The organism is Paraburkholderia sp. GV068 (genome assembly GCF_003058125.1).
Classification (GTDB): domain Bacteria; phylum Pseudomonadota; class Gammaproteobacteria; order Burkholderiales; family Burkholderiaceae; genus Paraburkholderia; species Paraburkholderia graminis.
Genome location: NZ_QBUB01000010.1, coordinates 115,344 through 173,014 on the forward strand (window position 1 = coordinate 115,344; position 57,671 = coordinate 173,014).

General features: G+C 60.5%; 50 protein-coding genes and 1 pseudogene (2 of these 51 cut by a window edge). 26 read left to right on the plus strand and 25 right to left on the minus strand.

The window, feature by feature from the left end; translation table 11 throughout:
• From C8K18_RS20715 to C8K18_RS20730, 4 genes are all read left to right on the plus strand, one after another.
• Window positions 1-391, plus strand: partial view of an MFS transporter gene (locus C8K18_RS20715; protein WP_107709482.1) — the end only. The gene continues 953 nt to the left of window position 1, outside the view; only the last 391 of its 1,344 coding nucleotides appear in the window; its start codon lies beyond the left edge, outside the window; it ends in the stop codon at window positions 389-391.
• Between the two features lie 117 nt (window positions 392-508).
• Window positions 509-1,072: a hypothetical protein gene (locus C8K18_RS20720; RefSeq protein ID WP_308810922.1), complete on the plus strand. Its 564-nt coding sequence runs from the start codon at window positions 509-511 to the stop codon at window positions 1,070-1,072.
• Between the two features lie 18 nt (window positions 1,073-1,090).
• Window positions 1,091-2,314, plus strand: coding sequence for a porin (locus C8K18_RS20725; RefSeq protein ID WP_107709484.1), 1,224 nt, complete (start codon window positions 1,091-1,093; stop codon window positions 2,312-2,314).
• 190 nt (window positions 2,315-2,504) lie between these two features.
• Window positions 2,505-4,016: an alkaline phosphatase family protein gene (locus tag C8K18_RS20730; protein WP_107709486.1), complete on the plus strand. Its 1,512-nt coding sequence runs from the start codon at window positions 2,505-2,507 to the stop codon at window positions 4,014-4,016.
• 43 nt (window positions 4,017-4,059) lie between these two features.
• Here C8K18_RS20730 and C8K18_RS20735 read toward each other — a convergent pair whose 3' ends face one another.
• Window positions 4,060-6,426: a DNA polymerase II gene (locus C8K18_RS20735; RefSeq protein WP_107709662.1), complete on the minus strand. Its 2,367-nt coding sequence runs from the start codon at window positions 6,424-6,426 to the stop codon at window positions 4,060-4,062.
• A gap of 193 nt (window positions 6,427-6,619) precedes the next feature.
• On the opposite strand from C8K18_RS20735, the gene C8K18_RS20740 reads away from it, so the two are divergent.
• The gene (locus tag C8K18_RS20740; protein ID WP_006049856.1) at window positions 6,620-7,045 is read left to right on the plus strand and encodes a PRC-barrel domain-containing protein; all 426 of its coding nucleotides are present in this window, start codon (window positions 6,620-6,622) and stop codon (window positions 7,043-7,045) included.
• Window positions 7,046-7,097: 52 nt separating this feature from the next.
• On the opposite strand, the gene C8K18_RS20745 is transcribed toward C8K18_RS20740, so the two are convergent.
• Complete coding sequence (locus tag C8K18_RS20745) at window positions 7,098-8,108, minus strand: DUF2891 domain-containing protein (protein WP_029970200.1); 1,011 nt, start codon at window positions 8,106-8,108, stop codon at window positions 7,098-7,100.
• Between the two features lie 348 nt (window positions 8,109-8,456).
• Between C8K18_RS20745 and C8K18_RS20750 the strand changes: the two genes are divergently transcribed.
• Window positions 8,457-8,675 carry a hypothetical protein gene (locus C8K18_RS20750; protein ID WP_258230481.1) on the plus strand — a complete coding sequence of 73 codons (219 nt, stop codon included), beginning with the start codon at window positions 8,457-8,459 and terminating at the stop codon, window positions 8,673-8,675.
• A 68-nt stretch (window positions 8,676-8,743) separates the two neighbouring features.
• Here the strand turns inward: C8K18_RS20750 and C8K18_RS20755 are convergent, their stop codons facing one another.
• Complete coding sequence (locus tag C8K18_RS20755; protein ID WP_107709487.1) at window positions 8,744-9,673, minus strand: LysR family transcriptional regulator; 930 nt, start codon at window positions 9,671-9,673, stop codon at window positions 8,744-8,746.
• A gap of 190 nt (window positions 9,674-9,863) precedes the next feature.
• Between C8K18_RS20755 and C8K18_RS20760 the strand changes: the two genes are divergently transcribed.
• The 3 genes from C8K18_RS20760 (at window position 9,864) to C8K18_RS20770 (ending at window position 13,398) form a co-directional block, all read left to right on the plus strand.
• Window positions 9,864-10,736 carry an amidohydrolase gene (locus C8K18_RS20760; RefSeq protein ID WP_107709489.1) on the plus strand — a complete coding sequence of 291 codons (873 nt, stop codon included), beginning with the start codon at window positions 9,864-9,866 and terminating at the stop codon, window positions 10,734-10,736.
• A 150-nt stretch (window positions 10,737-10,886) separates the two neighbouring features.
• Window positions 10,887-12,188: a dicarboxylate/amino acid:cation symporter gene (locus C8K18_RS20765; RefSeq protein ID WP_006049851.1), complete on the plus strand. Its 1,302-nt coding sequence runs from the start codon at window positions 10,887-10,889 to the stop codon at window positions 12,186-12,188.
• 124 nt (window positions 12,189-12,312) lie between these two features.
• Window positions 12,313-13,398, plus strand: a complete 1,086-nt coding sequence (locus tag C8K18_RS20770; protein ID WP_107709491.1) for a porin — start codon at window positions 12,313-12,315, stop codon at window positions 13,396-13,398.
• Between the two features lie 20 nt (window positions 13,399-13,418).
• Here the strand turns inward: C8K18_RS20770 and C8K18_RS20775 are convergent, their stop codons facing one another.
• Window positions 13,419-14,570 (minus strand): MBL fold metallo-hydrolase, encoded by a 1,152-nt coding sequence (locus C8K18_RS20775; protein ID WP_107709493.1) that lies wholly within the window; start codon window positions 14,568-14,570, stop codon window positions 13,419-13,421.
• Window positions 14,571-14,653: 83 nt separating this feature from the next.
• On the opposite strand from C8K18_RS20775, the gene C8K18_RS20780 reads away from it, so the two are divergent.
• Window positions 14,654-15,268: a TetR/AcrR family transcriptional regulator gene (locus tag C8K18_RS20780; protein ID WP_107709495.1), complete on the plus strand. Its 615-nt coding sequence runs from the start codon at window positions 14,654-14,656 to the stop codon at window positions 15,266-15,268.
• Window positions 15,269-15,314: 46 nt separating this feature from the next.
• Here C8K18_RS20780 and C8K18_RS20785 read toward each other — a convergent pair whose 3' ends face one another.
• Window positions 15,315-15,695, minus strand: coding sequence for a DUF3022 domain-containing protein (locus tag C8K18_RS20785; RefSeq protein ID WP_107709498.1), 381 nt, complete (start codon window positions 15,693-15,695; stop codon window positions 15,315-15,317).
• Between the two features lie 410 nt (window positions 15,696-16,105).
• Here C8K18_RS20785 and C8K18_RS20795 point away from each other — a divergent pair, with 410 nt between their 5' ends.
• Window positions 16,106-16,288 carry a hypothetical protein gene (locus C8K18_RS20795; RefSeq protein WP_006049846.1) on the plus strand — a complete coding sequence of 61 codons (183 nt, stop codon included), beginning with the start codon at window positions 16,106-16,108 and terminating at the stop codon, window positions 16,286-16,288.
• A gap of 93 nt (window positions 16,289-16,381) precedes the next feature.
• Window positions 16,382-17,368, plus strand: a complete 987-nt coding sequence (locus C8K18_RS20800) for a zinc-dependent alcohol dehydrogenase family protein (protein ID WP_107709502.1) — start codon at window positions 16,382-16,384, stop codon at window positions 17,366-17,368.
• Window positions 17,369-17,380: 12 nt separating this feature from the next.
• On the opposite strand, the gene C8K18_RS20805 is transcribed toward C8K18_RS20800, so the two are convergent.
• Window positions 17,381-18,346, minus strand: coding sequence for a LysR family transcriptional regulator (locus C8K18_RS20805; protein WP_107709504.1), 966 nt, complete (start codon window positions 18,344-18,346; stop codon window positions 17,381-17,383).
• Window positions 18,347-18,509: 163 nt separating this feature from the next.
• Here C8K18_RS20805 and C8K18_RS20810 point away from each other — a divergent pair, with 163 nt between their 5' ends.
• Complete coding sequence (locus tag C8K18_RS20810) at window positions 18,510-19,115, plus strand: peroxidase-related enzyme (RefSeq protein ID WP_107709506.1); 606 nt, start codon at window positions 18,510-18,512, stop codon at window positions 19,113-19,115.
• Between the two features lie 21 nt (window positions 19,116-19,136).
• Here the strand turns inward: C8K18_RS20810 and C8K18_RS20815 are convergent, their stop codons facing one another.
• Window positions 19,137-20,387, minus strand: a complete 1,251-nt coding sequence (locus C8K18_RS20815; RefSeq protein ID WP_107709508.1) for an MFS transporter — start codon at window positions 20,385-20,387, stop codon at window positions 19,137-19,139.
• Between the two features lie 136 nt (window positions 20,388-20,523).
• A pseudogene (bamA, locus tag C8K18_RS20820) lies at window positions 20,524-22,758 on the minus strand (outer membrane protein assembly factor BamA); the annotation flags it as partial.
• A 412-nt stretch (window positions 22,759-23,170) separates the two neighbouring features.
• Between bamA and C8K18_RS20825 the strand changes: the two are divergent.
• The 3 genes from C8K18_RS20825 (at window position 23,171) to C8K18_RS20835 (ending at window position 26,194) form a co-directional block, all read left to right on the plus strand.
• On the plus strand, window positions 23,171-23,383 hold the full coding sequence (locus C8K18_RS20825; protein WP_107709511.1) for a hypothetical protein: 213 nt from the start codon (window positions 23,171-23,173) through the stop codon (window positions 23,381-23,383).
• Window positions 23,376-23,765, plus strand: a complete 390-nt coding sequence (locus C8K18_RS20830; RefSeq protein ID WP_107709666.1) for a hypothetical protein — start codon at window positions 23,376-23,378, stop codon at window positions 23,763-23,765. The genes C8K18_RS20825 and C8K18_RS20830 overlap by 8 nt, the downstream gene beginning before the upstream one ends.
• A gap of 143 nt (window positions 23,766-23,908) precedes the next feature.
• Window positions 23,909-26,194 carry an LPS-assembly protein LptD gene (locus C8K18_RS20835; RefSeq protein WP_107709513.1) on the plus strand — a complete coding sequence of 762 codons (2,286 nt, stop codon included), beginning with the start codon at window positions 23,909-23,911 and terminating at the stop codon, window positions 26,192-26,194.
• Between the two features lie 4 nt (window positions 26,195-26,198).
• On the opposite strand, the gene C8K18_RS20840 is transcribed toward C8K18_RS20835, so the two are convergent.
• Window positions 26,199-27,128 (minus strand): LysR substrate-binding domain-containing protein, encoded by a 930-nt coding sequence (locus tag C8K18_RS20840; RefSeq protein ID WP_107709515.1) that lies wholly within the window; start codon window positions 27,126-27,128, stop codon window positions 26,199-26,201.
• Window positions 27,129-27,389: 261 nt separating this feature from the next.
• Here C8K18_RS20840 and C8K18_RS20845 point away from each other — a divergent pair, with 261 nt between their 5' ends.
• Window positions 27,390-28,118 (plus strand): DUF899 family protein, encoded by a 729-nt coding sequence (locus tag C8K18_RS20845; RefSeq protein ID WP_107709517.1) that lies wholly within the window; start codon window positions 27,390-27,392, stop codon window positions 28,116-28,118.
• 21 nt (window positions 28,119-28,139) lie between these two features.
• Here the strand turns inward: C8K18_RS20845 and C8K18_RS20850 are convergent, their stop codons facing one another.
• Both C8K18_RS20850 and C8K18_RS20855 read right to left on the minus strand, forming a co-directional pair.
• Window positions 28,140-30,113 carry a bifunctional diguanylate cyclase/phosphodiesterase gene (locus C8K18_RS20850; RefSeq protein WP_107709519.1) on the minus strand — a complete coding sequence of 658 codons (1,974 nt, stop codon included), beginning with the start codon at window positions 30,111-30,113 and terminating at the stop codon, window positions 28,140-28,142.
• 177 nt (window positions 30,114-30,290) lie between these two features.
• Complete coding sequence (locus C8K18_RS20855) at window positions 30,291-30,674, minus strand: hypothetical protein (RefSeq protein ID WP_107709521.1); 384 nt, start codon at window positions 30,672-30,674, stop codon at window positions 30,291-30,293.
• A 350-nt stretch (window positions 30,675-31,024) separates the two neighbouring features.
• Between C8K18_RS20855 and C8K18_RS20860 the strand changes: the two genes are divergently transcribed.
• Window positions 31,025-31,303: an HU family DNA-binding protein gene (locus C8K18_RS20860; RefSeq protein ID WP_006049832.1), complete on the plus strand. Its 279-nt coding sequence runs from the start codon at window positions 31,025-31,027 to the stop codon at window positions 31,301-31,303.
• A 179-nt stretch (window positions 31,304-31,482) separates the two neighbouring features.
• Here the strand turns inward: C8K18_RS20860 and C8K18_RS20865 are convergent, their stop codons facing one another.
• The 7 genes from C8K18_RS20865 to C8K18_RS20895 form a co-directional block, all read right to left on the minus strand.
• Window positions 31,483-32,601 carry a 3-deoxy-7-phosphoheptulonate synthase gene (locus tag C8K18_RS20865; protein ID WP_006049831.1) on the minus strand — a complete coding sequence of 373 codons (1,119 nt, stop codon included), beginning with the start codon at window positions 32,599-32,601 and terminating at the stop codon, window positions 31,483-31,485.
• Window positions 32,602-32,820: 219 nt separating this feature from the next.
• Window positions 32,821-33,624, minus strand: a complete 804-nt coding sequence (locus tag C8K18_RS20870) for a DUF72 domain-containing protein (protein ID WP_029970221.1) — start codon at window positions 33,622-33,624, stop codon at window positions 32,821-32,823.
• A 145-nt stretch (window positions 33,625-33,769) separates the two neighbouring features.
• Window positions 33,770-35,116, minus strand: coding sequence for a hypothetical protein (locus C8K18_RS20875; protein ID WP_258196167.1), 1,347 nt, complete (start codon window positions 35,114-35,116; stop codon window positions 33,770-33,772).
• Between the two features lie 273 nt (window positions 35,117-35,389).
• Complete coding sequence (locus C8K18_RS20880) at window positions 35,390-36,082, minus strand: phosphatase PAP2 family protein (RefSeq protein ID WP_006049828.1); 693 nt, start codon at window positions 36,080-36,082, stop codon at window positions 35,390-35,392.
• A gap of 299 nt (window positions 36,083-36,381) precedes the next feature.
• Window positions 36,382-36,681 carry a ligand-binding protein SH3 gene (locus tag C8K18_RS20885; protein ID WP_232292279.1) on the minus strand — a complete coding sequence of 100 codons (300 nt, stop codon included), beginning with the start codon at window positions 36,679-36,681 and terminating at the stop codon, window positions 36,382-36,384.
• A gap of 75 nt (window positions 36,682-36,756) precedes the next feature.
• Complete coding sequence (locus C8K18_RS20890; protein WP_107709525.1) at window positions 36,757-38,178, minus strand: UbiA family prenyltransferase; 1,422 nt, start codon at window positions 38,176-38,178, stop codon at window positions 36,757-36,759.
• Between the two features lie 349 nt (window positions 38,179-38,527).
• Window positions 38,528-39,379, minus strand: a complete 852-nt coding sequence (locus C8K18_RS20895) for an NAD-dependent epimerase/dehydratase family protein (RefSeq protein ID WP_375135818.1) — start codon at window positions 39,377-39,379, stop codon at window positions 38,528-38,530.
• Window positions 39,380-39,534: 155 nt separating this feature from the next.
• Between C8K18_RS20895 and C8K18_RS20900 the strand changes: the two genes are divergently transcribed.
• Window positions 39,535-40,527: a LacI family DNA-binding transcriptional regulator gene (locus C8K18_RS20900; protein ID WP_006049824.1), complete on the plus strand. Its 993-nt coding sequence runs from the start codon at window positions 39,535-39,537 to the stop codon at window positions 40,525-40,527.
• Between the two features lie 48 nt (window positions 40,528-40,575).
• Here C8K18_RS20900 and C8K18_RS20905 read toward each other — a convergent pair whose 3' ends face one another.
• On the minus strand, window positions 40,576-41,865 hold the full coding sequence (locus C8K18_RS20905) for an MFS transporter (protein WP_006049823.1): 1,290 nt from the start codon (window positions 41,863-41,865) through the stop codon (window positions 40,576-40,578).
• Between the two features lie 299 nt (window positions 41,866-42,164).
• Here C8K18_RS20905 and C8K18_RS20910 point away from each other — a divergent pair, with 299 nt between their 5' ends.
• Window positions 42,165-44,330: a hypothetical protein gene (locus tag C8K18_RS20910; RefSeq protein ID WP_107709527.1), complete on the plus strand. Its 2,166-nt coding sequence runs from the start codon at window positions 42,165-42,167 to the stop codon at window positions 44,328-44,330.
• 2 nt (window positions 44,331-44,332) lie between these two features.
• Here the strand turns inward: C8K18_RS20910 and C8K18_RS20915 are convergent, their stop codons facing one another.
• Both C8K18_RS20915 and C8K18_RS20920 read right to left on the minus strand, forming a co-directional pair.
• A complete protein-coding gene (locus C8K18_RS20915; RefSeq protein ID WP_107709529.1) occupies window positions 44,333-45,775 on the minus strand; it encodes an HdeD family acid-resistance protein in 1,443 nt (480 codons plus the stop codon).
• 21 nt (window positions 45,776-45,796) lie between these two features.
• On the minus strand, window positions 45,797-46,726 hold the full coding sequence (locus C8K18_RS20920) for a helix-turn-helix transcriptional regulator (RefSeq protein ID WP_107709531.1): 930 nt from the start codon (window positions 46,724-46,726) through the stop codon (window positions 45,797-45,799).
• A 99-nt stretch (window positions 46,727-46,825) separates the two neighbouring features.
• Here C8K18_RS20920 and C8K18_RS20925 point away from each other — a divergent pair, with 99 nt between their 5' ends.
• Window positions 46,826-47,728, plus strand: coding sequence for an SDR family oxidoreductase (locus C8K18_RS20925; protein WP_107709533.1), 903 nt, complete (start codon window positions 46,826-46,828; stop codon window positions 47,726-47,728).
• A 1-nt stretch (window position 47,729) separates the two neighbouring features.
• Here the strand turns inward: C8K18_RS20925 and C8K18_RS20930 are convergent, their stop codons facing one another.
• Window positions 47,730-48,332, minus strand: coding sequence for a UbiX family flavin prenyltransferase (locus C8K18_RS20930; RefSeq protein ID WP_107709535.1), 603 nt, complete (start codon window positions 48,330-48,332; stop codon window positions 47,730-47,732).
• A 253-nt stretch (window positions 48,333-48,585) separates the two neighbouring features.
• Between C8K18_RS20930 and C8K18_RS20935 the strand changes: the two genes are divergently transcribed.
• Window positions 48,586-50,226, plus strand: a complete 1,641-nt coding sequence (locus tag C8K18_RS20935) for a UbiD family decarboxylase (protein WP_107709538.1) — start codon at window positions 48,586-48,588, stop codon at window positions 50,224-50,226.
• Window positions 50,227-50,315: 89 nt separating this feature from the next.
• A complete protein-coding gene (locus tag C8K18_RS20940; protein ID WP_244231033.1) occupies window positions 50,316-51,371 on the plus strand; it encodes a porin in 1,056 nt (351 codons plus the stop codon).
• A 100-nt stretch (window positions 51,372-51,471) separates the two neighbouring features.
• On the opposite strand, the gene C8K18_RS20945 is transcribed toward C8K18_RS20940, so the two are convergent.
• From C8K18_RS20945 to C8K18_RS20955, 3 genes are all read right to left on the minus strand, one after another.
• Complete coding sequence (locus C8K18_RS20945) at window positions 51,472-52,308, minus strand: ABC transporter ATP-binding protein (protein WP_006049815.1); 837 nt, start codon at window positions 52,306-52,308, stop codon at window positions 51,472-51,474.
• A gap of 55 nt (window positions 52,309-52,363) precedes the next feature.
• On the minus strand, window positions 52,364-53,356 hold the full coding sequence (locus C8K18_RS20950; protein ID WP_006049814.1) for an ABC transporter substrate-binding protein: 993 nt from the start codon (window positions 53,354-53,356) through the stop codon (window positions 52,364-52,366).
• A 131-nt stretch (window positions 53,357-53,487) separates the two neighbouring features.
• On the minus strand, window positions 53,488-54,279 hold the full coding sequence (locus C8K18_RS20955; RefSeq protein ID WP_006049813.1) for an ABC transporter permease: 792 nt from the start codon (window positions 54,277-54,279) through the stop codon (window positions 53,488-53,490).
• A 357-nt stretch (window positions 54,280-54,636) separates the two neighbouring features.
• On the opposite strand from C8K18_RS20955, the gene C8K18_RS20965 reads away from it, so the two are divergent.
• The 3 genes in view from C8K18_RS20965 to C8K18_RS20975 are tightly spaced (at most 46 nt apart) and all read left to right on the plus strand, a layout consistent with a single transcriptional unit that may run on beyond the window.
• The gene (locus C8K18_RS20965) at window positions 54,637-55,473 is read left to right on the plus strand and encodes an alpha/beta fold hydrolase (protein ID WP_107709544.1); all 837 of its coding nucleotides are present in this window, start codon (window positions 54,637-54,639) and stop codon (window positions 55,471-55,473) included.
• Window positions 55,474-55,519: 46 nt separating this feature from the next.
• Entirely contained in the window at window positions 55,520-56,413 is an 894-nt protein-coding gene (locus C8K18_RS20970; protein WP_029970235.1) for a xanthine dehydrogenase family protein subunit M, read from the plus strand.
• A protein-coding gene (locus C8K18_RS20975; RefSeq protein ID WP_107709547.1) for a xanthine dehydrogenase family protein molybdopterin-binding subunit crosses the window boundary here: on the plus strand, window positions 56,413-57,671 show its 5' portion. Its footprint extends 1,057 nt past the window's final position; only the first 1,259 of its 2,316 coding nucleotides appear in the window; it begins with the start codon at window positions 56,413-56,415; the stop codon falls past the right edge of the window. Before C8K18_RS20970 ends, C8K18_RS20975 begins: the two co-directional genes overlap by 1 nt.

Consider the following 57,671-nt stretch of genomic DNA (forward strand, 5'->3'; position numbering starts at 1 on the left):
TCTGGATCGCAACGGCGTGATTGGCGCCGCGTATCTGCTTGGCGGCGTGTTTATCTTCGCGCTCGGCATGGGCACACTGAAGTCGAGTTTGTTGCCGGTTCTCGTCACGTGTGCGGGCTTCTTCATGAGCGGTGCGCAGACGGGGCTCAATGCACTCGCGCCAAGCTGCTATCCGACCCGCGCTCGCGCAACCGGCGTGAGCTGGATGCTCGGCTTTGGGCGGCTCGGCGGCATTCTCGGTTCGCTCGTGGGCGGCGCGTTGCTGTCGCTCGGATTCAGCTTCCAGGTCGTGTTTTCGGTGCTTGCGGTTCCCGCCATTATCGCGGCCGTGGCAATCGGGATGAACCGGCTTGCCTTGCGTTTCATTACGAGTCCGGTTGCCGACGCATAGATCTGTTTTGCAGTGAGTGGCGAGAACTTGCGGCGTTCAGCTTGCGCCTCCGTTCTTGTATCGAACGCGAACACAGCGCGCTTACTACATCTACAGCGCGTTTATCCGGGAGCAGACATGGACGGCAAGTTGAGTGCAAGCGCGAGCGAGTTTAAAAGAACAGAACTTTCGTCCCGGTGGACGTGGCCCAATCGTCAGGCAATGATTCGCGCGGGCGTGGCGGGCGGATTGCTCGGCGCGGTGATCATCTGGATTTACGAGGCGTTGATCTGGGTCGGCGCGCAGCATCTGATGCCGCTCGCCGGCATTCCGCGCAACGCAACGGGTCTCGTATTCGGCAAGGGCGTGCAGGAGTCGATCGGTATATGGGCCTACGTAGTGGGCACGGGTATTCATTTCGTGTTCGCGATTGCATGGGGCGTGCTGTTCTCCGCCGTCTGGCCATACTTTCGCCGACGCGGCATTGAAGCGACGCTCGTCGCACTCTTCTATGCGGTGCTCGCGTGGATCGTCATGCACGTGGCCATCATGATCGCTTCAGATAATCACCCGAACTACTACGACCCCGCGGTGATTATCGGCGGCTTTATGTCTCACATCTTCTTCACCGTGCCGCTTGCATTGACGGTGAAGCGCCGGTTCGAAAGAGAAGCGCAAAAAAGTATTTCAACAAAGACGTAGCAATTGGAGATCGGGAGAATGAAAAGAAGTCTCAGGGGAATTGACGTCGCGCTATTCGGCGCGGCGCTGGCGGCCTCAGTGCCGGCCTTCGCGCAAAGCAGCGTGACGTTGTACGGTATTGTCGATAACGGCCTTTCTTACACCAGCAATCAGACGTCCACGCTGGGCTCGACGAGCGGCGGCAAATCCGCTGTCAAGTTCACGCCCGGTGTATGGGCTGGCAGTCGCCTTGGCCTTAAAGGCGGGGAAGATCTCGGCGGCGGCACGAAGGTCATTTTCCAGCTTGAATCAGGCTTTAACTCGGGGACGGGCGCGCAGCAATACAGCAATGCGATGTTCGGCCGCCAGGCCTGGGTCGGCGTTACCAATCCCGCGTACGGTACTTTCACGGCGGGTCGCCAATATGCGTCGTACTACCAGATGCTTTCGCCGTATAGTCCGACGACCTGGCTCACCGGCTACTATGGCGCGCATCCTGGCGACGTCGACGGTCTCGATACGATTTACCGCGCGAACAACACGCTCGAATACACGTCGCCGAAACTATACGGTCTGACTGTGAGCGGTTCGTATTCGCTCGGCGGCGTGGCCGGCAGCACGAACCGCGGCTCGACATGGTCCACTGCGGCGCAATATGCGTTGGGTCCGATCGGCCTCGCGGTCGGCTTCTCGCGGATCAACAACTCGACGCTCGGCGGCGGCACATGGGGCGCGGATTCCACGACAACGAACGGCGGCTCGCAGATCGGCGTATCCGCGGTGACGAACGGCTATCAGACCGCGCAGGCGCAGCAGCGTTTCGCAGTGGGTGGCGGTTATACGTTTAACAGCGCGTGGGACGTCACGGCGACCTATACGAACGTGCAGTACATTCCGGGCACAGGCTCGAAATTCCACGACACGGCCATCTTCAATACAGGCGGTCTCGTGTTGCACTGGAAGCCGATGGTCGCGTGGGATTTCGGCGCGGGCTACAGCTACACGCGCGCGACACGAGCGAACGGCATTGAAGACAGCGCGCAGTATCACCAGTTCAACCTGTCCCAGTACTACTCGCTTTCAAAACGCACTGGCCTTTACGCGCTGGAAGCGTATCAACATGCGAAGGGGAAGACGCTCGGCACGAATGGGGCTGGGCAGATCATCGACGCCACGGCGACGCTTGGCGACGGCTACAACACCGCGCCGTCGACGACCGGCAATCAGTTCGCTTTCGGCGTGGGCATCATTCACCGCTTCTGACGAATGGATTGAGTTTGCGGTCGTTTGAAAAGCCGGGCTGCATGTATGTATTGCATGCGTCAGCCCGGCTTTTTTGTTGTCGCGGAACAGTAATTGCTCCCTTGTTGCACGAAATCGCCTCGCGGTATTTCAGGAGCCGCGTCGCGAATTCTTCCGCGAAAACAGCAAGCAGTTAATAAGGGAGACGATCATGACGAGCAAGCCCACGACACTCGCCACTCCGGCCACCCTGGCCGCCCCGGCTGATCCCGCCGATCCGAGCCGTCGCAAGGTGCTCGCGGCGCTTGCAGGGTCCATCGCATTGTCGGCTTGTGGAGGAGGCGGTGGAGGCGACAGCAATGGCGGCTCCGGCTCAGGCGGATCGCAGCCCGTCGGCACGATTCCGCCCGCCCGTGCGAATCTCCCGCGTCCCGCGCTACCCGATCCCGCTACCTCGGGCATCGACCATGTCGTGCTGGTGACGATGGAAAACCGTTCATTCGATCATCTGCTGGGCTGGGTCCCGAATGCGGAAACCGCGCAGACCGGTCGGAACTTCAAGGACGTGTTCGGCGAAACACACACGCCGTTCGCGCTTGCCACGAACCCCGCGTATGGCTTCCAGGCGTGCTCGTTCGCGGACCCGAATCATTCATACGATGCTGGACGCGTTCATCTCGCCAATGGCGCAATGAACGGCTTCCTGCTCACGGCCGGTACAAGCCTCACGCGCGGCGACCTGCTTCCGATCGGCTATTTCCAGTCCGCGGATCTCGACTTCTATCGCGGCGCAGTCACGCAGTACACCGTGTGCGACTACTACATGAGCGGCATTCTCGCGGACACTTATCCAAACCGCGTGTATCTGCATAGCGGACAAACGGACCGCTTGTCCGACACGCTCGACACCTCGTCGTTGCCGACCATCTGGGACCGTCTCGACGCAAAGAACATTTCGTCGACGTACTACTTCCACGACGTGCCGTTCACCGCGCTTTACGGAACGCGGTACGTGGGCCGCTCAAAGCTCTTCTCCGACTTTCTCTCCGACGCAGCCGCAGGTACTTTGCCCTCGTTCTGCATGGTCGATCCGAGCTTTGGCGGTGAAGCGCAGGGTACGTCGAACGACGATCATCCGCATGCCGACGTGCGCAACGGCCAGGTGCTGCTCGGCCAGATCTACGACGCGTTACGCACGAGCCCGAACTGGAGCAGAACGCTGATGATCCTCGTGTACGACGAGTGGGGCGGTTTCATGGAGCATGTGGCGCCGCCCGTGAAGCCGGTGTCGAGTGCGGAGGCTTCGCTCGGCAACGACGGAAGGCTCGGCTTTCGCGTGCCCTGCATGCTGTTCGGGCCGCGTGTGCGCGCCAATTATGTGTCGCGCTATCCGTTCGATCCGAGTTCGATTCACCAGTTGCTCGCATGGCGTTTCGGTCTCGATCCACTCGGTGTGCGCGCAAGCGATTCGGCGACATTCAATATGGCCTACGCGCTCGACTTTACCGATCCCGCGCGCACGCACGCGCCGGCCATCGCGGTGGCACAAGGCACGTTCGGCTCGGCATGCTCGAATTTGTCGACGGCGGGCGCGGGCGCGAGCGGCATTGCGCAACTGGACAAGAGCCAACTCATGCCGAATACGGCCATGAGTGCGCCAGGCGGCCGTTTCGCCGAGTTGCGCACGAAGGCGGACGCCCTCGGCTTCCCTGCTCCGAGGTAATGGTTGCGATTGAGAAGATCTGTTAGCCCTGAGTCGCGCGGCGTCAGAACAACTGCTTTTGACCGGACGTGAGCCGTGTAAAGTCGTCGCGCAACAGCGGCAAGATTGCATCCGCAACGGGTTGCAATTGACGCGTGAGATAGTGTTCGTAGTCGATCGCGGAACGCAGCGTTTCGAGCGGCTCGGGGCCGGCAATCGTCATCACATAGCTGATCCAGCCGCCGTTCTGATATTGCAGCGGACGCCCTTGCCGGCGATTGAATTCGTCGGCCACGCGCGCGGCGCGCACGTGCGGCGGCACGTTGCGTTCGTAGTCGCCGAGCGGTCTGCGCAGACGCTTGCGATAGACGAGCTGATCGTCCAGCTTGCCGGCGAGCGTATCGCGCACATAGTCGCGCACGTAATCCTGATACGGCTGCTGCGTGAAGATGCGTCTATAGAGTTCCTGCTGAAACTGCTGCGCGAGCGGAGTCCAGTCGGTGCGAACCGTTTCGAGTCCTTTATAGACGATCTCTTCGCTGCCATCCGCCGATACCGTGAGACCGGCATAGCGCTTCTTGCTGCCTTCTTCCGCGCCGCGAATGGTCGGCATGAAGAAGCGCCGGTAATGCCGCTCGAATTGCAATTCGAGTGCACTGTCGAGTCCGAAGCGCTGTTGTAAATCCTGCCGCCACCACGCGTTGATATGCTCGACGAGCGCGCGTCCGATGCGGCCCGCTTCTTCTTCGTTGTGCGCGTGCCGCAGCCAGACGAAGGTCGAATCCGTGTCGCCGTAAATGACTTCATAACCTTCGGCCTGAATCAGCTCGCGCGTGCGGTGCATGATTTCGTGGCCGCGCATGGTTATCGACGAGGCAAGACGCGGATCGAAAAAGCGGCAGCCGGTCGAGCCGAGCACGCCGTAAAACGCATTCATGATGATCTTCAGCGCCTGCGAAAGCGGCTTGTTGTGCTCGCGTTTCGCGGTTTCGCGACCTTGCCATACCTGACTGACAATCGACGGCAGACAATGACGCGTGCGTGAAAAACGCGCGCCGAGAAAGCCGGGTACGGACTGATCGTCGCCGGGATTCAGCATGCCCTCCACGAGCCCGACAGGGTCGATCAGAAAAGTGCGAATGATCGACGGATACAGGCTTTTGTAATCGAGCACCAGCACCGAATCGTATAAGCCCGGGCGCGAGTCCATCACGAAACCGCCGGGACTCGCGGCGCCGGCCACGTCGCCGATATTGGGCGCGACGTAGCCTTGCCGATGCATTCGCGGCATATACAAATGCGTGAACGCAGCGACCGAGCCGCCGCTGCGATCCGCGGGCAGCCCGGTCACAGTGGCGCGCTCCAGCAGAAACGGCAGCAGTTCCGTCTTCGCGAAGATGCGCGTGACGAGCTCGCAATCCTTCAGGTTGTACCGGGCGAGTGCGGGCTTGTCCTCGTCGAAGCGGCGCTGGATTTCGTCCATGCGCTGATACGGATTGTCGATGGATTTGCCTTCGCCCAGTACCGTTTGCGACACATGCTCGAGGCTGAACGAGGGAAAGCTCCAGGTGGCCGAACGCAGCGCCTCGATGCCGTCGATAATCAGGCGCCCCGCAGCGCCCGCAAAATAGTGATTCTGCTTCAGGCCGTGTTCGCGCCACTCCATCACCGCGCCGCCGCGGCCGAGTCTCAAAGGCACGCGGTATTGCTCGGCATGCTGCTGCAGCACACGCAAATCGAATTGCACGAGATTCCATCCGATGATCGCATCGGGATCATGCCGCTCTATCCATGTGTTGAGCTTTTCAAGCAACTGGGCGCGCGTTTCGCAGTATTCGAGGTCGAAGTCGAGTTGGCCCGCATCGCCATTCGGCGGTCCTAGCATGTACACCTGGCGCTGACCGCAGCCTTCCAATGCAATCGAATAGAGTTCGGCATGCACACTCGTTTCGATATCGAGCGACACGAGTTTCAATGAAGGACGATAGTCCGCGGCCGGCTTCAATTCGCCATTGACGAGCGTACCGTCGCTTTGCTGTTCGCCGCCGAACCACACTGGCGCAGTGATGAAACGCTCCATCATGTAGCGCTCGGGCGGAAAGATGTCGGCTTCATAGACATCCACGCCGCCTTGCTTCAAGCGTTTTTCCTGGCCGGTCAACTGTCGATATTGCGGGCAGTAAAGTCCCATTACCGTCCGGTGATGGAAGTCGCGCAGTTCCAGCGGACGCAGATCGAGAGGCGCCTCGCGGCGCAAGATGGATTCGACGCGCTCGCGCTGTTCCGCGGGCACGAATGCCACGGACGTTTGATGGCGCAAACGCACGTGACGAGGCCCGCCGTCGGTTGCCAGCCAGAAATCGACTTCGGTGCCGGCGGGCGCGTCCCGCCAATGCCGCGTCAAAATGAAACCCTGCTCGAGCTTTGTCAAACTCACCACCCTGGATCTTGCGAAAGGCGTGTTGTCGCCTGATGCAATTCTACCGTCGCGCGCAAGCCGCAGCGCGTGATGCCAATGGCACCGTGTCTGCAGCCGCGCGACGTAGCCGGTATGATGAGTTGGCAGCGCTTCTCTCGGCGCGATCCTGCGCCGGTCAGTCTTCTAAAAAAACGGAGTAAATGAAATGACTTTGGGCAAACTTCTGGTAGCCGCTGCGGTTGCCGCAGCGAGTTTCGGCGCGCAGGCGCAAGTTGCCGGCACGCAACCGCTCGGCGTGACTATCGAACAATCGAATGCGCTGCTGAGCGGCTGGAGCGTGAAGAAGAGCATTCTCGGCAAGGCCGTGTACAACGATCAGAATGAGAAGATCGGTTCGATCCGCGATCTGGTGGTGGCGCCGGATGGTTCTCTTTCCGCAGCGATTGTCGCCGCGGGCGGCTTTCTCGGCGTTGCGTCGCATGATGTAGCGGTGCCTATTGCGGCACTCGACGTTCGCTCGGGCAACTTCTATCTGCCGGGCGCGACGAAGGCAGCGTTGAAGGCGACGCCCGAGTTTCAGTACAGCAAGGTGCAGGCGCCGCCGAAGCCGAAGAAGCTGTCGACGCAGTGATGTAAAAGCGGCGTGCGGGCAGGCCGATTAGAAGGGCCGGCCCGCAACTGCTTTACGCCTCCAGGGCGAGCGTGGCGAACGTCCCGAGCCAATGCTCGCCCATGTAGTCTCCGGCCACATGAGGCAGCGCACTTTGCAAGTGACGCTCGGCTGCATCGAGCAATGCCGTGCGTCGTATGTCGCCTGCCGGCAGTGCGCGAGCCAGCGAGCGCTGGCACCAGGCGCGGCTCAGATTGAGACCGTCGAGATGCGCGATCTTGCCGTCGGTGCGGTCCGTTACCGTAACGGGTTCGAATAACGTAGCCGGCTTTTTTGCGCCGAGGTCGGGCAGAAAGCGCCCAAACCAGTCGACGAATTGCGCGGACGGCAACACACGCCGCATCAATTCCGCTTCCATCAGCGAGGGCGAGAGGAATTCGTCGCCGGCGGGCTCCCATGCCTGGCACGCTACGTCGTGCAAAAACCAGCGCTCCGCGGTGCTGACAATCAACGCCTCCAGCGAGCCGCGCGAAGTTTGCCGCGCGAAATCCAGCGTGAGCGCAAGCGCGAATGCCATGTTGAAATGCGTGCCGACGCGCAGCGGATAAGTGGCTTTCGGCAGAAACGTCTCGAAACGTTCGACGAAGATCTCGGTAAGCGGCGCGAAAGTCTTCGACCAGCGCGCGGCATGCGAGAGCTTCGACGAATGCAATTGCGCGCTGAGCGCGAGCAACCAAGCCCAGCCATAAGGCCGCTCGAAGCCCAGGTTATGCGGCAACTCGAGATAAGCGCGTTCCCCGGCTACGTTCGCCGCCGTCAAATGCTCGTCCACCACGGCGACGATACGTTCTGCTTCCGGCAAGTCCGGGAAGCGCTCGATAAGATGAAGAACCAGCCAGTAGCCATGCACGCACGAATGCCAGTCGTAGCTGCCGTAAAAAATCGGATGCAATGCGCGGGGGCTTTGTACGTCTTGCGGACCGGCCAGCGAATGCGTGAGTTTGTTTGGGTATTCGCGTGTGAGATGAGCGAGCGCGAGATTGGCGAATTTCGACGCGGATTCGCGAGTGAGCAGGGCGGTCATCGGCGGTTCCTCGAGGCGGAATAAGAACAGGCCATTAGTATCGTATTCGCGGCCGACAATAGCAAAGCGGCGAGCGTGGTTCTCCGCCGGATGTATGCTGGATATTCTAGTCGCAGCAGCGGGAATGCCGCGATGTTAGCGTTTGCGGCTGCGAACGACGCGCAACTGCAGCTAAAGCTGCGGCGATGGGTTTGAAGATGCCTGGAGGTGAGCGCAAGCGGACACGGCGTCCAAGCCGCGTTTCTTTCCAGTTCTTTACACCGTTATGGCCGCCTTTATGCGCGTGCTAACGTCGCGCTCCGCTACAAGCAATGCGTCTTTGCACTGACGACACGAAGAAACACGAAGATGGAGCAGTTCTTTATGCGGCGTGCCAGCGCCGTCAATTTCCTGCTGGCGCGCCGACGCCTAAGCCTCGACAAGATTGCGTCCGCAACGGACGTTGACCTGGATCAGCAGCGCGAAGCCGAATTGATCGAGCGTCTGGTACTCGACGTTCGCGCGGGGCGGCTCAGTACATTCGAATTGAAACAGGCGAAAGCCGTTGCAGTGATCGTCACGGATTGAGGCTTCGGCTTGTTGGCGGCGTTAGAAGCGATAGCCGGAGTTCTCCGCCTCTATTGCCTTCTCTTTTCTTACTGGCTGCGCACTGCGCTATAAAGAGGCAATACCCGCTCCTCGAGCATTGCAATCGCCTGAACCGCGAGTTGCGACAGCGTGTGCTTGCTGCTCGTTGCAATGGCGAGCCGGCTGAACAGAGTTGGCTCGGTAATGCGGATCACGCGAAAGCGCCGCTTGAGCGCGTCGCTCACGGTTGCGTTGAGTGGCAGCACCGCATAGCCGATGCCCTCGCTGACCAGATCGAGAATCGACGACACGGCGTCCACTTCGAGTTCGATATCGAGTCTCACGCCTTGTTCGGCCGCAACCGATTCGAGCATGCGCCGGATTGCATGCATGCGGCCCGGAATGACGAGCGGATAGCGTGGAATGTCGCGCAGTGCGATGGTTTTAACCGTCTCGCGCGCGGCCTTTGCAACTGGTTTGCCGTCATCCGCGCCGATCAGAAAGAGTTCCTCGGTAAAGACAGTGCGCTTGTCGATTAGCGGTGTGTCGAACGTGTCGTAGAGAACCGCGGCGTCCACTCGGCCCATCATCAACCATTCGATCAGATAGGTCGACAGTCCCTCGGCAACGGAAATAGTCGCGCCCGGAAACGACGTACGAAAACTGCGCACGAGTTCATGGGTGGCGACTTTCGCGAAGCTCGGCGTAATGCCGATGCAAAAGTGCCCGCCGACGGTGCCGCGCAATTCGTCGAGATCCTGTGACGCGCGCTGCACCTGCGAAAGTATCCCTTTGGAATGAGCCAGCATTCGCTGACCAGCCGGCGTGAGCGTGACGCCGCGGCCATTGCGTTCGAGCAGCGTGTGACGCAATTCGACTTCGAGTTGCCGCACGAGCCTGCTGAGTGCCGGCTGATTGGTGTCGAGCGTAATCGCAGCGCGCGTAAAGCTGCCGAGTTCGGCGACGTGCACAAACGCTTCCAACTGCTTGAGGTCCATGATGAGAGCTATGTGAAAAACACATATCAGCTAGTTTGGTATAGCGATTGTATCGAGCCGCGCGTGCCGCCACAATCCGCTTACTCCAGCTTACATACGCAGCCGCACTCAGCCGCGCCGCAGCCGCCGCACGCAGCCGCCGCACGCAGCCGCGCCGCGGCCATCAGAACCAGATAGAGACGAAGCACATATGAAATCCTGCTTGCCGCCCGATCCCCATCCTGTCCGTCCCGCGCAGCGACTGCCCGCCGGCGCCTGCGACGCGCATTGTCATGTCTTTGGTCCCGCCGACGTTTTCCCGTATGCGCCGGATCGCAGCTACACGCCGCCCGACGCGCCTTTCGAGCAACTCGTCGCGCTGCACGATTTTCTCGGCGTGAGTCGCGGCGTGATCGTGCAAGCGAGCTGTCATGGCACCGACAACACCGCGATGCTCGACGCGATTGCCCGAAGTGACGGCCGTTATCGCGGCGTCGCGATCGTCGACGGCGATGTGACCGATGCGCAACTCGCCGACCTCGACGCGCGCGGTGTGCGAGGCGTGCGTTTTAACTTCGTCGCTCATCTTGGCGGCGCGCCGGATCTCGATGTGTTCGACCGTGTACTCGAACGCATCGAGCAACTTGGCTGGCATGTCGTGTTACATCTGGACGCGCAGGACATTCTGCAATACGCGGAGCGGATCGCGCGCATCAACGTCCCGTTCGTGATCGATCACATGGGCCGTGTGCGTGCTGAAGCGGGACTCGATCAGCAGCCCTTTCGCCAACTACTCGATCTCATGCGCAATCCGCTCGCATGGGTCAAGGTATGCGGTTCCGAGCGCGTTTCGGCAGGCTACCGGCCGTTCGACGATGCGATTCCATTCGCGCAAGCACTCATCGACGCCGCGCCGGACCGGGTACTGTGGGGCACCGATTGGCCGCATCCGAACATCAGCAAGGATATGCCGAACGATGGCGAACTGGTCGACCTGCTGTTCCGTTTCTGCCCCGACGAGGCATTGCGCGAAAAGCTGCTGGTGACGAATCCCGCGCGGCTTTACGGCTTTCGCTCATCGTAGTTGACGCTGTACCGGTATCGAGAACTGCCGCATCAGATGGCAGCTCTGTGGAAAGCGACCTGTATATATATCGGCTTTCCGCTCACTATTCCCGATGGAGACAAAGATGATCAGCACTAATGCCCGCGTCATTCGAGCAGGAGCGGCTTCATGAGCGAGAGCGCCGTCATGACCTCGTCCGCGTCCGGCGCAAGGAAGCCGTTCTATCGCACGCTTTACTTTCATGTGTTCGTCGCGATCGTTATTGGCGTGCTGCTTGGGCATTTCGCGCCGTCGCTTGCCGTGAAGATGAAACCGCTTGGCGACGCGTTCATCAAGCTGATCAAGATGGTGATCGGGCCAATTATCTTCTGCACCGTTGTGACCGGCATTGCCGGAATGGGCGACATGAAGAAGGTCGGGCGAGTAGGCGGCAAGGCGCTGCTCTACTTCGAAATCGTGTCGACGCTCTCGCTCGTGGTCGGGCTCGTGGCAGGACATGTCTTTCATCCTGGCAGCGGTTTTAACCTGAATCCGGCCACCATCGATACGAAAGCTCTCGCCGGTTATACGACTGCGGCGCATCAGCAGAATACAGTCGAGTTCCTGATGCACATCATTCCCGACACCGTCACAGGCGCTTTTGCATCGGGCAATGTACTGCAAATCCTGCTGATTTCAGTGCTGTTCGGCGCGGCGCTTGCCGCCACCGGAGAGCGCGGGCGCCCGCTGATCGCGATGATCGACTATTTCGCGCATACCTTTTTCGGCATCGTGCACATCATCATGAAAGTGGCCGCGATCGGCGCTTTTGGCTCGATTGCGTTCACGATCGGGACGTACGGTATCGGCGCGGTCGTGCCTTTGCTGAAACTGATCGGCGCCTTCTATGCGACGCTGTTCGTATTCGTGATCGTGGTGCTCGGCGCGATTTCGCGGCTACTCGGTTTCAGCATTCTGCGCTTCATGAGTTATATCCGCGAAGAGATCCTGATTGTGCTGGGCACGAGTTCTTCCGAGGCCGCGCTGCCGCAGATGCTCGAAAAGCTCGAGCGTCTTGGCTGCTCGAAATCGGTTGTCGGACTCGTCATTCCGGCCGGCTATTCATTCAATCTCGACGGCACCAACATCTATCTGACGATGGCCGTGCTTTTTATCGCACAGGCATTCAACATCGAGCTCAGCCTCATGCAGCAACTGACGCTGGTGGGCGTGGCGATGCTGACGTCGAAAGGAGCGAGCGGCGTGGCCGGCGCCGCATTCGTGATGCTGACTTCGACGTTACTGGTTTTCCCGCTCATTCCAGTCTCCGGCATGGTGCTGATTCTCGGCATTCACCGTTTCATGGGTACAGGTCTCGCGATTGTGAACACGATCGGCAACGGCGTCGCGACGCTCGTCGTCTCCGCGTGGGAACACGAGCTCGATCGATCGAAGCTCAATGCAGGCATGTCGCGCCGACGCACGGATTAAGCGCAGGAATTGACGGTCTAGCCGCCGAATACATTGCAGTGTCCTGATGACTGCGAGAGCATTCGCGCACGCAGCAGGGGACGCTTGCATTCAAAAAATAGAAACTGGTCTGGAGACATGATTCATGTGGACAAAAACAAATGCCATGCGCCGCATGCTGCACGTGAACGCTGCGTGCATTGCGACGGTTCTTTCGATGGCGGCGAGCGGCACCGCGCACGCCGATTCTTCACAAGCCGCGGCGGGCGCGGCGTCCGTGTCTTCATCGTCGGTGCAGATGTACGGCCTGATCGGCATGTATGTCGACAGTTCCAAACTCAGCACGACACGCTCGAGTACGGTGCAGATGGGCGGCGGCGGAATGACGACATCGTTTTGGGGCATTCGCGGCCGCGAGGACATTGGCGGCGGCAACGCGGTGATCTTCAGCCTCGAAAGTTTTTTCCGGCCGAATACCGGGCAGATGGGACGCAATACGACTGACGGGCTATTTTCACGCAACGCCTATGTGGGACTTACCGGCGCATACGGCACGTTCAAGTTTGGCGAGCAAACCAACCCGACGTATATCAACCAGCAACTCGTCAATCCGTTCGGTTCTTCCGTTGTCTTTTCGCCGTTGATCGTGCAGTCGTACACGGCGAGCTATAGCAACACGGTGATTGGCGATACGGTCTGGCAAAACGCAATCGAGTACGTTTCGCCAAATTATGGTGGGCTCACGGGCACCGCGATTTATAGCGTAAGCAGCACGACGGGGCACCAGGGGCGCGACAATATCGGCCTGCATTTGACCTACGCAAAAGGACCGCTCACGGCGGTATTTTCCGCGCAACGCGTACGCACTGCGGCGGTTGCGCCGTCAAGCGGTCAGTACCTTTATCTCGCAGGAGCCGCGTATGACGCGAGGTTCATGAAGGTCTACGGCGCCGCGCAAATGACCAGCAATAACAATGTGGAGACCGGCTCGCACACTTATGAACTGGGCGTTTCGGTGCCGCTCACGCCGTCGAATGTGATACTCGCCGAGTGGGCACGCACCAAACACAGTGCGCCGCTGAATCACAGCAACGTGCGCAACACGGCGAGCCTTGCTTACGAGTACATTCTGTCGAAACGCACGTTCGTCTATACCGTCTATTCATACGACAAACTCACTGCGAATCCGTCAGGCAGCACATATGGCGTGGGAATGCAGCACACCTTCTAGGTGCGATGAAACAGTCCGCCTTATGCGCTGCTGCCTGGTTCCGCGCGCCGTGCGGTGTTGCACGAGAACAGACGTGCGAACAGGCCCCGCGACGTTTGCGGCGCTTCGGCGACTTCCATTGCGTTACGCCACCAACGCTCGCCACGATGCGGCGCTGTGAGGTCGAGCCGCTCGCCCATGCGTGGTGTGGAAAGCGCGACGCCGCGCGCAGCGGCGAGACCCAGCACGCGCTCGAACGGGTCATACCACCTGTGCATCGCGAGATCGAACGTGCCGTTGTGAATGGGCACAAGCCAGCGGCCACGCAAATCGACGTGTGCCTGTACCGTCTCTTCCGGCTGCATGTGGACGTACGGCCATTGCGCGTCGTACGCGCCGGTTTCGACGAGCGCGATGTCGAACGGACCGAGGCGTTCGCCGATAGTCCTGAAGCCGTCGAAGTAGCCCGTGTCGCCGCTAAAGAACACGCGCAAATCGTTATCGACGATAACCCACGACGCCCACAGCGTGCTGTTGCCGTCGAACAGGCTGCGCCCCGAGAAATGCTGGCCAGGCGTTGCGGTGAATGCGATCCCGTCGATCTCCACGCTTTGCCACCAGTCCAGTTGACGGACCTTGCCCGCGTCGATACCCCATTCGATAAGCCGGTCGCCGACGCCGAGCGGCGTGACAAAGAGCTTTGTCGTAGCGGCAAGCGCGAGCACTGTTTCGTGGTCCAGATGGTCGTAGTGGTCGTGCGAAAGAATCACGCCGGCAAGCGGCGGCAGATCTTCGAGCGCAATAGGCGGCGCATGAAAACGTTTGGGACCGAAGCGCCGAAATGGTGAAGCGCGTTCTGCGAACACCGGATCGGTTAACCAGAACTCACCGCGCAACTTGAGCAGCACGGTCGAATGTCCGAGCCGGTAAAGGCTTCTATCCGGCGCCGCATCGAGATCCTCGCGCGTCAATCTGTCGACCGGCAAGGTGGCCAGCGGCGCCGTGCCCGACGGCTTGTTGAGCAGCACATTCCACGCAATGCGCAAGGTCTTGCCGAAGCCTTCGACAGGACGCGGCTTCACGTTGCGAAAGCGCTCGCCGTCATGCTGCGCCGACAGCGCGGACAACTCGCGTCCGCGCCTCGCGGCAGCGAAACCCAAAGTCCGGCTGATGGAGTCGAGGAGCGATGTCATGTGTGGCGTCCCGAGTTGGAAAGTAGACTGAGCAGTGTACTTTATAATCTCGAAAAGTAAACTGCACAGTGTAAAATTTCCGGATGGACCCCACCGTCACTCATCAACGCCTCACCGACCGCAAGCGTGTCGCCGTGATTAACGCGGCGATCGAAGAATTTCTGGCGGCCGGTTTCGACGCCACCAGCATGGACCGCATCGCCGCGCGCGCGAATGTATCGAAGCGCACGGTCTATAACCATTTCCCCAGCAAGGAAGCGCTCTTCGCCGAAATACTGCGGCAGTTGTGGGACGCGAGTCACGCCGGCCAGACACTCGCGTATCGGGCGAGCGTGCCGTTGCGCGAGCAACTAATCGAACTTTTAATGCGCAAACTGCGGCTTATCAACGACGAAGCGTTCCTCGCGCTCGCGCGCGTTGCGATCGCCGCGGGCATTCATTCGCCCGAACGCGCGCGCGATATGGTCGCGCGTCTCGGCGAACGCGAGGAAGATCTGACCGTGTGGATACGCGCGGCCGCGGCCGACCAGCGTCTGCGAATTGCAGACCCTGTGTTTGCCTCGCATCAGTTGCAAGGGCTCGTCAAGGCGTTTGCGTTCTGGCCGCAAGTGACGATGGGACAGCCGCCGCTCAGCGAGACCGAGCAGCAGACAATCGCCGAATCCGCGGCGGATATGTTTCTCGCGCGCTACGCGTAAGCGGCGAGCGTTTTATCGCGCAACAACGCATTCAACTGCCGCGCGATTAAACAGGTTCTTCCGGCACGTCGAACAGACTGTCATCCACATTCACTTCAAGCGCACAGTCGTTCTGGTGTGGGGACGAGCTTTTCAATTCGGCAAAACGCGTCTGTACAGTCGCTTTGAGCCGCTCCTGAATCGTCCTGCGCTTGATGGTGTCCATCGCCGCATACCGGTTTATCTGCGCCTGAGAAAACCGGAGCGTCGCGGCGCAACGCGTATCGAGCGATGTATCGCCGTGCGATTGCAGAACCCACGCCAACTGCATGTAAAACGTGGCGCCTTCATCGTAGGTAATGACACTCGGCGATTTCGGCGATTCAAAGGCGCTCGCGAGCGCCAGTTCGATTTCCTCGATCCGCTGCTGCCGGTCCGTTTCGCGCATGACTGACCTCGCATAGTGTGTGTTCGTAGGGCGGCGTCGTCAAAGCGGGCGCAACTCATGCGTGCGTTCCGATTATGCGTTGCCGTCCTTACTCTGCAATGCGAACTCGCAAACATCGAACCATGTACGCGAGGATGCAGTGGACTGCGCGTTCGCGGACGCAATAACCGACGCGAGCGCAGGCCGCATACGGGTTGCGCTTTTTACACAGGATTGCAACTTGTACAGGGACAGAAGGCGGTCGCATATTGCGAAGCCGTGTCGCGTCGGCATGTCGATCATGCGTCCTGTTTCAAGGCGCTTTGTGAGGCAATCAATCGCCGGCGTCCGCACGATTTGTCGAAGCGATCGCGCGTCGCCAACGGCGAGAAGCGCGATGCCCGACGCTCACGACCCGTGAGGAGAGGATGATGGAACGAGTTCTAGGCAAGGCAATGGTCGCGGTATTGATCGCGGCGCTGGCAGGCGGCACGTTCGGATGCAAACGCTCCGGCTCGAACGATACGGCGGGAACGGCCGGCATGAGCGGGCCGGCTGCCACGAGCAATAGCGTCGCGCCGCCGATGGGAGGCGCATCCGCGGCGAGCCAGTAAGCTTGCAAAGCCGGCGTTTGGTTCGCGTCATCGCCCGGCAAACGGCGAGCACATGGAGCGGCTCCACGCCATCGCCACGCAAGAAGGAATGACATGCGCGCAATGGTGTTCGACGGAAGCGCTGCGGTGCTGCATGAGCGCGACATGTCCGATCCGCAACCGGCGGCTGGCCAGTTGCTGATCGACATTCACGCGTGCGGCGTGTGCCGAACGGATTTGCATGTCGTCGACGGAGAACTCGCGCATCCGAAGCGGCCCGTCATTCCCGGACATGAGATCGTGGGAACGGTGGCGGCATTGGGCAACGGCGTCGCCGGGTTTCAGGTGGGCGATCGCGTTGGCGTGCCGTGGATCGGCCACACCTGTGGCCACTGCCGCTATTGCACGAGCGGCCGCGAAAATTTGTGCGACGCTCCGGGCTTTACGGGCTATACGATCGACGGCGGATACGCGGAGCGCACGGTCGCCGATGCGCGTTATTGCCTGCACTTACCCGAGCGCTATTCCGACGTCGCAGCGGCACCGCTGCTATGCGCCGGCCTGATCGGCTATCGCACACTGAGCATGGCAGGCGATGCGCGCGCAATCGGCATCTACGGGTTCGGCGCGGCCGCGCATATCGTCGCGCAGGTGGCGCTGCACCAGGGCCGCACGGTGTTCGCGCTGACGCGTCCGGGCGATACCGCCGCGCAGCAGTTCGCGTTGGGGCTCGGGGTGCACTGGGCCGGCGGCAGCGACGAGACGCCGCCCGAACAACTCGACGCGGCGCTCATCTTCGCGTCGGCCGGGCCACTCGTGCCCGCTGCATTGAGGGCCGTGACGAAGGGCGGCGTTGTCGTGTGCGGCGGCATTCATATGAGCGACATTCCGTCGTTCCCCTACGATCTGTTGTGGGGCGAACGGCGCGTGTGTTCGGTTGCGAACCTCACGCGCGCCGACGGTCATGCCTTCATGCAACTCGCGGCGCGAATGCCGTTGCAAATCGAAACCACGCCTTATGCGCTCGCGGATGCAAACCGGGCCCTCGACGATCTGCGCGACGGCAGACTAAGCGGCGCGGCGGTGTTGCGCATGCGGTGATTGCGGAACGAGTTATCGACCCGGCGACGCGCGTCGATGCTTGCCGCGCGCGAGATCTTTTGCAAGCAGCATTTCCTTATCGCGAGCCAATGCCGCGCGCAGACGCGGCACGATGAAATCGATAAAACTACGCGTTTTCAGCGGCAATTTGCCTTGTCCCGCATGCATGACGCTCACCGGTATCGGCTCGGGCTCGAACTCGCGCAGCACCAGTTTCAGTTTTCCTTCACTGACCGCGCTTGCTGCCTGATACGACAGCACGTTTGTCAAACCGACGCCGGCGATGGCGGCATCGATCGCCGCTTCAACGGTATTGACCGACAGCCGCGCACGAACCGGCACCGTCTGCTGCGGGGCTTGGTGTCCACCAAACTCCCACACGTAACTCGAAGGCAACGCGTCCGAAACGATGCATGAGAAGCGCGCCAGATCGGCAGGCGTTTGCGGCTCGCCGGCTTGCGCAAGGTACTGCGGACTTGCGCACACGACGCGGCCCACGGTGCCCACCTGCGTCGCGACCATGCTGCTATCGGGCAGCTTGCCGATGCGCAGCGCGACGTCGATATGCTCGTCCAGCAGATGCAGGTTGCGATCCGCGAGCACGAGCCGCACGGTTATCTCCGCAAACGCCGCGAGAAAGTCGCTGACGACGGGCAGCATATGCAACCGCCCGAAGACGACAGGCGCTGTCACCACGAGTTCTCCGCGCGGCGCGCTGTACTCGCCCGCAGCGGCGCTTTCCGCCTCGCTCACCTGTTCGAGAATCTGCTTGCAGGCCGCGAGATAGGCGACGCCCGCGTCGGTGAGCGTGAGCTTGCGTGTCGATCGAACGAGAAGACGCGCGTTGAGATGCGCCTCCAGTTCCGCGACTTTGCGGCTTACCGTGGGCAGCGGCATGCGCAGCTTGCGGCTGGCAGCGGAGAAGCTGCCGCTTTCCGCCGCGGCCACCAGAATCGACATTGCTTCAAGACGGTCCATGAACGCGCATGCTCATCGAGTTGAATCGAAGCAAAATACCGGATTGCGCGGAGTTCTGGAAGAGCGGCAATACGATTGTGCCGAGCATAGGTGCACTGTGCCCCGCAAATGGACGCGAGCGCTACAATCGTCATCACATATAGCGCGATAAAGGAGACACAGCATGACAACGCTTCAGCCGATCAGCCGCTACCCCGTGCCCGATCCCAGCGAATGGCCCGACGACATCCGTGCGCGCATTCTCGAAGTGCAGCAGAAAGCCGGTTTCGTGCCGAATGTATTTCTGACGCTCGCGCATCGGCCGGATGAGTTTCGCGCGTTCTTTGCGTACCACGACGCGTTAATGCTAAAGGAAGGCGGCCTCACCAAAGGCGAACGCGAAATGATCGTGGTGGCCACGAGCGCGGTGAACAATTGCCCCTATTGCGTGGTCGCGCATGGCGCGATCGTGCGCATCTACGAAAAGGCGCCTTTGCTCGCGGATCAGCTTGCCGTCAATCATCGCAAGGCGGACATTACCGCGCGGCAAAACGCCATGCTCGACTTTGCATTGAAGGTGTGCCGCGAATCGGGCAGCGTCGATGAAACCGACTTCGAGCTTCTGCGCGAACACGGCTTCTCCGACGAAGACATCTGGGACATTGCTGCGATCACGGCGTTTTTCGGCTTGTCGAATCGCATGGCCAATGTCATTTCGATGCGTCCCAACGACGAGTTCTATTTGATGGGCCGCGTGCCGAAAGCCGCATCGGATACTGCTTCAAAATAGGCTTATTCTGCGCTATGCCGTTTATGCGCTCGCCGGTTCGGAACGGAGGGCGGGCGTGGGCAGCGCGGTATCGTCAATGGGAAAGTGCAGCAACGCCGCGATAAGTCCGCTCGCAACCGTTGCTTGCCACAGCAGCGAATACGAGCCGGTTAGATCGAATACGACGCCGCCTAGCCACGCGCCGAGAAACGAACCGATCTGATGACTCAAAAAGCACACGCCGAACAGGCTGCCAAGATGCCGCGTGCCGAATACTTTCGCCACGAGTCCGCTCGTCAGCGGAACCGTGCCGAGCCATGTGAGGCCCATTACCGCTGCGAATAGCACCACCGTGACGGCACTCTTCGGCAACACGAAGAATGCGCCGATCGTCGCGCTGCGAATCAGATAGAGCCAGCCAAGCACGTAATGCTGCCGGAAGCGGCCACCGAGCCAGCCACAACCCCAACTGCCGACCATATTGAACAGACCGATCAGCGCGAGTGCGGTTGCGCCGAGTCCGATCGGCATATGGCACAGCGACAGATAGCCGGGCAAGTGTGTGGCGATGAATGCGAGCTGGAATCCGCAGGTAAAGAAGCCGAGCGTGAGCAGCCGATAGCCGCGATGTCGCGCGGCCTGTGCGAGCGTATCGCGTAACGGCGCAGCGGGAGCTTCGTGCCGCGGCGCTCCTACAGGCGCGCGACGGTCCAATACGATGCCGAGCGGGGCGACCATCAGCATCACGAAAGCGAGCACGAAGAGCGACGTGGCGATACCCGCATGGAGCCTGATTCCTTGCACGAGAGGAACCATCAATACTTGCCCGACAGAGCCGCCTGCGCTGACAAGACCCATTGCCATGCTGCGTTTTTCGGGCGACGCAACGCGGCCGACCGCAGGCAGCACGACACCGAACGTGGTGCAACTCACGCCAATGCCGACCAGCAGACCCATGCCGACGATCAGCAACGGGCCGCTCGGCGTAGCGGCCGCGAGTCCCAGGCCCGCTGCAAAAGTCGTCGCGCCGAATGCAACCACCGGCGCGGAGCCGTAGCGATCCGCGGCTGCGCCCGCGAACGGTTGCGCGAAACCCCACACGAGATTGTGCAGTGCGATCGCGAATGCGATCAGCGTGACGGGCAAACCTCGATCGAACGAAAAAGGCCCGATGAAGAGCCCGAACGTTTGCCGGATGCCCATTGCCGCGCTGAGAACAAGCGCGGCGGCGAGAATGACGAGCGTCGTGTGATTGAACGCGGGCGTGAAGCGTTTGCTACTGGTGGTCGACATGTTCTGATCTCCTTTGACACAATGGTCGCAGCGAGTATCAGAAGCGGCAAAAGAAAAGTTTTTGATGACAGGTGAATGCCGCTCACCTGTGCAATGCAGCTTGCGCTTGCAATGCTTGCAATAAGCGTCGACGGAATCAGAACGACGTGCCGATCTGAAACTGGAACTTCTGATACTTGTCGGTCGCGTGTTTGACGACCGGAAAGCCGAGCGACAATTTCAGCGGGCCAATTGGCGAAATCCATTCGAGTCCCGCGCCATAGCTGTAGCGCAAGCCGTTTGCGCCGGTACTATTGCCTTCGCTGCCCCACACATTGCCGGCGTCGACGAAGGTGAAAACGCGCAGTGTTCTGTCCCATCCGGTGCCGGGCAGCGGGAACGTCATTTCGACGTTGGCCACGACCATTCGCGAGCCGCCAATCGGGTCGCCCGTGGTTTTGTCGGTCGGCCCGAGCGAGCCGGATTCGTAGCCGCGCACCGAGCCAATGCCGCCTGCGTAGTAGTTCTTGAAGATCGGATAGGCCTTGCCGGCAAACCCATTACCGTAGCCCCCTTGAAGATTGAGGCCGAGAATGAAGCCGCGCGAGAACGAGTAGTAGTACTGCGCCTGAAGGTCGGTCTTGTAGTACTCGGTGCCGCCCGCCGGCGTGCCGACTTCGCTATTGGCCTGCACGAAGTAACCGCGGCTCGGCACCAGTGCGCTGTCGCGATTGTCGCGCGCCCAGCCTGCTGTAATGGGCACGTTGTTGACCACATTGCCGAACTCGGCCACATAGTCTTTATAGCTTTGCGGCGTCGATGAATCCGTGCTCAGCCGGTTCTGCTCGAGTCCGAGGCCGAAATAGACGGTGTCCGCCTCGGAGAACGGAATGCCGAACTTCAGATCCGCGCCCACGGTGATGATGCGAAAACTCGTATCAGTGTAGTAATAGAGCGGATAGGTGGTGCGGTAGTAGACGTCGGTAATACGCTTGATGCCGTCCACGGTGAAGTACGGGTCCGTTTGTGTAAGCGAAAGCGTGCGGTACGTCTTCGCCGTATTCACGTTCACCGCGAGGCTCGTGCCGGAACCGAACACATTGTCCTGCGAAATGCCGGCTGAAAGTACCACCTTGTCGGTGGACGAAAAGCCCGCTCCCAGCGTAATCGCGCCGGTCGGCTTCTCGTTGACTTTGACATCCACGTCGACCTGATCCGGCGATCCCTCCACCGGCACGGTGGTCACGTCGACATCGGTGAAATAGCCGAGACGATTCACACGGTCCTTCGACAACATCAGGCGGTTCGAGTCGAACCACGAACTTTCGAGCTGACGCATTTCGCGGCGCACTACTTCGTCGCGCGTGCGGGTGTTGCCGGTCACGTTGATATGGCGCACATAGACACGGCGGCTCGGGTCCACTTGCAGCGTCAGGTCGACCGTACGGTGTTGCTGATCGATCTTCGGCAATGCATTCACGGTGGCGAACGCGTAGCCGTATTCGCCGAGCTTGTCGACCACGGCCTTCGTCGCGGCCTGCAGCTTTTCCGCGGAAAAGCGCTCGCCGGCCTTGATGTTCACGAGTTTCGTCAATTCACTCTCGCGGTCGAGCAGGTTGCCCGCCAGCTTGATAGAAGAAATGGTGTACGGCTCGCCTTCGTGAAGCGTGACCGTCAGGTACATATCCTTCTTGTCCGGCGAAAGCGATACCTGCGTCGATTCGATGTTGAACTCCAGATAGCCGCGATTCAGGTAGTACGAGCGCACATGTTCCAGGTCGCCGGTGAGCTTGTCTTTCGCATACAGATCGTTTTTCGTGTACCACGAGAACCAGTTCGGCGTGGACAACTGCATTTCGTCGCGCAACGTGTCCGTGCTGAATACGCTGTTGCCGATGAAATTGATCTGCCTGATCTTTGCACTCGGACCCTCGGCCACGGCGAAGAGAATCGCCACACGGTTACGGTCGATCGGCGTGATCGTCGTCGTCACTTCCGCGGCGTAATAGCCGCGCGTCAGGTACTGGCGCTTCAATTCCTGCTCCGCCTTGTCGACGAGCGCCTTGTCGTAAGAGCGGCCTTGCGACAAACCGACGGCGCGCAGCGCCTTCGTCAGGTTTTCCTTGTCGAACTCGTGAATGCCCGCGAAGTCGATTGTGCCGACGGCGGGGCGTTCCTGAACGTGCACGGTGACGACATTGCCTTCGGTGGAAATACGCACGTCGTTGAAAAAGCCGGTGGCATAGAGCGCGCGAATCGATTCGGAAGCCTTATCGTCCGTAAAGGGCTCTCCCTGCTTGATCGGCAGATAGGCGAAGAGGGTGCCCACTTCGATGCGTTGCAGACCTTCTATCTTGATGTCCTGCACGACGAACGGTTCGGCGGAATGCGCGGGGCTGCTTGCCAGCGTGATGCCGGCGAATGAAAGCGCGCCTGCCAGCCGGCTCGTTAAAGCTTGAAAGTTCATCTTGAGTTATCGATCCTGATGCAGCGCGCGCGAGCGCAGATGAGAACGCTCGAAGGCAAACGGCGCATTCGAAACGGCGGTATTGGGCTCTGGAAAGCGCGAAGTATAGGGACGTGTGCGGCGGCTATCGTTACCGGAAACTTTCCGCGCCTTATGGTCGTGCGGTGTCCAATCTATCGACGAGGCGGTGCGCGGGGGCTGTCAGCGTTGTGCGTGGAAATAATGCGTTACAGAGGCGAAGAAAGCGTAGGGCGCGTGTAACCCAATGGCGCATGGGCGCTGCTATTGTGAAATCGGCGATTGCGCTACCGGCGTAACGCGATTTGGAGGGCGGGTCATGATGGAGTTCTTTTCACCGGCGGTTCTTGCAGCGATCTTGCGCGTCAGTTCGACGCCGATCTTTTCGTTGCGCCTTGCTACAGCGTCGCTGCTCGTGCGCCGCGACGTGCCGCGCTCTGCGGTCGATGCGATCGATGCGGTCGCTATGGTCGATCCGGTCGATGCGCGGCAGCGCGGCAACCCTGCGCGAGAGGATGCGCTTCGTGGCTGACATTTCGACTTTCATGCTGGATTCGATCACCGGCATGCAATTGACGGCGGACGGCCAGTACCTGCTGATTCACGGCAATCAGCCCACGGCCGCGCTGCATCGTTCGGTACTCAACGATCTTCTGGTGGCGCTGCCCAATGCCATAGAGCATGCGGACCGCGTGGCTCACGACGGTCAGGAGAGAGGTTTCGCACTGCATTGTCAGGGTTGGGAAGTTGGCCGGCTGGAAGGCATGGGCATGGTGGTGATCCGCTTTCGCCTATCGGCGAATGCGGGCCTGTCGTTTTCGTTGCCCGCCGAGCAGATTCCTCATCTGCTGCACGCGCTCGGCGGCGTGGCGGCTGCAAACGAGGCTCGCGCGAGCGATGTGACGCTGCAATAGCCGCATTCCATTCGTGAATACGCTGCCGGCGTCGGCGTGCTTTCTTTTCGCATTGCTGCGTCCTTCATTCTTTCCTTTCGTTACCTCTTTTGAAACTACGCAGTGTATTTCAGCGCATTCGCTTAAGGCGGCTCGTTTCCCTGATGCTGTGTACTGCGGGCTATGCACCGCTTGCCGGTCACGCGCAATTGAGCGGCGCGGCTGCGCAAGCCGAATCTGTCGACGGTGTATGGGGTCTGCGGCTCGCGCCGCAGTTGACGGAGCAGCCGATGCGCGCGGGAGATCGGCCATCCGTATCGGCGATTGCCGATTCCGTCACGGCCACCGCGGACACGGACGTGTCGCTCAAGGGACATGCGCAGTTGCGGCGCGGCGTGTCCATCGTGAAGGGCGACGCATTGCATTACGACGTGGATACGGATAAGGCCGATGCCTATGGCAACGTACAACTCGTTCAGAATGGCAACGTGTTCGACGGCCCGGACGCGCATGTTTACCTGGCAGCGAATGAAGGCTATATCAGCGTGCCCAAATACCGGTTCCATCTCACGGGAGGTTGGGGCAGTGCGCGACGAGTCGATCTTCTGGATAAGGAACGCTCGGTCGTGCATCACGGCACGTACAGCGCGTGTCAATGCGAGTCGGACCCGGCCTGGTACGTGAAGGCATCGGAGTTCGACATGGATACCGGTACTGACGAGGGCATCGCTCATAACGGCGTGCTGTTCTTTCAGGGCGTGCCGCTGCTTGCGAGTCCGTGGCTATCGTTTCCACTGTCGGGCGCGCGGCGCAGCGGCCTGTTGCCGCCGACTTTCTCGATGAGTTCCACTAATGGCATCGACGTCGCGCTGCCGTATTACTTCAACCTTGCACCGAACTACGATCTCACGCTGACGCCACGTATCATGACGCGCAGAGGCGCAATGCTGACAGCCGATTACCGTTATTTGCGGCCCAACGATTCCGGTTCGATTTCAGTTGCCTGGCTGCCGCACGATGCAATAACCAACACAGAGCGCTATTCGATTGCGTTGAAAGAGAACTGGGATTTCGGCTCGGGATTCGGCGCATACGTCAATTACAACCGCGTCTCCGACTCCACGGTCGTAACCGATCTCGCGTCGGGCATTGCCTTTCCGACCGGCTCGACCACGCTGTATCAGCAGGAAGCCGGGCTCACCTATTCGAATGGACCGTGGACCGTATTGGCGCGCGAGCAGCGCTGGCAATCTTTTTCCAGCGACTCGACTTACAACCGCGAGCCGCAAGTCAATGTCCGCTACGCGCGCTACAACGTGGGCGGTTTTGATTTTGGCGCCGAGGCAGATGCGACGCGCTTCACCATCTCGTCGTCGGATATGACGCAAGGCAATCGCTTCGTTTTCAACCCGTATGTGAGCTATCCAATCGAGCGTCCGGGCTGGTTCATTACACCGAAGCTGGCGTGGCATTTCGCTGCGTATGATCTGACGTCGATCGGCTCCGACGTGCCCGCGGGCGAGCCCAAATCGTTCAGCGTGAACGTGCCGACGTTCAGCCTCGATTCCGGCATGCGTTTCGAGCGAAGCGTGCGGCTGTTCGGGCAGTCATACATACAGACGCTCGAACCGCGCCTCTTCTATGTGTACACGCCTTATCGCAACCAGTCGTATGTGCCGCTATTCGACACGGCCGCCGCGGATTTCGGACTCGCCGAATTGTTCATGGAGAACAGCTTTGTCGGTAATGACAGGGTGTCCGATGCGAATCGCGCGACGGCGGCATTGACCACGCGCTTCATCGACCCCTCAAGCGGGGATGAGCGCGCGCGCTTTGTTCTCGCGCAGCAATATGACTTTCGCACGCCGCGTGTGACGTTGCAGTCCACCGACAACATCAGCACGGTGGCGCGGACCGGCATTATTCTCGGCGCCTCATACAAGGTGGGGTCCAATCTCAGCGCGGAGCAGGCTGTCGAGTACAGTCAGGCCAATCATTACCTCACGCATGCGGAGGCCGGATTTGGCTGGGCGCCTGGCGCGCACGAGGTGTTGAATATGGCGTACCGCTACACGCGAGCCAATAGTACGCTCGACTATCAGCCGGTCAATCAGTTCATTGTCTCCGGGCAATGGCCGCTTGCGCGCAATGTCGTCAGCGTTGCGCGTGTCAATTACGACATGAGTGCGCATCGGCTGATTGCCGGTTTGCTTGGGATTCAATACGACGCTAACTGCTGGTCCCTCGGTGTCGCATTCGAAAAGTACACCAATGCGACGAGTTCGGCCACGTCGCCGAGTACTGGAACCCGCATGCTGATGCAGCTTCAGTTGAAGGGCTTTTCGCAGGTCGATAACGGTTTGCTCAATCAGTTTCGCGCCAATGTGCCCGGCTATACGCCCGCGTCGACGGTGGAAGAACCGGTGTCGCGCTTCAGCGATTATCAATAGCGTTCTATTGCGGCGTGTGGATATCGGCGCTGGCGTCGTCGCACGAAAACTGCTCGGCCTCCGCGAGTATCCATTGCCTGAAGCCGAGTAGTTCCGGCCGACGTTCGCCATTCTCCGCACTGACGAGCCAATACGCGCCCGCCGAGTCAATCGTGTCGAAAGCCGCTTCAACGAGCGCGCCGCTCTCGAGGTCGCGATCCACCAACGGCTTGCGGCCAAGTGCAACGCCGAGTCCCATGCTCGCGGCTTCGAATGCGAGCTGGATGGTATCGACACGCAAGCCGTCGTCGGGATCTATCTTCTCTGCGCCGGTCGCTTCGAGCCACGTCTGCCAGTCTTCGCTCGCGGCGTTTACGTGAATCAGCGTGGCCTTCTGCAATGACGGCGCGCCATGCGCGTCGCGCAGCGACTCGAGATAAGCGGGGCTGCAAACGGGGACGAGTTGTTCTCCAAAGAGCCGCGTCCATGCGGTGCCCGCAACCGGTGCGCGGCTCAAGCGGATTGCGAAATCGAATCCATCCACGGGAAAACCGACCTGACGATGCGATGTGTCGACCGTCACGTTGGCATTCGGCCAACGCGCCTTGAAATGCTGCAAGCGCGGCAATAGCCAGCGCGATGCAAACGTCGGCGCGCAACTCAACGCAATCGGCCGATTCGCGCGATGATTCGGCAGACGCTGCGTGCCGATCGCGATCAGCGAAAACGCCTCTGAAACATATGACAGATAGTCGGCGCCGGTCGCGGTCAGTGATATGCCGCGCGGCTCGCGCACGAACAGTTCGACGCCGAGCGCTTCTTCGAGACCGACAATGCCGTGACTGACGGCACTCGGCGTCACATTCAATTCCGCGGCGGCGAGCTTGAAGCTTTGATGCCTGCCCGCCGCTTCGAAAAAACGGAGCGCGGGCAAAGGCGGCAGACGTAGCGGCATGTTGCATCCCCATATGACGGCGCAACGCCCGCGAGGCCGCGTGCGTGCCGTTTCGCGACAGCATACCGCGACGTGGCGATTGTTTTGCAGCGGTTTTCATTGCAGTGCGGAAAGAAGTTCTTGCGCACTGTGCGATAAATTGTTTGCACGCGTTGTCGATACTCGGTGGATTCGACCGTCGTCTGCATATGGGCGGCGCGCCTTTAGCCCTTTAGCCCTTTAGCCGCTCACTTGTCCTTTCTCATCGACAGGAGATGCCAGATGACTGAACTGAACCAGGCTTCATCGACGCTCAAGCCGGCCCGCGAACTGGCCGACTCGCCGCGCCGTTTTCCCGGCGAAAGCGCCGAATACCGGCGTGCACGCAACGAATTACTCGCTGAAGAAATCGAACTGCGCCGCCATATCGAACGCGTCGCCGCCCAGCGCCGCGCGTTGCCGCTCGGCGGCCCGGTGCCGGAGGATTATCGTTTCGAAGGAGAGTCCGGACCCGTCACGTTGTCCGAAATGTTCGGCACTCACGACACACTCGTCACCTATAACTGGATGTTCGGTCCACAGCGCGAGCGGCCTTGCCCAATGTGTACTTCGCTGCTGAGTGCGTATGACGGCGAAATGCCCGACATTCTGCAGCGCGTCGCATTTGCGGTGATCGCGCGATCGCCGATAGAGAAACTCGCCGCCTTCAAGAAAGAGCGCGGCTGGCGCCATTTGCGGCTGTATTCGTCGGCGGGCAATACATTCAATCGCGACTATGCGGGAGAAGATCCGGACGGCGACGACGTGCCCGCATTCAACGTGTTCACGAGAACCAATGGGACGGTGCGTCACTTCTGGGCCGCGGAAATGGGTCCGTGGACCGCGGATCCTGGCCAGGACCCGCGAGGCGCGCCCGACGTAATGCCGATCTGGACCGTGCTCGATATGACGCCAGGCGGCCGGGGCAGCGACTGGTATCCGAAGCTGCAATACGACAATGCACCGCGTTAGCGCGGCGCGCGGCAAGGGCGATTAGCTCGCTGCGTCGTTTGCCTGACTTTGCGCGAGCGCGGCTTGCAGATAGCCTGACACGGCGCCCGAACGCATGGGCGGACTGAACAGGTAGCCTTGCACCGCGCGAGCGCCCAATGCCTTGACCACTTCGGCCTGCGACGAAGTCTCGAGCCCCTCGACCACACATTCGAGCCCGAGGTTCTTGCACAGATCCAGTACCGATTTGACGATCTTCTTCGATGCGCTATTCGAATCGACGTCGGTCATGAAGCTGCGGTCGATCTTGATCGAATCGAACGGAAGACGGTGCACGTAACTGAGGCTCGAATAGCCGGTGCCGAAATCGTCGAGCGAAACGCGGCAGCCTGCCTGCTTGATCATCGTGAGCGCGGAGCGGGCCTGCTCGAAATCGCGCGTGACCGCCGTTTCCGTGATCTCAAACGACACGCGATGCGGCGGCACGCCGCTTGCCGAAACAATGTCGATAAGACGGCGCGCGCGTGCCGACGTCGAAATATCGATCGCGGAAAGATTGAACGACAGATAGAGTTCGGCTGGCCAATGCGGAACTTCGGCGAGTGCTTTATGCAGCAGTACTTCCGTAATCCGCAGAATGATTTCGGTGCGCTCCGCGATGCGGATGAACTCTTCCGGCTTGACTGCGCCGAGCCGCGGATTGTGCCATCGGCCGAGTGCTTCGAGTCCGATTGTCCGTCTCGTCACGACGTCGGAGATCGGCTGAAACTCCAGAAAGAGTTCCGACTCGAGTTCCGCATGACGCAATTCCTGCGTGACGAGACTCGAACGCCGAATGCGCGTTTCGTGTTCCGTGGAAAAGATCACGGCTGTGCCGCGGCGGCCTTCCTTGCCGACGTAAAGCGCTGCATCCGCACGCTCGAACACTTGAGTAACGGTGTTGCCCGCGTCGGGAAATGCGGCCCAGCCGATCGTGCCCGACAGTTCCGCGATATTGCCCGCGACGCGATACGGCTGACTGAGCGCGTCGCAAATGCGCTGGCCCAATTCGAGCAGCGCATCGTTCGATTGCCGGTCTTGCGCGAGTACTCCGAATTCGTCGCCACCGAGCCGCGCGAAGAATATGCCGGGCTCGGCAAGCGCAAGCAGACGCACGCCGACTTCCTGCAGCACGAGATCGCCGCTCGCGTGACCGTAGATGTCGTTGACCTGCTTGAAGCCGTCGAGATCGATAAGGCCCACATTAAAGCCGCCGCCAGTGGCGAGCGCCTGCTCGGACAGCGCGCGCAGCGAGGCGAAAAAACTGCGGCGATTGGGCAGGTCGGTCAGGCTGTCGATGCTTGCGAGTCGAAAGTTCTCGTCGCTGAGTCGTTGAGTCTTCTCCTGACTCGCCTGCAAATCGCGCTGCGTGTGCACGACTCCCGCAAACGAGCGGTAATACAGTTCGATGATGAACGCGAGTGCGAGTCCGATAAGCGTCATGTCGATCGCCATCGCGATGAAAACCGGAGAGCCGGTGAAGACGAGGAATGTCGAAAAACTCAGGATAACGATAGACAGCAGCAGCAACGCGGCCACGCGCAAATGCATCAGGCAGAACACGCAGCCTACTACTGTCGTCGCCATATAAAACGCGACGTGCGCCTGTTCATACGGCGTGCCGTAGGGCAGCAGCATCAGCGACCAGGTAGTGAATGCAATGCCGAAGATGCCCGCTACCCAGATGAGTCGGCGCAATTCGGGTACGGCTTTCTCGTGAGTCAGTACCAGGTTGCGGCCACGCCACCATCGCATGCAGCGTACGACACACAGCGTGCAAAGCGCGCCGGGAATGTAGATGGACATCCACGCCGGCGCGCTATGCAAATGCGTGAACGTGACGGCCATCGTATTGACGATCAGGATGAAGTAGAGAAGGGGAATCTGACGGCCGAACGCCTGGACCTGCGAACGCACGAGCTCGGGGTCTCCTTCCGCAACCGACAACGCTTCTCGCAATCTGGTTATTGCAACCATTCCTGTCCTTTAACATTTGCGCCGCATACGCAGCTTGGTATATCGGCAGGGGCCGGTCGGACCTTGAGCGCAGTCGATGCGAGCTTCAGTTCGTGAGACGGTAAGAACGACCTGCATGTTGCGAAAGGGGCGTCTATTCGCGCGTCGTTCGAGTAACTTTGACCTTGGGGTTGCGGCTCAAAGCGTGGGACAGGACAGCACGCGCAAGGGTCCAAGCGTCGTACCGGGTTCGCCGTGCGTGGCGGGGCTGCCTTGCGGCGGCGTCGAAACGAGGCGCACGGCGTCCTCACCGGCATTCGCCAGAACATACTTTTCGGCGCTGTTTTCAGGCTGCCAGTAAGCGCGAAACACGCCGTTTTCGCCGAATACGAGCAGCTTGCCATGCACCGTTTTCATTCCGCTGATGAGATCCACGGGCTCGCCGTCGCGTACCTGAAAAGCTTGCGGGGTTGCCGGATGAGTGGCGCTTGCGAGCGTCGCGCAGCCGTTTTCATCGGCTGAAGCAGTGCCGCCGACGAGCGCGCCGAGCAGTGCACATGTTGCAATATGGCGAAATTTCATCTTTTTCTTTCTCCCGATTGCTGGCTTGTCGGCGCGTTGCAAGGCGAATGCCGCTGCTCGCGGGCGGCACCATAACATAGTAAAAAATCACTGGGCGATTGCGAGAGGCCGCGCTAAAGCACTGAAATTGCAACGGATTGTGATTCGACGCGTTCGCTGGTACGGCGCGAGAAACGCGTAAGCGCACGATTCTTATGGCACTTTGCCGAAGAAAATCGTCAAATCCCCAGTGGGCGGGTGAAACAAGGCTTACACGCGGGGTTTGCGCGAATGCGCGCCTATGCGTTAGTGTGTCGGTCCCGGCGCGACAGATGTAGCGCCGTTTCCATGATTACCATACGGGAAGTGCTATGAACAAACAGGAACTGATTGATGCAGTCGCCGCAGCGACGGGCGAAAGCAAAGCGGCCACGGGCCAAACCATCGACGCTATCGTTGAAGCGGTGACCAAAGCCGTGGTCGGTGGCGATACGGTGCAACTGGTCGGTTTCGGTTCTTTCTCGACTGGCGCGCGTGCAGCACGCGTGGGCCGCAATCCGTCGACGGGCGCCGAGATCCAGATCGCCGCAGCCAAGACGGTGAAGTTCACCGCAGGCAAGGCGTTCAAGGAAGCAGTCAACGCGTCGTAATGCAACGCGCTTCACACTGGAGCGTCCGCCATGCGCCGTCATGGCGCTGCGAGCGACGCCTCGAGTGTGAAGAATCGCGCGCTGCGCAGCCCCGATAGACGAACGCGTCGGCGGATGGCGCGGCGCGTGTGCGCCGGCTTTCGTCGAGCGCGCTCGACGCAGCGAGGCTGCGTCTGCAATCAGCTCGCGCGGCGCTTGCGCGTCGCTTCGGCGAGCGTCTCCAGCACCGGTTCCGTTTGCGTCCAGCTCACGCATGCATCGGTAATGGACACGCCGTAACGCAGCGGCTCGCCGGCCTTCAGATCCTGACGGCCTTCTTCCAGATGACTTTCAAGCATGACGCCGATAATGCGGCGCTCGTGTGCGGACAGTTGTTGCGCGAGATCCTGAACCACATCGAGTTGACGCAAATGCGACTTGCCCGAATTTGCGTGCGAGCAGTCGATCATCACCTGTTCACGCAGCCCCGCTGATTTAAGCGCTGCACAGGTTGCCGCCACCGACGCGCTGTCATAGTTCGGCCCTTTCTTGCCACCGCGCAGAATCACGTGAGCGTCGTCGTTGCCGCGCGTTTCGAAGATCGCGGCCATGCCCATCTTCGTCATGCCCATGAACGCGTGGCTTGCGCGCGCGGCGACGATTGCGTCGGCGGCAATCTGCACACCGCCGTCGGTGCCGTTCTTGAAACCGATCGGACAACTCAGGCCCGAAGCCAGTTGCCGATGACTCTGACTTTCCGTTGTGCGCGCACCAATTGCGCCCCAGGCGATCAGATCGGCAATGTACTGCGGGCTCAGCAGGTCGAGAAATTCCGTTGCAGTCGGCAAGCCGAGTCCGTTGATGTCGAGCAGCAATTGGCGCGCGAGACGCAGGCCCTCATTGATGCGGAAACTGCCGTCCAAACGCGGATCGTTGATATAGCCTTTCCAGCCGACGGTAGTGCGCGGCTTCTCGAAGTACACGCGCATGATGATCAGCAGGTCGTCTTTGTACGCATCCGCAGCGGCTTTTAGCTTCTGCGCGTAGTCGATTGCCTGGTCGTGGTCGTGAATCGAGCAGGGCCCGACGATCATCACGAGGCGGTCGTCGCGCCCGTGCAGAATGTCGGCGATTTCCACGCGGGTTTTTTCCACCAGTGATTGCACCGTGGGCGGCACGGGAAGTTCGTCCTGCAGCAGCGCGGGCGAAATGAGCGGACGTACCGCGCCGATGCGAACGTCGTCGATGCGGGTAGTGTCCTGGGTGGCGTCGGCCGAGCCGACTTCCTGGTCGTGCAGAGGATTGTCGATGGCGCTCAAGGTATTCTCCCGGACTTGTCGATGTGAGCTGGCCTTGCGGCCTTGAATGTGGGTGTCGTTGCGCGGTGGGTCGCGCGCAATTCGCTGCCGGGATTATGACATTCGCGCGCCACCGCGCACACCGCGCGGCTCGAGGGTGCGCGCGAAGTGAGCGAGAACTGAGCGAGAACTGAGCGAGAACTGAGCGAGAACTGAGCAAAAGCCGCTCGAAAGCGTTGCTTAAAGCCGCTCGATCAGCGCCTTTGCAGCGGCCGGATTGCGTTCCTTGAAACCGCTGATCACGTAGAGATACACATCGCGTGCGGCTGCTTTCGCGGGCGGCGCGCCACAGGTTTCCAGATCGCCGGGCGTGGTGCCCGTCGCCAGTTGGCGCGCGCGTTCGGCCCATGCGTCGAGCGCTTTCGCCGGATAACCGTTGGCCTCTTTCTCGGTTGTGCCCATGATGCGCGCGTACACGAACGGCGCGGTGATGTCGGCGATCTGCGGATATTCGCTGTCGCCGGCCAGCACCACTGCGACCTTGTATTTGCGTGCCAGCGCGATGAATTCGGGTGTCCTGAAGCTCTCGTTGCGCACTTCGATTGCATGCCTGAGCTTGATTCCTTCAATGCTCGCGGGCAGCAGCTTGAGGAAAGCCTCGAAATCTTCGCCGTCGAATTTCTTGGTCGGCGCAAACTGCCAGTTGACGGGCCCGAGCTTCTGTTTGAGCAGCAGCACGCCGCTCGCGAAAAAACGCTCGATGGTCTCGCCGGCATCCGCGAGTACTTTTCGATTCGTCGCGTAGCGCGGCGCCTTCAGCGAAAAGACGAAATCATCCGGCGTTTCCTGATACCACTTTTCATAGCTCTCCGGCTTTTGCAAGCCATAGAACGTCCCATTGATTTCGATGGTCGACAACTGGCGGCTCGCGTATTCGAGCTCGCGCTTTTGCGTTAGATCTTCCGGATAAAACACCCCGCGCCACGGGGCATAGGTCCAGCCACCAATGCCCACACGGATTCGCGGTTTCGTGCGCGTTGCCATATGCGGTTTTCCTCGTTGTTCTGGTTTGCCTCGCGGCGCCCCGGTGTCGATTCGAGCGCTGACAGCCCTACGTTGCGTCAGGCAGTAGCTTACTCGATCGTGCGTCGCGTGTAAGGAAGGGGCGGGGCATTCATCAAAACGGGGGTTATCGAGGAAGCATCCGGTAAAGCCGATGTTCCGGTAAAGTCGCAACGAGTTGCCAGCCAGCCAGTGTTTCAGACAGGCGCCGTTGCGGATCGAACACTGCCAGGTACACCTCAGTGAATCGGGTTGGCAAGTCCGGAAATGTTTTTTGCAAGTCTGCTGCCCACGCGCGCAGCATATCGTCGTTTGCGCGGAATGCCTTATCGCCGTTTTCAATGTCGTCCTGGAACTTCCTCAACGCGGCGTTTTTGGTGCGGTAAAGCACCGGCTGTTGACCCGCCTTCAAATAGAGATCCGGTACGAGAACACGATCAAGCGTGGCGAGCGCGACGACTTTATCCAGATACGGATTCCACCGGTCGGGCGCCGTTCTTGGCGACGGGTACGTCGTATCCTGTTTGTACTGGAACAGAACAGAGCCTGATTTCAACGACGCAAACGTAGCCCTGTATGCCTGAATGGCAGGCTTCGCCGCACGCCAGTCGGCAGTTACCGTCGCAATGCGGAACAGGAAGACGATAGTGAGCGCCACCGCGCCGGCACGTTGCAGACGCGGTCTCGAAGCCCGCACATCCACCAGTGCAGTCAGCAGGAACGCGAAGCTCAGCGCACATCGCTCGACAACGCCATAAGAAGCAAATGCGGAGAATGGCGCGAATAGGGCCACCAGCGGAAGCGCGATGACGGTTATCCGGCACTCAGGCTGACACGTCCACCACCTCAGTAGAAAGCCCACGGCTAACGTCAGGCCCAGGCTTGCCAGAATTGCAATGTCGGCGGGAGGATTACCGATTGCGAAGACATCGAGCCAGCGGCTCACTTTGGCGAATAGATGAATGAAACCGAAGTCGACGGAACCGCGAAGCCCGCCGGTACTGCTGTGTGCCAGCAATACCACGGGAAGTATCAACGGAACCACGGTTGCACTCGCATGCCTGAACATCGACCGGATGCGGAACTTGTCTTCCTGTAGCAGACAGCCAAGCTCCCATGTTCCCGTGACCAGTGCAAAGACGGCCAAAGGAAACAGATGGCAAAAATAGATGAGAAGCGCGCTGCAAGACGACACTGCGATTCTAGCGACCGTGGACCGGCGTAGCGTGACATGCAACGCTATGGCCCATAAACAAAGGCCGATTCCGAACAGAAAGTTGTCGTAGCCGCGAATCAGAATCCAGTTGTAGAGCAGCAGGAAACTGGTCAATGGGAACCATGACCAGCGGCCGTTCAGCGCACGGCTGAGGATCAGGCATCCCGAGCTGATCAACGCGAGTTCCACAACGATAAAGAGCCACGCAGCCCATTCCACCGGCATGAGCTTCGCGATCCACGGGACCGTCAGGTCCATCGCAAGATCGGGTAAAGGGTCCCACCGAACTACAAAGTCGCCGGCGTAGGAAACCGGATGCGCAAGAATGTCTATCCTGACGATATTATAAAAGTGCTGCCCCAACGGAGGTATCGACGAAACGAAGAGCGGCAATGAGGCCACGAGAGTGGCGATTAGCCAGACGGCCCACAGAGTCAACGGCCTGCCGCCCTGCACGGGTCCTCTTTGTGCAGTCATCAAATCCCCTTTCAGGTTGTTAAAGCGCTTTGCGTCGTGCGGGTAACGAACGAATCAAACAACCTTGAGGATCGAAGTCGCGAAAGTTCTAATCTCATCGAACTGGGTAACAAGTTCCAGGCACAACACGAATCCAAGCATCGCCGATAGTCCGGGGTAGCGCTCGATCCAACGCAATATAGGAGTTGCGTAAAGCGGTCTCACGGAATCGCGCGTCATGACATAGGTAATGACGATGCCGATCGCAGCGCCCGCCAACAGGTCCGTCGGATAGTGGAAGCCGAGGTAGGCGCGCGGAATGCAAATGAAAATCGCGACGTAGAGAAGCGCGAGAATGCCGATGCGGCGCGAGACGACGAAGAGTCCTACCGCGACCGACATCCACAGCATTGCGTGATCGCTAGGAAAGGAACTCCACGTTGACAACATGCTTTCGCTTTGCGGGACAAATGGGAAATGAAGGTTTAGCTCGGGTGAAAAGGCGGGGCGCATACGGAAGGGTAAAAAATGCGCGAGAAGCCTTCCTGCAAGAAGGGCCAACAGGCCACTCACGGCCGTTGCAATGACGACTTCACGCCTCCATTGCCGACGCTCCGCCGATTGAAACCATATCCACCACAAAGCCGGGATCAGAACCAGACCTTTGAAGGTGTACATGTTGGCAATGGCTTGCACCGCATGATTGCAGAGCGCACACGAATTGAATCCGCTAAGGAACGTCTCGATGCTCGTATCGAAGCTGTTCATTTTTCGCGTAGACAGTAAGGTTCGTACTGGGACCGGACGGCAACCCTCCGTCTTGCGGAGGGGTTCGCCCAACGAGTCGCTTTCCTACCTGCGGTACACCCAGATTATGATATTTGCCACCGTCGGAGGATCGACATCGGCTCCCGAATGCGCGCTTGCGCACGCTACGTTCCAAAAAATTTCCCGTTGTGGCCTGAAATGAAGAATGCTTTCAGATCGCCGTCACGGAACATCGGGTCACGCGCAAGCAGTCTCGCGAAGTACTGGTATGAGCAGCGAAGTTCAGGTCAGCACCACGCTCACGGCCTTGCGCTCGACGGCAGGTATAGCAACAGCACGCTTATGAGAAGGAAGCCTGCGCCTGCGACGATCCGCGGCGAAACCGCCTCGCCTGACACGACGCCAAACACAAGAATCTCGAGGATCGTGACTGCAACCATCAGCGGATAAGCGACGCTCAGCTCGACGCGCTTGAGTGCCAGCGCATAAAGGCCGAACCCGGCACCATAAGCCGCTATCGCGGCGAGTCGATAAAGTAACGGCCGGCCACCGGTCGCGAACAACGAGGGGTCGTTATCAACCCGCGCCGCAATGCGCAAAAGAATGCTCGCCGAGGCACTGCACGTGCCGCTCAGAAACAGAAAAAAGAATTGCATCGATTGAATGGTCGAGGGTCAGCTTGCCGCTATCACCGTCGCTACGCAGAGGCAGACCACGAGCAGGCTAAGGCGGTTCTTGAAGGTGAACACGATCGGATCGTCATGCATCTCGCCGCGAAAGGCCAACATCCACACACGGCTAATCCAGAAGAGAAGTAGCCCGAATAACAACCAGAGTGCGTGCGGGTGCCGATAGAGCATCCGTACATCGGATGAATTCATGTAGAGCGCGAGCACCAGTACCGCGACGTAGCCAGAAGCCGTGCCGAATGAACGCAGAATGCCGAGATCCTGCGTAACGTAACCGCGCCCGACTGCGCAAACTTTCGCTTCGCGCAATAGCGCGTCGAGCTCCGCGTAGCGCTTCACCATCGCGAGACTGAGAAAGATCAGAATAGAAAACATGATCAACCAGTCCGACAGGGGAATGTCCCCCGCGGCGCCGCCCGCCGCGACGCGGGCGGTGTAAAGAGCCGCGAGCACAAAGACATCGATAAGCACGAACCGTTTGAGCCTGAGCGAATAAGCAAGCGTAGTTGCGAAGTAGCCGGCCAATACGAGCTGAAATGTGGAAGGCAAAAGCAGGGCAAGACCCGCAGAGGCGACGAGCAGCGCACACCCGATAAGCATGCCAAAAGCGAGAGATAACTGTCCCGAGGCAAACGGCCGATTGCGCTTGCTTATGTGGCGCCGGTCCGCATCGAGGTCCAGCATGTCATTGAGCAGATATACCGATGAAGCACAGAAGCAGAAGGAAAAAAATGCGATGGCTTCGGCTCGAAGCGTGTCCCCTTCGGTAAAACGGTGCGATGCGAGCAGCGGCACGAAGATCAGGAGATTCTTGACCCACTGATAAACACGCATTTCCCTGACGGTTAGGCCGATGAGCGATCGCCGCTCCTCGAAGAAGAGAACCTTCTGATTCACCATCTCGGCCGCCTCGGCGATCGGGCGCGTTCCCACAACGATTGCCCGTCTGCACTGTTTCCAAACGGGTACGTCGCACAGCGCGTTGCCGCAATAATCGAAGCCATGCGGACCGAATTCCTCGGACAAAGCGCACGCCTTCTGGACGCCGGAGAGATTCAGAGCGTCGTTGCTCGCGAGAATACCCGCGAAGAAACCGAAGTATGAGGCTATCTGTTCCGCGAACTTGCGGTTCGCAGCCGTGCATAAATACAGATCCCTGCCACTGGATCGCTCTGCACGCAGGAACGCCACGAGGCGCGCGTTATAGGGAAGCAATGTCACATCGATTGCCGCCCGCTGGGCAATCTGCGCTTTCAGATGCGCTTTGCCGCGAAACAGCCAGCCAATACAAAAAAACGCATACAGTGGATTTCGCTTTATCAGCACGAGGAAAGATTCGACCAGAAGGTCGGTGCTGGTCAGCGTGCCATCGAGATCGACGCAAAGGGGTACGCTCGCCTGGGACATCATCACCTCGTGTGAGTCTGGGCTACATGCCTGATTCGTCAGGCAACGCGCATTGCATACACTTTCCTCTTCAAGAATAGTGCTCGATTTGCTCTGCACTGTGCGTCAGAACACACTTGTCGCGGCGTCGTTAAAAAAACTGTCACACTGGCTAAAGCGCAACTGTTCTTCAGGTTTCCTTAAGGATTTGCGCATAGCATCTGAGCGATATATGCGCCTTCGGTTCAGATGCTGATGCCGGTTGCGGACAAACCTTTTCTGCGATCTCTTGCCCGTCGCTCGAAACCGCGCAAGGCGGCGAGCCGAATGGCGGGCTCGCTGCTATGACGAATTAGCCCACCTCACGAAGTTAGCGCGGCTTCTCACTCTCCATCGGCTCGCCTAACACGAACGGCCCACCTTGAAAGCGCTGCGCCGGGTCGTCGCGCGAGTCGTCAGGCGCCGTTGCCGGAAAGCGCGACGCGAACGGCGCGGAACTGTCGCGCGGATTGAAGCCGAGGAACGCGGCCTTGGTGTTGTCCCACCACTTGGCCGGATTGTCCGACGCGCCGTACACGACAACATGCCCCACGCGATTGGTGAACAGCGAACAGCGCACGAGTTCGATGAAGTCGCGATAGCTCAGATAGGTGACGAGCATCCGCGGATTTTTGGGTTCTTCAAACGACGAACCAATGCGCATGCACACCGTTTCTATTCCGAAGCGATCGTAGTAGTAGCGCGAGAGCGCTTCGCCGAAGCACTTGGTCACGCCATACAGACTATCGGGGCGCTGCGGCGCATCGGCGTCGATTACTTCAGTTACCGGATGAAAGCCGATCACATGATTCGAACTCGCGAACACGATCCGCTTGACACCGTGTTTGCGCGCGGCTTCATAGATGTTGTAAGTGCCGGCGATGTTCGCGCCGAGCAGATCGTCGAATGGCGCGTCGATGGAAATGCCGCCGAGGTGCACGATTGCGTCGACACCGGCGACGAGTTGCATCACCGCTGCGCGGTCGGCGAGATCGACCACACTCGTTTCTTCATGCGCCGCGGGATCGCCGAGACTCGCGATGTCGGTCACGCGCACGACCTCGGCCCATTCCGCGAGTGCGCCGCGCAACTGCCGGCCCAGGTTGCCGGCGCCGCCTGTCAGAAGCAGGCGCCGGAACGGCTTGCGATCTACTGTGGACGATTCGCTGATGGTTTGGCTCATCGATAAAACTCCTGCCTATTGCGTGGTTAAATTGCAAAAACGTTTTGTGCGGCCGGCGACCGGCGGCACGCCGCAGCCTGCAACCGAATCAAAACAAACGCGCGCCAGCCCATTTCTGCGACAATCCGTTAACAGGAGAACCCGTTAACTGCGCGATGAAAAAACTTCCTCCAACTATTCGCGACGTCGCGGCTGCCGCGGGCGTATCGGTCGCAACCGTGTCCAAGTTCATGAACGGCGCGCAGCGCTTCTCGCCACCCGTGGAGGCGCGCCTCAAAGCGGCGATCGAAGATCTCGGCTACCGTTCGAATCCGCTTGCGCGATCCATGATTACGGGCCGCACACGCGCGATCGGATTGACGATTCTCGACATCAGCAATCCGCACTTCACTAACGTCGTGAAGGGCGCGAACCGCATTGCGCTGCGCCACGATTACACGCTGCTGCTCGTGGACACCGACGAAAACCAGGCGCGCGAAAAGCCGTTGATCGAAGCACTCGCGCAGCGCGTCGACGGGCTGATCATCAGCTCGCGCATGTCCGACAGCGAGTCGCAATGGCTGCTCGATCTCGACAAGCCGCTCGTGCTGTTGCGGCACAGCGAGACCCTGCCGATCCCGAGCGTGGGCATCGACAACCGGCTCGCAACCTACATGCTCGCGCGGCACCTGCTCAATCTCGGGCATCGTCAGATCGCTTATCTCGGCTTTGGGCAGGCACGCATCAACGACGAGCGCATTCGCGGCGCGCGCGATTGTCTCGAGGAAGCGGGTCTCACGCTCGACGTGTACGACGCGCATGCGCCCACTGCGCATGCCGGCGAACACGCGTGCTCGCGCGTGATGCTTGGACCGCACAGGCCGCAAGCGGTGATCTGCTACAACGACCTTATCGCGCTCGGCTTCATGAAAGAGGCGGCGTCGCTCGGCATCAAGCTGCCGCAAGAGCTGTCGGTGACCGGCGTGGACAACGTTCCGTACGGCGAATATGCGGCACCCGCGTTGACCACCGTCGATATTCAAAGCGAGAAGATGGGCGAACTCGCGATGCAAAAGCTGATCGATCAACTCGCGGGCCACGCGCAAACAGGGCATTCGATGTGCGAGCCGAGGCTCATCGTGCGTGAATCCACGGCGGCCTGCGGCTGACACATATCGCGCTTTCAACCCGTACTTCTCGCGCTTCTCGCGTTGTTGTTACGCTTCGAGTTTCGCCGGCGCCATACGCGGCGTCAGCAAGTGCATCACGCCAAACGCGACGAGATAGGCGAGCGCGCCGATAGCGAACAGTACCCAGTAGTGCCCCGTGCGTTGCAGTACCTGGCCGATCACTTCGGAGAACAGCACGCCGCCAATCGAACCGGCCATTCCGCCGATGCCCACCACCGCGCCGAGCGCGCGCTTCGGAAACAGGTCCGACGCCGTGGTGAACAGGTTCGCGGACCAGCCCTGATGCGCTGCCGCCGCTAGGCCGACGATCGCAACCGCGCCCCACAGATTGTCGACCTGCGAGACGAACGCAATCGGCAGCACGCAGCACGCGCAGATCAACATCGCGGTCTTGCGCGCGGCGTTCACCGTCCACCCTGCGCGCAATAGTGCCGACGAAAGCCAGCCGCCGCCGATGCTGCCCACGGTCGTCATCGCGTAGATGCACACGAGGGGCAGGCCGATATGCTGCATGTCCATGCCGCGCGATTCGTTGAGCCACTTCGGCAGCCAGAACAGATAGAACCACCATACCGGGTCGGTCAGGAACTTGCCGATCAGGAACGCCCATGTCTGGCGCTTGCGGATCAATACGCCCCAACCAGGCGCACGCGCGTTCACGTTGGCGGCGTCGAGTGCTTCGACTTCGTCGCGTGCCTCGTCGAGATCGTCGTCGTGTGAGCGCGGTTCGGCCGAGCGGTAGAACGCGAACCATACGACGAGCCACAGCAAGCCCAGCGCGCCGATGATCACGAACGCCGCGCGCCAGCCGAACGCGAGCGCAAGCGGCGGAATGATCGCGGGCGCGAACACGGCGCCGATATTCGCGCCGGAGTTGAAGATGCCGGTTGCAAGCGCGCGCTCGCGTCGCGGAAACCATTCGGCGGTGGTCTTGATGGCGGCCGGGAAATTGCCGCCTTCGCCTATGCCGAGCAGCGCGCGGACCATCGCGAAGCCGGTGACCGAACCCACCGCCGCATGCAGCATTGCGGCCACGCTCCACACCAGCATGGCGAGCGCATACGAAATGCGCGTGCCGAGCCAGTCGACGATACGGCCGAAGCACAAAAGCCCCACTGCATAGAACGCGGAAAACGCGATCACGATGCGGCCGTACTGCACCTGTGTCCAGCCGATGTCGTGCTGCAGCAGCGGCGCGAGCAGCCCGAGAATCTGGCGGTCCATGTAGTTGATGACGGTCGCGAAGAAGAGCAGTGCGCAGACCGTCCAGCGGTAGCGGCTGGCTGTACGGGCAAGACCGAGTACGGCAGTTTGCATGGATGTCTCCGTCGCACGGCTTCGCTCGTCGCGCCGCGCTTTTCTGTGCCGGGCGACGAGCGCCCGGGCCCGCGGCGCAGCACCCGGCGCAGTCGCGCGCGGTCAGCGATTTGGACCCAATTAGGAAAACGTTTTTCTAGAATAGAAGCTTTGCGGCCGCAATGCTAGTGCTGAGTTTACCTAGGATTGTGCGCGACGGCGAAATAGTGCGACGATAAGCGCCGTGCAATAGGTTAATCGTTTTCTCGAAGGTTGCCAGGAGCCGCCGAGCTCTATCCAACACTAATCAGGAGACAGACATGCGTTCCCCACGAAAGTCCATCGGCAGGTGTGCTGTGAGTACGTTGACGCTTCTTCTCATGTCGGCCTGCGGCAGCGGCACCGACGATGCGAACCAGCCGCCCGCGCCTACGCCCACGCCGACAGCCGCGCCGTCGCTGCATGCAATCGTTTATGGCGCGAGCGATACCAGCGTTCCGCGAGGAACCGATGTGCCCATCACGATGATGGGCCAAATGCGGGCGCTCTTCGATCTGATCAGGAAATCGCCGGACTTCACGCAGGTCGTGATGGATCTCGGCGACGGCACTCCGGTACACGTTCTCGACACCAACACGGGCGACAAATTCCTGCCCGGCAAACTCGCGCTCGGCCTTTCGTACATCCTGATCGATATGAAGGCGAAGGGCGATCCGAAATACGCGGACTATCTGGCGACCTACCAGAAGATCACCACCGCGATGATGGCGCAGCCGAGCGGCGGCAATTACACCTACGCCAATACTTCGTGGGGCGAATACTATTACCTGGTGGCGCTGAACAACTTCAAGGCGCACGGCATGCTCAATGAAGTATTCAGCGACACAATGCTGGCGACGCTGCAAAACCGTCTAACCTTCTGCGACATGTTCGGCGCGGATTCGAGCGGAAAGACGAATACATGTCCTGCGGCCGGCGTGCCGATCGACGTTGCATCGCTGAATACCGCGCAGAATTACTATGCTGTGTCGTACGGCATTGCTGGATTACGGCAGAAGCTCGGCTGGAGCAATCCGACCTTTTCGTCCACCACCGACCCGGCCGTTGCCACGATGAACGCGCGCGACGCGTTGCTGTACACGCTGACGAACCATATCCGCAACGATTCTTCAGGCGGCTTCTCCGACGAAGCATCGAACACGCACACGACCTATTACGACAAGGCGCGCTTCGACAGATACAGCACGTTGCTGATCGGCGAAGTAGTCGAGCGCACACTCGAAATGGGCAACGAGGCCAATCTCACTCCGGAATTGAAGGGCTATTTGAGGAAATCGGTCGATCTTATTCTTCCTCAATTGAACGCGGACGGCGAGGGCTTCAACTATGGACGGTCCATTGGTCCTTATGGCGATTCGGCATTCATGGAAGTTCTCACTGCCGCAGCCAATGCCGGCGTATTGACGCCGCAGGAAATGCAGATCGCCTATACGTTCATCTATAAGGCGGCTCGCCGCTATGAAACGTTCTGGTATGACCCGACGTTGCCGACTCCGTCGGTGAATATGTGGCTGAAAGGCCGCGGCACTGATACTTACCGCGGCAAGCCGCGCGTGATGGGTGAGAACTTCAGCCTGCTGCATCAGTACATGTATGTCGATGCGTGGTGGAGCAAACTGGGTTTCGGCGGCAAGGCGCCGATGGCCGACTCCGACTATCAGGCGTGGCTCGATGCAAGGCCGCGCTATACGCTGACCTGGTACAACCAGCCCACCGATACCGCCCACCCGTACAGTGCGGCGCTTCTGACCGTGCGTGACGGCAATCGTGTCATCAATCTGAATCTGAGCCAGGCGCCCGACTACAATTCATTCACGCCGTATTACCCGGTTCCTTTCTCCGACAAGCTTATCTACGGTACGACCGACCTCGGCTATGCATTGCTGATTCCGCAGGTGTCGTATAACGGCAAGACCTATATACCCGTCACGTACTATAAAAATCTCAACGTCACGGAGAGTAATGGTCAGGTGATCGTGTCATTCGACACGGCGAAGTTCAGGCAAGCCGCGAAGAACGCGGCGTTCTCGACCGACCTCGATTTGCAGGCGCATACGGTGCTCACATTCGGCCGGGGCACGCTGACGCGCACCGATACGCTGAGTTCGGCGACGCTGACCGGCAATGTGACGGTGGAAACCGACTTCACTTCATTCGCCGATTACCTGAGCACGACCGCCAACGGCGACGGCTTCTCGGTCAATTACGCCAATAACGCCAATAGCAATGCGACCGGCTACGGCACCACGGGTTTCGACAGTTGCGCGCTGTCGAACTTCGATACGACAGCGGGCGGCGCCACGAACCCCTTGTCGACGACGCCGATCGGCCAGTTGCACTCGAACTTCGCGTGCACGACGCAGCCGTTCACGATCAACGCCGGCAGTACCCGCACGTTCGGCTGGAGCCTGAAGTACAGCAGTTAGCGTTAGCGTTGTTCTTCGTTCGTCTTTGCTGCGGTGGCTCGATGATCGGATACGAGCGTCCGCAGCATCGACGGATCATCGGCAGGCTCACGATCCAGACGCCGCGATCGAACCATCTTGCGCATGGCCAGACGCGCCATCCTGGCCCAGCCGGAAGGACGCGGATCGGCAAGCATGCTGAGCGCGCGCGCATAGTCGAGCGTGAGGCCGGGCGTCCACGCCATCGTCGCCGCGCGTTTGCGTATTTGCGCCGCAACCCATAGCTCCGGCGTCGTGATCACGCGAAGAAAAGGCCGCCACCCGCCGAGGCCGCCGACGCCACCGAGGCCGCCCCATACGCGTGTCGAAGCCCCTTCGATCGCCGCCTCGAGCGCGCGCGAGACACTGCTCGAACAGTTGCGGGACGTCAGGTTATACGTGGTGTCCTGCCGATACGCGTCCCAGAAGCGGCGCAAGCGGAGCGGATCGTAATTGCGTATGCGCACCTGAACCGTCGACGGACACCACGCCTTCGATTCCGTCGCATAGTCAGGCTGGAACACGCCGGGCACATCGTTCTCGCGCGTGGCACGCAAGAGCCGCGCGAAGTCATCCGGCGAACGATCGAATTCCACCGCGGGATAGAGGCTCACGTAAATGCCGTCAGGTGCTTCGAGCGCCGCGTGTCCGGTCGAGATCACGCCGTTGCGATCCACCGCCGCGATGTAACGATCGACAATTGGCTGTCGCCGCGCCTCGCCTTTGGCCGATCCGACGGGAGTCCACACATGCACGGTGAGCGCGGCTTCGTCGGCGGCGGGCGGGCCGTCCCATTCGATGTTCGTCATCGCGGCCCGAGTCGCTGCATCGCTGTTGTCCGATCGTTCGGCATCCGAATCGACTGCGGGATTCGACACGAGGCGCCGCGCGCGCGTACTCAACAACAAAAGATTCCAGCCGCCGAATATCAAACCGAGGCCGAGGCAATACGGTACGGTGCCGACATAGTGTGTGGGATAAGGCTGATAGAAGAAGAGCGCCAACGCGATTTCCACGCCGCCGCCAATCGTAGCAAGCCGCCACGTACGGTAGCGCACGACATGTGCCGAGACGATCTGCAACAGGCCATCGGCGAGAAAGAGCGTGCCGAAAATCATCGACAGGGCGAAGTGTCCATGATGATGACCCGCGAGAATCAGCGCGGCCGCCAACGAGAACGCAATGCCCTTCGCATAGCGCAGCGTGCGCTGGCCGCCCATGCCGGTCCACGCGACTGCGAGCGTGGCGAGCCCTTCCAGCAGCAACAAAACGGCAAACGGCGTGATCGGAAAATAGAGCGCGCCGTCGAGCGCGTCGATGAACACGACGATGCCGAGCAGCAGGCTAGCCGCGCCCATCATCCTGAGCGAGCGCCAACGCGTGCGCAGGTAATCGACGCCGAGCAGAATCATGACCAGACGAACCATAACGAATCCTCCTTGACGCGTTCAGTTTGCACCGGCACCGACGCGCGTGATGTCCTGTTCGCACTCTAAAGGCGAGCCGTTCGACGACGATGCAGTTTCATGTCGGCGGCTGGCGGCGATCGATCGATGTTGAAGAGCGGCAGCGCGGATGCGCTCGGCCATGAGCGCATCCAATGGCGTGTACACGACCATGCCGAGATCCGGCCGGCCATCGACGGCGAATAGCGAATATTCCATTTCGACCTGCCCGAGCGTGGGATGCAGCAGGCGCTTTACGTTCTCGCCGTCACCGTGACCCAGCACCTGGTTTTCGCGCCACATGCGGTCGAAGTCCGCGTTGGCGCGGCGCAGATCGTCGACGAGTTCGCCCACTTCGGAAGCGAGCCCTGCGCGCGCCACGTCGGCGCGGAATGTTCCGACCACGAAGCGCGCGACGCCTTCCCAGTCGTGCTGTTTCGCGCGAACGGCCGGGTCGCCGAACAGGAAACGCAGGATGTTGCGCTGGCCGGCCGGCAGCCTGCCGTAGTCGGTCAGCACGACCGCGGCGGCCGCATTCCACGCGACCACGTCCCACGTCGCGGTCTTGATGATCGAGGGGCTCGCGTCGAGCGAATCGAGCACGCGCTGCAACCGCGGGTTCACACCATCGACGCCGCGATAGCGCACCTCGGGCGGCCTCCCGAGACCTAGCATGAAAACGTGTTCGCGCTCGGTATCGGTGAGCATCAGCGCCGCGCAGATGCGCTCGAGCACATGCGCGGACGGCGCGCCGCCGCGGCCCTGTTCGAGCCAGGTGTACCAGGTGGAACTGATGTGGGCAAGCTGGGCGACTTCCTCACGGCGCAGTCCAGGCGTGCGCCTACGGCCCGAAAAGCCGAAGCTCGCCGGGTCCAGACGCGTGCGGCGGCTGCGCAAAAAGTCACCGAGGGTTTGAGCGTCGTTCACTGACATGCAGAGCCTGTTAGTCCTTTTACCGGGATAACGTCACTACTTAAACAGGATAGCGGATGAACGCATAGTACAGGGATGACTACCTAAGGAGGCATTGCCATGCGGATCTTTGTGACGGGCGCAACGGGCTTCATCGGCTCGGCGTTGGTGCCCGAACTTATCGAGGCCGGTCATCAGGTGATCGGCATGACGCGCTCCGATGCGGGCGCGCAGGCGCTGCGCGCCGCGGGCGCCGACGTTCATCGCGGCACGCTTGAAGACGTCGACAGCGTGCGCGGCGGCGTCACGAACGCGGACGCCGTCATCCACCTCGCATTCGACCACGACTTTTCGCGCTTCGCGGCGAACTGCGAGAAGGACGCACGCGTGATCGAAGCGCTCGGATCGGCGCTGGCCGGTTCCGATCGTCCGTTGCTCGTCACGTCGGGCACGGGCGCGGGCAGCCGCGACGACGGGCAGCCCGCCACGGAGGATGTGTTCAACACGGCGCACCCGAATCCGCGACTCGCAACGGAGCTGGCCAGTAACGTTCTGCTGGACGCGGGCGTCAATGTCTCGGTGATGCGCCTGCCGCAAGTGCACAACCCGTTCCGGCAAGGGCTGATCACGCCGCTTATCCAGATTGCGCGCGAGAAGGGGGTTTGCGCGTATGTCGACGAGGGCCGTAATCGCTGGCCCGCGGGACATCTATCGGACGTCGTGAGGCTGTATCGACTCGCGATCGAAAGGGCAGAGCGCGGCGCGCGCTATCACGCGGTCGGCGAGGAGGGGGTGAGCGCGCGGGAGATCGCGGAGGCGTTGGGCCGCGGCCTGAAGCTGCCGGTCGTTTCGATCGCGCGCGAGCAGACGCAGGCGTATTTCGGATGGATGGCGATCTTCGCGGCGCTCGATATGCCCGCGTCGAGTGCTCTGACACAGGCACGTTTGGGCTGGCAACCAGCAGGCCCGACGCTGATCGCCGATCTCGACGAAGCGCGTTACGCCGACGATGTGCCGGCGTGATTCAACCGTTCGACACGCTGACGAGCTTCTGACTGTGTTCGCCCGTCCAGCGCTTCACCGTCCCCGCGTCGATATCGAATAGATCGAGCACGCGTCCCAGCGTGTGATCGATCATCGACTGCAAACTGTCGGGCCGCGCGTAAAACGCCGGCACCGGCGGATAGATGATCGCGCCGGTTTCCGTCGCCGCGGTCATATTGCGCAGATGCCCGAGATGCAGCGGCGTCTCGCGCACCATCAACACGACGCGTTTGCGTTCCTTCAGCATCACATCGGCGGCGCGCGACAGCAACGAACCCGTGTTGCCCGTCGCGACCTCCGCGAGCGTTTTCATCGAACACGGCGCGACGATCATGCCGTCGACGCGAAACGAGCCGCTCGAAATCGCCGCGCCAATATCGGCATTGGGATAGTGCTCGTGAGCCAGCGCCTGAACGTCGGCCGCGCGCAAGTCGGTTTCGTAGGCGAGCGTCATTTGCGCCGAGCGGCTCATCACCAGATGAGTCTCCACGTCGAGCTCGCGCAACATCTCGAGCAGCCTCACGCCATAGACAACGCCGGAAGCGCCACTGATTCCCACCACGATACGTTTGCGTCGGTCCATGTTCGTCGTCTCTTGTCGATCCGCTGCGCGGCGGGTTCGTAGGTTCGTATGTTCGTCTGTCTCCGCACTCAGGTTGCATGACATGGCCCCTGTCGTTCAAACGAAATCTGTTCATGCCTCGCATGAGGGCTTTTCATTGTCCGCGGATGAAATCCGTTCATGACGTACATGAGAAATCAGCGTTTGCGAGGGGAGGTCGTTGTGCGTCAGTCTGCGCTCACCGTCGTTCCCCTTGATCATTCACCGGACAACCATGAAAACTTTCCCCTCGTTCCAGACCCACTTGCAGGCCCTCGAGGAAAAGGGCCTTGTCGTTCACGTACACCGCGAAATCAACAAGGACACCGAACTCCATCCGCTCGTGCGCTGGCAATTGCGCGGCGGCATTCCCGAGTCGGATCGAAAGGCGTTCGTGTTTCATAACGTCGTCGACAGTAAAGGACGCCGCTACGAGTTGCCCGTCGTGGTCGGCGCGTTGTCGATCAATCGCGAGGTCTACTCGATCGGCATGGGCGTGCCCGTCGATCAGATCGGCAAGAAGTGGCAGCAGGCGAAGGGCAATCCGATCGCGCCCGTTCTCGTGAATGAAGCGCCGTGCCAGGAAGTGTGTTTTATCGGCGATGAACTCGATGTCGACGGTCAAGGTCTCGAACATCTGCCGATTCCCATTTCGACGCCGGGCTTCGACAACGCGCCGTACACAACGTGCTCGCAGTACGTTTCCGTCGATCCGGAAAACGGAATCCAGAACATGGGCACGTATCGCGGACAGCTCAAGGGTAAGCGCCGCGTCGGTTGCAATCCGTCGATCGAAATGGGGCAAGGCATCTATCAGCATTGGCTCAAGTACAAGGCGATGGGCAAGCCGATGCCTGCCGCGCTCGTGATCGGCGGCCATCCGGCCGTGTCGTTCTGCTCGGTCCAGAAGCTGCCAATCGACGTGGACGAACTCGGCGTGGCCGGCGCGATTCTCGGCGAACCGCTGCGCGTGGTGAAGTGCAGGACGAACGATCTGCTCGTGCCCGCCGACGCTGAAATCGTGATCGAAGGATTCGTTCCGACTGATACGCTCGAACCGGAAGGGCCTTTCGGCGAATCGCACGGTCACGTGAATTTGCAGGAATTCAATCCGTACATGAACGTCACGGCGATTACGCGACGCAAGAACGCGCATCTCGTGTCGATCATCAGCCAGGTCACGCCGAGCGAAAGTTCGCTCGTCAAGAAAGTCGCGTTTGAACCGCTGTTTCTCGACCATCTGAAGAATTCGCTGCGTATCGCAAGCGTCGAAAAGGTCGTGATGCACGAGCCGCTGACCAATCTGCGCAAGCTCGTGATCGTGGTGTTCAGCGAGAAGGCAACCGAAACCGAAATATGGCGCGCGCTGATGGGCGCGGCGTCGCTGCAACCGGCTGTCGGCAAGCTGGTCGTTGCCGTGAGCAACGACATCAACCCCGAAAACAGCGACGCGATCTTCTGGTCGATGAGCTACCGGATGAACGCGATCAAGGACGTGCAGATCCTGCATGGCCGCGATACGGGACACGGACCACGCACGTCGGGCGCGCAACGCGGCGACGATGCGGTTGACGGCGTGATCCTGATGAACGCGACACGCAAGGAAAAGCTGCCGCCGCTTTCGCTGCCGACGCGCGAGTACATGGAAAACGCGAAAGCGATCTGGGAAGAACTCGGGCTGCCGCCGCTGCGTCCGGAATGGCCGTGGTACGGCGTCTCGATGGGCGACTGGGACGAGCGCAACGAAGCGATGGCGCAGCGCGCCGTGAAGAGCGAGTACTTCGAAACGGGCGAGGAACAGACGCGTCAACGCGTCGGGCCTGAGTGGATCAATAAGGATTCCGACTGGTTCTTCGCCGAAAAGAAAGACATCTAACGCGCCGCGGATAGCGGCCACCATATCAATAGAACGACATCGATGGAGGAGATATGCACGACAAAGGAGAAGCACTTCCGGCTGTACGAATGAGTATGTTGACACGCTCGCTCGCGGCATTCACGTTGCTTGGGCTGTCGAGCGGCGCGGCGCATGCGCAAAGCAGCGTCACGTTATACGGTTCGCTCGACGGCGGCTTGCGCAATCTCGTGAACGGCACGAAGGCGGGCGGCGCGGCGTTGACGATGGCGTCGAACGGCGTCTACAACTCCAACCGCTGGGGCCTGGAGGGCAAGGAAGATCTGGGAGGCGGCTACTATGCGCGTTTCAATCTGGAAGCAGGCTTCGTGCTGTCGACCGGCGCGAATAACAACACCAACAACCAGATCTTCCAGCGCACGTCGACGGTTGGAATAGGCGGGCCATTCGGGCAGGTCGATATTGGGCGGCAATTCACGCTCCAGCATTTTCTGATCAAGGACTTCGAGCCGTTCGACTTCCATTACCTCGGCATTACGGAATCGACGGCGGTGTCGGGCGGCAACACCGGACGCGACGATAACGACATCAACTATCGCGGCATTTTCGGGCCGTGGGTGGTTCGCGGCGAATATGCGCTGGGCGGCGTGCCGGGCAGCGCCGCACACGGCTCGACGCTCGCCGGCGGCCTGAACTATCGGGGCAAGACGATCAAGCTGGGCGCGGGCTATACGCACAAGTCCAATCCGTTGACGGCGACCTCGAGCGAATACTTCAGCAATGACCAGTACACGGCAGGCGGCACGGTGAGCGTGGGCCCTGTCGATGTGATGGCCGGTTACTCGCTCGATTTGCAGGACACGCCCGCTTCGGCGCGCAGCATGACGCGCAATCAGTACTTGTGGGGCGGTTTGCGTTATCAGGCGACGCCGTTCTTCAGCGTGACCGCCGCGTATTACGACAACAAGAACAAGACGGGCGGCGTGGACGGCAGGAAAGATGTGGCGATTCTCGGCATTGACTATCTGCTCTCCAAGCGCACCGAGCTTTATGCGGACATCGACTATACGCATTTCACCGGCGTTTATGTCACTAACGCAACGTTGAACGCGTCGGGTCACGCGAAACAGACGGGTATCTCGTTCGGTATGAATCACTGGTTCTAGCCGTAGCTTCTACTGCATCTCAACTCACGCAAAAAAAACCGGTTGGAAGCCTTCAGGCTCCAACCGGTTTTTTTTTGCTTGAACAATCAGTGTTCAGTGTTCAGTGATCGTCGAGCGATCCTTGCGCATTGAAGTGTGCGCGAATCGTCTTCGTGTGATGCAGAAATGCCGGCGTTGCCATCACCTCAAGGGAACGCGGACGCGGCAAATCGATGTCGTAAATCGCGGCAATCGAGCCCGGCCGTTCCGACATAACCAGCACGCGGTCAGACAGGAATACCGCTTCGGGAATGCTGTGCGTGATGAGCAGCACGGTTTTCTTCGATTCGAGCCAGATGCGCTGCAATTCCATGTTCATGCTCTCGCGCGTCATTGCGTCGAGTGCGCCGAAAGGTTCGTCCATCAGCAGAACGGACGGCTCGTGCAAGAGCGCGCGGCAGATCGACACGCGCTGCTGCATGCCGCCGGAAAGTTGCCACGGATACTTTTGCTCGAAGCCTTCGAGACCGGCCATGCTGATCAGTTGCATCGCTTTCTCGCGTGCTTCGCGCCTCGGCATGCGGCGCATCTCCGCCTGTAACAGGATGTTGTCGAGCACGTTGCGCCACGCGAGCAGCACGGCGCTCTGGAACACGATGCCCACATTCTTTTGCGGACCGCGAATCGGCTCGCCGGACAACGTCATCGTTCCCGACGAGATCGCTTCGAGTCCGGCGACCATCTTCAGCAACGTGCTTTTGCCGCATCCGGACGGCCCCACGATCGAAACGAACTCCTGCTCGCGGATGTCGAAGTCGAGCGGTTTCAGCGCTTCCATCATGCCTTGCGCGCTGCGATAACTCTTGGTCACGCCGCGCAGTTCTATCAGCGATCTGGCGGGCGCGGGCGCGGAAAAAGACCGGTGATGCTTGTCGTCGAGCTTGAGTACGGTGGTCATAGCGGGGCGGGTTTCGGGTGAACGGAAATGAACGACGCGGCGGCGCTAGTGCGGCTCATGGAACGAATGCGCCGGTGTAGTACTTCGCGGGCACGTTCGCCGACGGATCGAGCTTGCTGTACTGCACGATCGCGGCCACGGAGTCGTCGATGTTCTTCGCGCTGACGTGGAAGATCGGCGCCTTCTCGGTTTCGGGCGTGCGGTAGAACGGGATCGTCGCCTGCAGCGTGCGGATCATCGTGTCGCGCGAACCGGCGGCGGGCAGCGTCTTGAGTAGCGCATCGACCGCGGCGGCCGGGTCTTTCTCGCTGTCGTTCACGGACTTCGCCGTCGCGCGCATGAAGCGTTTGAGCAGATCGGCATGGTCCTTGATCATGTCGTCGCGCGCGATGATGCTAAGCGTCGCCACGTTCACGTTGTAGTCGGCAAACAGGATCGCGCGCGCAGGCTTCTTCGTGGCCTGCTCGACGGAGATCAGCGGGATCGTCGCGAAGCCGACCAGCAGATCGGCCTGACCCGTAATGACCGCATTGATCGTGGTCTGCGGATTGCCGGTGATGGTCTTGAAGTCGGAGTCCTTCAGGCCGACCTTGTTCATGAACATCGTCCATAGCTGCGACGACGCGTCGCCGGGCGCAACCGCGACCGTTTTTCCCTTGATGTCCTGCGGCGTTTTGATGTTCTTGTCCGCGAGGCCGACCACGGAGGTCGGATTTTCCTGCATCAGCACGCCGATCGCTTTGACGGGTGCGCCCATCGCGGCGACCTTGACCATCGTGCTGAAGTCCGCGTAGCCAATGTCCACGTTGTGCGTCGCGACGGCCTGCACGGTCGGGCCCGAGCCGTGTCCTTCCATCAGCTTGAGATCGATGCCTTCGGCGTCGTAGTAGCCCTTCACCTTGCCGAGATAAAACGGTGCGACCGCGCCGTTGACCGTGTAGTTGAGCATCAATGTCAGCGAGTCTTTCGCGTAAGCGGCGTGGCTCGTGCAACAAACCGCTGCAAACGCGAGCGCGGCTGCCATGCGCGTCGGCTTTCGTGATTTCATGGTGTCTCCTTCCTGTGGCCCCATCTGAAAATGGGTGCCGTCTGCTTCTTGATGTGGGGTAGTCAAAGCGAATGCGGTGGGACCGCGCGAACGCCGCGAACGCCGCGAGCGCCGCGAGCGCCGCGAACGCGTTAAGCGCGTCCAAGCAGCCGCGAGCGATGCGACGCATGCCACGGAATCGCGATGCGCTCCAGCATGTCGATGGCGACGAACAGCAGCGCGCCGATCACCGACAGCACGACCAGCGCCGAGAAGATCAGCGGCTGGTCGAAGTTGCCGTTTGCACGTTGCAGCACGAAGCCGAGTCCCGAATTCGCGCCGACGAATTCGCCGACCACCGCGCCGACGACAGCGAGCGTGATCGACACCTTCATGCTTGCGAAGATCGACGGAAGCGCGTGCGGCAGGCTGATCTTGAAGAACGTTTTCACCGGCGAACTGCCCATCGACTTCGCCAGATCGGTCAGATCCTTCTCGACCGATTTGAAACCCATCACCGTCGATACGACCACCGGAAAGAAGCCGAGCAGGAAGGCAACGAGTATGCGCGGAAAGAGTCCGAAGCCGAACCAGACCACAAAAAGCGGCGCAATCGCCACCTTCGGAATGCTCTGCGAAAACACGACGAGCGGGTACAGGTAGCTCTCGATCAGCGGCGACGCGGCGACCAGCATCGCGATCGGCACGCCGATCAGCACCGAAAGCGCGAAGCCGCCGAGCGTCGCGTAGAGCGTCGGCAGCGACTCTTCCAGCAGCATCGACCATTGCGCAGCGATCTGATGGAGGATCGCTTCGGGCGTCGGCACCAGATACGGCGGAATCTTGAAGATGCGTATCACGAGATCCCACGCAAGCACGATGACCACGATAAGCAGCAGCGGACGGACCCACTGGGAACTCAGGACTTTCCTGGTGAAGTTCACGGCATTCGACCTTTATGGTTGAGAAGCGGAAGAGCGGGAAGAACTGGAGGAGACCGCGCGCGGACATGCGCCGGCATGCTCTGGCAGCAAGATTGACCGCCAGCCATGCGCCGGGCAAACGCTAATTGTTCATGCCGCATATGAGAGAAATTCATCCGCTGCGTGCGGCGGCGCGATGCGCAATAACGAAACGCGCATCGTCGTCGATGCGATGGAACGTCCGTTCGCAAGCGATGAATTGTTTTCATGCTTTACATGAAAGATCGTCGTTTGCCGGTCCAACGGCGAGCCCGCAATATCCGGCTGAGAGCTCGATGACCCGAACTCGAACGCATCCGATAGCCAGTGGAGCATGCAATGAATCAACCGATCAGTCCCGATGTCGTGTCGTCGCACGTTACCGTGCGTGACGGCACGCAAATCGGCTACACCCTCTACGGCGCAAAAGACAACACGGTGCGCGTGGTGCTCGTGCATTCGCTCGCGATGGACCGTCACTTCTGGGCGCCTGTCGTCGAGCGGCTGTTGCCGCGTGCTTCTGTGCTCGCCATCGATGCGCGCGGTCACGGCGCATCCGGCAAGCCGGCTGGTCCGTACACGGTGTCGCTGTTTGCGCAGGACGTCTACGACGTGCTGCGCGCGACGGACTTTCGCAACGTGCTGATCGCGGGCGCGTCGATGGGCGGCTGCGTCGCGCTGCAATTCGCGGCCACATGTCCTGATGCGATCGGCGCGGGCCTGATCGACACGACCGCGTGGTACGGCGAGACGGCGCCGCAGGACTGGGACGCGCGCGCGCAGAAGGCCGAGGCCGGCGGCCTTGCGCCGCTGGTCGAGTTTCAGACCACGCGCTGGTTCAGCGACGCGTTTCGCGCCGCGCATCCACAAGTGGTGCAACGTTGCGTGGACACCTTCCTGCGCAACGACGTTGCCGCATTCGCCGCGACCGGCCGCATGCTCGGTTCGTTCGACGGCCGCGCGCTGATGGCGAAGGTGAAAGTGCCGACGTGCGTGATCGTCGGTGAAGAGGACTATGCGGCGACGCCCTCAATGGCGCGCGCGCTGCACGCGGGCATTGCCGGATCGACGTTCACCGAGATTCCGAAGGCGCGTCATCTGACGCCGCTGGAAACGCCCGACATCGTCGCGCGCGAACTGCACGCGCTGCTCGATCGCGCAGGCTGCGCCCGCTAGATGCACAAGAAACCTGCAACGAATACGCGCAACAAGGAGTGCCTGGATGATTCCGTTTGAGCTCGCGAAGCCACGGTCGCTGAAGGAAGCGATTGCGCTGCTGGACCCGGAAGACCCGGATATTCGCCCGGTGGGCGGCGGCACCGCGGTGATGTTGATGATGAAGGCCGGCGTGCTGCGGCCGACGCGGCTCGTCAGTTTGAGCGATATCGAGCCGCACTATGCGCAGGTCGGCCTGGACGACAACGGCGAGTTGCGTATCGGCGGATTGACGCGGCTCGCGACGCTCGAGCATTCGCCGGTCGTGAAGGAGGGATGGCCGCTCATCGCCCGCACGTTGCGCACGCTGTCGAATGTGCGAGTGCGCAATGTGGCGACCATCGGCGGCAACCTCGGTCACGCCGATCCTCATATGGATATGCCGCCGGTGCTAAGCGCGCTCGGCGCACGCGTGACGATCACGGGTCCGCACGGCGAACGCACGGTGCCCGTCGAGCAATTGTGCACGGGCTATTACGAAACGGTGCTCGCTCGCGATGAACTGATCTCCGAAGTGATCGTGCCGCCGCAAGCCGGCCGGCCCGCTGCGTACATGAAGGTCACGACCCGCGCGGCGCATGACTGGCCAGCGCTCGGCGTGGCTGTCGTGCTCGATATAGAGGGGCCGCGCATCGGCCGCGCGAGCGTGATTGTCGGCGCGGCGACGGACCGGCCGACACGGCTCACGCACGCCGAGGCGCTGCTTCGCGGCGCGGCGCCCGACGACGCGATTCTGCGTGAAGCGGGCGAAGCGGCTGCGGCGCAACTCGATATCGTCGGCGATCCTCATGGGTCCGCGAGTTACAAGAAGCAACTGCTGAAGGTCTATCTGGGCCGCGCGGTGCGCACGGCGCTGGCCGCCGCGAGCGGACGCGCCGCTCAATTCGGGGATCATGCGTGATGAAGATCGACAAGACGCTGGAAGAACAGCCAGCACAAAAGCAGGTGGGCCGCGCATTGAACCGGCTCGAAGCGCGCTCGAAAGTGACGGGCCGCGCGGAGTACATTCATAACCTCGTGCTGCCGCGCATGCTGTACGGCAAGATTTTTCGCAGCACGATGGCGCACGCAAAGATTGTCGGCATCGACACGAGCGCCGCGCGTGAAATGGAAGGCGTATTCGCCGTCTACACCGGCGAAGATATTCGCAAGGTGATTCCCGAGCCTTACTATGGCCCGGCGTTTCACGACCAGCCGATTCTCGCGCTGGATAAAGTGCGCTACATCGGCGAGCCCGTTGCCGTCGTGCTCGCAGCCGATCCGCATATCGCCGAAGAGGCAACGCATCTGATCATGGCCGAATACGAGGAATTGCCGGCCGTGTTCAACGAAGTCGAGGCTGCGCAATCGGATGTACTCGTGCACGACTTCCTGCGCCCAGCGGGTACGTTCCCGGACCTGAAGCATCTTGCCGGACGCAAAGGCACCAATGTCGCGCTCGATTTCCAGTTGCGGCGCGGCGACGTGGAGGCGGCCTTCGCAAGCGCCGCGCATGTATTCGACGACACGTTCACCACGCAGCAGGTGATGCACACGCCGCTCGAGCCGATGGTCTCGCTTGCCGAGCCGGATATGGGCACGGGAATGCTGACGGTGCATACGGCTTCGCAGAGCCCGTCGTTCGTGCGCATCGAAATCGCGCGTCTGCTCGGCTGGGACGAGAACCGCGTGCGCGTGAAGTCGGCGCTGCTCGGCGGCGGCTTCGGCGCGAAGCTGTATATCAAGCTCGAAGCACTCGTCGTCGCGCTGGCGCTGCTGTCGCGGCGCAACGTGAAAATCTCGCTGACAATGGAAGAGCAGTTCTTCACGATCACCAAGCACGCCACCACGTTCCGCATGAAAACGGCGGTAAACGAAGAAGGCCGCATTACCGCGCGCAAATGCGAGGTCTGGTGGAACGGCGGCGCGTATGCCGATATCGGGCCGCGCGTCACGCAGAAGTCGGGCTTTACCGCTTCGGGTCCGTACGACATCGAGAACGTGTGGATCGATTCGTATCAGGTCTATACGAATCTGCCGCCTGCGGGCGCCTTTCGCGGCTTCGGCATTCCGCAGATGGTGTGGGCTTACGAGAGCCACGCCGATATGATTTCGCGCGCGCTTCGTATCGATCCGCTCGAATTCCGCCGCCGCAATATCCTGCGCGAAGGGCGTCCGCA

Coding starts and splice junctions, on each gene's coding strand:
- C8K18_RS20720 (WP_308810922.1), top strand. CDS start 509: ATGGACGGCAAGTTGAGTGCAAGCGCGAGCGAGTTTAAAAGAACAGAA.
- C8K18_RS20725 (WP_107709484.1), top strand. CDS start 1,091: ATGAAAAGAAGTCTCAGGGGAATTGACGTCGCGCTATTCGGCGCGGCG.
- C8K18_RS20730 (WP_107709486.1), top strand. CDS start 2,505: ATGACGAGCAAGCCCACGACACTCGCCACTCCGGCCACCCTGGCCGCC.
- C8K18_RS20740 (WP_006049856.1), top strand. CDS start 6,620: ATGACTTTGGGCAAACTTCTGGTAGCCGCTGCGGTTGCCGCAGCGAGT.
- C8K18_RS20745 (WP_029970200.1), bottom strand. CDS start 8,108: ATGACCGCCCTGCTCACTCGCGAATCCGCGTCGAAATTCGCCAATCTC.
- C8K18_RS20750 (WP_258230481.1), top strand. CDS start 8,457: ATGGAGCAGTTCTTTATGCGGCGTGCCAGCGCCGTCAATTTCCTGCTG.
- C8K18_RS20755 (WP_107709487.1), bottom strand. CDS start 9,673: ATGGACCTCAAGCAGTTGGAAGCGTTTGTGCACGTCGCCGAACTCGGC.
- C8K18_RS20760 (WP_107709489.1), top strand. CDS start 9,864: ATGAAATCCTGCTTGCCGCCCGATCCCCATCCTGTCCGTCCCGCGCAG.
- C8K18_RS20765 (WP_006049851.1), top strand. CDS start 10,887: ATGAGCGAGAGCGCCGTCATGACCTCGTCCGCGTCCGGCGCAAGGAAG.
- C8K18_RS20770 (WP_107709491.1), top strand. CDS start 12,313: ATGTGGACAAAAACAAATGCCATGCGCCGCATGCTGCACGTGAACGCT.
- C8K18_RS20775 (WP_107709493.1), bottom strand. CDS start 14,570: ATGACATCGCTCCTCGACTCCATCAGCCGGACTTTGGGTTTCGCTGCC.
- C8K18_RS20780 (WP_107709495.1), top strand. CDS start 14,654: ATGGACCCCACCGTCACTCATCAACGCCTCACCGACCGCAAGCGTGTC.
- C8K18_RS20785 (WP_107709498.1), bottom strand. CDS start 15,695: ATGCGCGAAACGGACCGGCAGCAGCGGATCGAGGAAATCGAACTGGCG.
- C8K18_RS20795 (WP_006049846.1), top strand. CDS start 16,106: ATGGAACGAGTTCTAGGCAAGGCAATGGTCGCGGTATTGATCGCGGCG.
- C8K18_RS20800 (WP_107709502.1), top strand. CDS start 16,382: ATGCGCGCAATGGTGTTCGACGGAAGCGCTGCGGTGCTGCATGAGCGC.
- C8K18_RS20805 (WP_107709504.1), bottom strand. CDS start 18,346: ATGGACCGTCTTGAAGCAATGTCGATTCTGGTGGCCGCGGCGGAAAGC.
- C8K18_RS20810 (WP_107709506.1), top strand. CDS start 18,510: ATGACAACGCTTCAGCCGATCAGCCGCTACCCCGTGCCCGATCCCAGC.
- C8K18_RS20815 (WP_107709508.1), bottom strand. CDS start 20,387: ATGTCGACCACCAGTAGCAAACGCTTCACGCCCGCGTTCAATCACACG.
- C8K18_RS20825 (WP_107709511.1), top strand. CDS start 23,171: ATGATGGAGTTCTTTTCACCGGCGGTTCTTGCAGCGATCTTGCGCGTC.
- C8K18_RS20835 (WP_107709513.1), top strand. CDS start 23,909: ATGCTGTGTACTGCGGGCTATGCACCGCTTGCCGGTCACGCGCAATTG.
- C8K18_RS20840 (WP_107709515.1), bottom strand. CDS start 27,128: ATGCCGCTACGTCTGCCGCCTTTGCCCGCGCTCCGTTTTTTCGAAGCG.
- C8K18_RS20845 (WP_107709517.1), top strand. CDS start 27,390: ATGACTGAACTGAACCAGGCTTCATCGACGCTCAAGCCGGCCCGCGAA.
- C8K18_RS20850 (WP_107709519.1), bottom strand. CDS start 30,113: ATGGTTGCAATAACCAGATTGCGAGAAGCGTTGTCGGTTGCGGAAGGA.
- C8K18_RS20855 (WP_107709521.1), bottom strand. CDS start 30,674: ATGAAATTTCGCCATATTGCAACATGTGCACTGCTCGGCGCGCTCGTC.
- C8K18_RS20860 (WP_006049832.1), top strand. CDS start 31,025: ATGAACAAACAGGAACTGATTGATGCAGTCGCCGCAGCGACGGGCGAA.
- C8K18_RS20870 (WP_029970221.1), bottom strand. CDS start 33,624: ATGGCAACGCGCACGAAACCGCGAATCCGTGTGGGCATTGGTGGCTGG.
- C8K18_RS20875 (WP_258196167.1), bottom strand. CDS start 35,116: ATGGACCTGACGGTCCCGTGGATCGCGAAGCTCATGCCGGTGGAATGG.
- C8K18_RS20880 (WP_006049828.1), bottom strand. CDS start 36,082: ATGAACAGCTTCGATACGAGCATCGAGACGTTCCTTAGCGGATTCAAT.
- C8K18_RS20890 (WP_107709525.1), bottom strand. CDS start 38,178: ATGTCCCAGGCGAGCGTACCCCTTTGCGTCGATCTCGATGGCACGCTG.
- C8K18_RS20895 (WP_375135818.1), bottom strand. CDS start 39,379: ATGAGCCAAACCATCAGCGAATCGTCCACAGTAGATCGCAAGCCGTTC.
- C8K18_RS20900 (WP_006049824.1), top strand. CDS start 39,535: ATGAAAAAACTTCCTCCAACTATTCGCGACGTCGCGGCTGCCGCGGGC.
- C8K18_RS20905 (WP_006049823.1), bottom strand. CDS start 41,865: ATGCAAACTGCCGTACTCGGTCTTGCCCGTACAGCCAGCCGCTACCGC.
- C8K18_RS20910 (WP_107709527.1), top strand. CDS start 42,165: ATGCGTTCCCCACGAAAGTCCATCGGCAGGTGTGCTGTGAGTACGTTG.
- C8K18_RS20915 (WP_107709529.1), bottom strand. CDS start 45,775: ATGGTTCGTCTGGTCATGATTCTGCTCGGCGTCGATTACCTGCGCACG.
- C8K18_RS20920 (WP_107709531.1), bottom strand. CDS start 46,726: ATGTCAGTGAACGACGCTCAAACCCTCGGTGACTTTTTGCGCAGCCGC.
- C8K18_RS20925 (WP_107709533.1), top strand. CDS start 46,826: ATGCGGATCTTTGTGACGGGCGCAACGGGCTTCATCGGCTCGGCGTTG.
- C8K18_RS20930 (WP_107709535.1), bottom strand. CDS start 48,332: ATGGACCGACGCAAACGTATCGTGGTGGGAATCAGTGGCGCTTCCGGC.
- C8K18_RS20935 (WP_107709538.1), top strand. CDS start 48,586: ATGAAAACTTTCCCCTCGTTCCAGACCCACTTGCAGGCCCTCGAGGAA.
- C8K18_RS20940 (WP_244231033.1), top strand. CDS start 50,316: ATGAGTATGTTGACACGCTCGCTCGCGGCATTCACGTTGCTTGGGCTG.
- C8K18_RS20945 (WP_006049815.1), bottom strand. CDS start 52,308: ATGACCACCGTACTCAAGCTCGACGACAAGCATCACCGGTCTTTTTCC.
- C8K18_RS20950 (WP_006049814.1), bottom strand. CDS start 53,356: ATGAAATCACGAAAGCCGACGCGCATGGCAGCCGCGCTCGCGTTTGCA.
- C8K18_RS20965 (WP_107709544.1), top strand. CDS start 54,637: ATGAATCAACCGATCAGTCCCGATGTCGTGTCGTCGCACGTTACCGTG.
- C8K18_RS20970 (WP_029970235.1), top strand. CDS start 55,520: ATGATTCCGTTTGAGCTCGCGAAGCCACGGTCGCTGAAGGAAGCGATT.